Origin of the sequence: Arthrobacter sp. yr096 (genome assembly GCF_900108925.1) — a bacterium.
Lineage (GTDB): Bacteria > Actinomycetota > Actinomycetes > Actinomycetales > Micrococcaceae > Arthrobacter.
On the sequence record NZ_FNYI01000003.1, the window covers coordinates 1 to 57,671 of the forward strand.

Consider the following 57,671-nt stretch of genomic DNA (forward strand, 5'->3'; position numbering starts at 1 on the left):
GCCGGGCGGGTGGTTTGTTCCCGCCCGGCGTGTGGGTGGTGTGGTTAGACGTGGGCGACGGTGGTGACGCGGGTGGCGACGGCGTCGGCGAAGTCGCTGGTGCCGGCGGTGCCGCCCATGTCTTTGGTGGTGGTGCCGTCCAGGACGGTCGCTTCGATGGCTTTTTCGACCAGTTCGGCGGCTTGGAGGACTTTCTCGTCGTCGAACTTCGCGCCGAGCCAGCGCAGGAGCATGGCGGAGGAGAGGATCATCGCGATGGGGTTGGCGATGTTCTTTCCGGCGATGTCCGGGGCGGAGCCGTGGGAGGCCTGGGCCATGGCGTGGGTGTCGGAGGAGTTGATCGAGGGTGCGATGCCCAGGGATCCGGCGACTTCACCGGCGAGGTCCGAGAGGATGTCGCCGAACATGTTTTCGGTGACGATGACGTCGAACTTGTTGGCGCGGCGGACCAGGTGCACGGTCATGGCGTCGATGTGGAAGTCGTTGACGGTGACGTCGGGGTACTGCTGTGCGACCTCCTTGCAGACGTCGCGGAACAGGCCGGTGGTCATTTTCAGGACGTTGGCTTTGTGCACGATGGTCAGTTGCTTGGTCCGGGACTGGGCGAGCTGGAACGCGGAGTGTGCGATGCGTTCGGTGGCGGCGCGGGTGATGATGCCGTGCATGATCGCTACGTCCGGGGTGGGCATGAACTCTCCGGTGCCTGCGAAGGTGTTCCGGTCGGCGTAGAAGCCTTCGGTGTTTTCGCGCACGATGACCAGGTCGGTGCCTTCAACGATGGCGTTTCCGCCGGGGAAGGCCTTCGAGGGGCGGATGTTGGCGAAGAGTCCGAAGTGTTTGCGGATGGTGCCCGAGGGGTTCAATGCGGACTTGTGCGGTTCGGGGTAGGACGCGCTGTCGTGCGGGCCCAGGAGCCAGCCGTCGACGTCGGCGAGGGCTTGGAGGGTTTCGTCCGGGACGGCGGTGCCATGGGTGTCGATCGCTTCACGGCCCAGGGGCAGTTCGGTCCAGTCGATGGCCGGCGCTCCGGCAGCGGCCATCGCGGCGTCAAGGATCTTCACGGACGCGGGAACGATTTCCGGGCCGATGCCATCGCCGTTCAGAACGGCCAATCGGTACTGCTTGGATGTAGTCACGGTATTTCCTTTTCTTTATAACCAGGTCTCGTTGACGGACCAGGAATCAGTGGGGGCGATCAGCCGGTAACGCTGATGGCGCCGGTGAGGATTTGGAAGCCGATGAAGGCGAGGCAGGCACCAGCAACCCAAAGAATCGAGAACTTCTGGAACTCTCCGAGGTCCTTCTTCAAAAGCCCGAGGAGTACCCACAGGGGAGCAGACGCAGGTCCGATCATGTGGGAAATTTGGCCTACGACACCTGCACGGGCGATTTCATTGGCGTGGATGCCGTACTGCGACGCGGACTCGGAGAGTACCGGGAGGATGCCGAAGAAGAAGGCGTCATTGGACATGAAGAATCCGAGCGGGATGGCAATGACGGCCGTAAAGAGCGGAAGCAGAGCACCCATCGACGTCGGGACGATGCTTAGCAGCGCATCAGCCATGGCCTGGATCATGCCGGAATCAGACAGGATCCCAGTGAAGACGCCGGCGGCAAGGACGAGCATGACAACGGGTACGGCGCTCACTGCGTGTCGCTTGATGGATTCGCCTTGGTCATGCAGCTTCGGGTGGTTGACGAGCAAGGCGATAACGAAGGCGCCAATGAAGAGGACCACCAACGGTGCGACTCCGGCAATCAGGAGAACCAGCAGCAGGATGGTCAGGCCGGCGTTTACCCAGGTTCGCCAGGTAGGACGTTCGCCGATGTGGTGAGTGCCGTTCTTGATCTCCGCCGCCAGTTCAGCAACGGCGGCTGCATCGACGTGCTTCCTCTGCGACCGGCCAAGGATGTAGGCGACCGCGAGAATGAACGCACAGGTAAGGGCCAAAGAGGGGATCAGGCTGACGAAGTATTCAGTTGCATCCAGCTGCAGCACGCTGATGGCCCGGGTGGCGGCGCCTCCCCAAGGAGTGGACCCGGAGATGAGTCCCAGTGACATGGCAGCGACCGTTGCAATGATGAGGGGGTTGATCTTGAGCTTCTTGTAGATGGGCAGGAAGGCCGAGCAGATGATCATGTAGCTCGTGGTGCCATCACCATCCAGGGCCACGGCCATGGACAGCACAGCAGTGCCGACGCAAATCCGAACCGGATCTCCCTTGGAGAGTCGAAGAATGAGCTTCGATATGGGATCGAAGAGCTTGGCGTCCATCATGACGCCGAAGTAGAGAACTGCGAAGAGGAGCAGAACGGCGGTCGGAGCGACCGTCTTCAGGCCAGACATGACCATGTCTCCCAGGTCCGGGCCGAAACCTGCGATCACAGCGAACAGGACTGGAGCGCAAATGATGGCCACAAACGCGGTGGCCCATCTGCGCATGACTGCGATCATAAATGATCCGAGCGTAGCGAATCCGACGACGGCGAGCATCGTTACTCCTTGATGTTGAGGGACTGACTCCCTGACGGCAACTCTGACGTGCTGGGTCCCTTGCCGGTAACCCGGTCCCTCAACCTCTTGGGTCGGGCACGCTTTCGACGGTAAACCTAAAGTGGTCGACCAGTCAAGTAAGTGGTCAAGTGGTCGACCACTAATCGACTTTTCGGTATCATCAACCACGTGAACAGAAAATCCATCACCTCGCTCGATGCTCCTGACCGCAATCTGGGGATGGAGCTGGTGCGAGCCACCGAAGCCGCGGCGATCCGGGCCGCCCCCTTCATCGGCAAGGGTGACAAGAACGCCGCCGACGGTGCGGCCGTGGACGCAATGCGGCATTTCCTCGGTTCCGTCGCCTTTGATGGCGTGGTGGTGATCGGTGAAGGTGAGAAAGACGCCGCGCCCATGCTGTACAACGGAGAGCACGTCGGCAACGGCACAGGGCCTTCGTGGGACGTTGCTGTCGACCCGATCGATGGCACCAGCCTCACGGCCGCCGGACGTCAAAACGCACTTTCGGTCATCGCCGTCTCAGAGCGCGGATCAATGTTTGACCCCAGTGCTGTCTTCTACATGGACAAGATTGTCACCGGCCCGGAAGGCCGCGGGGTCATCGACCTCAGGCGACCGGTCGGTGAAAACATCCGTGCCCTCGCCAGAGCCAAGAGTGTGGCAGTTGACGACCTGCAGATTGCGGTCCTCGATCGCCCACGGCACTCGCAGTTGATCGCTGATATCCGGGCGACCGGAGCCTCCACCAGGCTGCTGCTGGACGGTGATGTGGCAGGGGGGATCAATGCCGCTCGGCCCGATTCACGCATAGATATGTGTGTGGGGGTCGGCGGAACTCCCGAGGGCATAATTACTGCCTGTGCGGTGAAGGCGCTGGGTGGGCTCATCCAGGCGCGTTTGGCGCCTATTGACGCCTCTGAGCAAGCGAAGGCCCTCGAAGCCGGCCATGACCTGGATCGCGTGTTTGACCAGGACGATCTGGTTCGGGGAGACAATTGCTATTTTGTGGCCACTGGTGTCACCGACGGCGCACTCGTGGACGGAGTTCGGCGTATGCCTGGATTTGTTCGAACCACCAGCATCGTCCTGCGCTCCCACTCAGGCACCATTCGCAGGGTCGTTGCCGATCACCTCGAATCCAAATGGTACGACTCCGAATAGCAGCCAACCTTTCACGCCGTTTCATAAAATACGAAGGAGATTCAGTCATGACCGGAGCCATCATTGTAGGGGTAGACGGCAGCGTCACAGCTAAGAGTGCCGCTGATGCCGCCAGGGACCTGGCCCTATCGCTTGGTGCGGCGCTCCATGTTGTCACGGCCTACGACGACGACGGCACCATAGTGTTTGGTACCGGAAGTGACCATCGAGTGGCCAGCCATGAAGCGAATGCGGAGAAGACGGCGCAGAAGGCTGCTGCCGAACTGAGCTCGGCCAATCTCAAAGTCACCTACGCGGCTGTCCGCGGAACCGCGACTCAGGTACTGCTCGACGAAGCAAGGAGGGTCGAAGCCAGAATGATCGTTGTCGGCAACAAGGGTATGCACGGGCTCGGCCGTGTACTTGGCAGCGTCGCTAGCAGCGTGGCCCACAATGCTCCTTGCGACGTCTACATTGCCAAGACGGCAGGCTGACGCTCGCCTGGTTTGTAGTATGGCGCTGCCTCTGCTCTCCACTTTTAGGACCCAATTAGCTTTCCGGCGCCGGCACGCGGAATCGCAACACGCAACCCGACAGCCGGGGCCGGCGCCGGGATCACCGTTGATGCAAGCTAAGGGCAGGTTCGTAATCAGGGCGTGCACCACACAACTTTCCAGACAGTAGACGGTCCAAGGTCCTCGCTTCCGCGGGTGCGTGGGTTATATGAGGGGGTATCCGCGTAGGGCTATTCGTGTCCAGCCTTAGCCTTGTCCGGGCTTGTCCTGTCCCTGTGAGACCGGTGTGCAAGACGGCACTACAACAGGCAACCACTGACCCGCTGAACATTTGGCCCGCTTGTCGGTCCATGTGGCGGAGTCCCGGCGAGGCAAATCATGCTATTCAGGCTCCGCCATGCGTTCAGTTCGTCGTCGTCCATTATTTCCGTGGCACCGCTTCCGCCCAAGAACATGAGCGATCTGCCATCGCTACGAAGAGAGAAAACGGTGTGGACATTGTCCACACTTTCTACCCTGGACTGCCTTGTACAGCCGCCGGACTGGCCCGGATTCCGCATATTTCCGCCATTTCCCAGTGTTTCCAAGGCTTGGAATCCCGTTCGAGTCCCACCTCGGGCACGGCATACCCCCTCGTCAGAGGGGGTTTTTGCTTTAAAGTGTGTACAAATGTGGACACGAGTCTCTGATGTGTGGTGCCGGCTGGTGCCTGGCCGCCGGTTGGCCTGTTCAGTTATGGGGGAGTGGGGTCAGGGCTTTGGCTGCTAGGCCCTCCGCTCGCTCTGAACTGGTGTTATGCGTTCCTCTCTTCGTTCGTCCGGTAGGTCGTGGTTTGCCTACACCTCTTCATGGGTAGAGGGACTGAGGGCAACATGACTTCGGGATCCTGCGACAAAGTTTTTGGTTTTGGCTCGTTGCTGGAGTCAATCGGCTGACTGGGGAGAGCTTTGTCAGGTCATGGGTCGGCGCGGCGTGGGGGTGTTGTCATCGGATTGGGGTCCAGACAGGTCTTCGTCGTGGACGGATGGCTCGCATGGCGGGGTGATCCCGCGAGGTGAGTCTCGACGCGCGGCTTGCACCGAGCGACGTAGTAACCGCGTATCCAAGTGCGTTGTCTGGCACAACGTTGCTTTAGGATATGGCCTGTTGTTTTCAGACGGGGCTACCGTTCCCTTGGTGCTACGTCTTGGTTGCCCAGCATGACTCGCCACTGTTTGCAACCATGTCTCGATGTGGGCCAGTTCTAAGTAGTTGGTAGGCCTCTAGCCAATCAATTTCGGGCAAAGTGGTCCATCCTATCCGACTGAGTTGCCTCGACCGGATCACGTCTGGTCGGACAATTAACGGCGGGTCTGGTGGCGCGGGACTATTCGTTGATGGGTTGCGCTAATAATTCTGAGTCTTGCACCGATGCCATGTTATTCGTTGAATCGACCAACTATTCAACAGTATGGGAACCTGAGCCGACGCGAGTGCCTCGGCGGTCAGTGGTCGTTGATGGACGGTTTGGGGGTGACACGCGGAGGTCTTGCCCGAAGGGCGACGGCCAGTGTCGCCGTTGCTACGTAGCCCACGACCACGGTACCTACGCAGGGGTTAGTCCTATCCCAGGCCTCATCCCGGCCTTAGCAGTGCGCGCAGTGGTGTTGTCAACACCTGAACCCGGTCTCGCCGTCGTCGGAGCCGGTAAGCGCGATCTTCCGTACGATGCCGGGTACACGGTCCTTTTGGCCGCGTCCGGGGTTGACGGCCAAGCAAAGCCCGAGGCCCGTGGCGTGGTCAGGAAGCTGTACGACCACCACACCGTGCTGGAGAAGACGAGTGGCCTCGACGTGGGGGATGTTGCTCAACTCGGGATCTCCCACCCCTGCTCGGCATTCGAACGGTGGTCAAGTTACCTCGTCACAGACATGGAACGACGCGTTGTTGACGTATGGCAAAGCAGTTTCAACCGATCAACAATTTCCGGATAGGCACTGGCTTCCTAAAGGGTCTGGGGCGCCCAGTCGTCGGTAGACCAGACCTCCAGCCAGGCATCCGTTACGCAGACGGCACCTTGAAGAGATCTAACGAGAGTAGCGGCCCGCCCCGGAAAAGACTTGAATGTAGCGGTCATGTGGGCATTGCTGTCAGCTGTGACCGTGTAAGCAACGCTTTGCACATCCGTGCCCCGACGATGGATGACCGACACGAGCCGGAGAAAGGCGGAAGCGCTGGACGGGGATGGGGCGACGCTGACGTTGACGCGATAGACGCATTCGAGCAGATCAGCGTGATTCATCGGATTTTCCTTCCTGAGAGTGGGTCACGAAATGTTCACTTTCTACGGTGCACCAATCCGGTGTAGAGCGTCTTGTACAAAAAGAACAGCATCGGACCCGTTTTCTGTGTAACTTGCACCGACATGAAACCGTGGCGCTGTTCAATGCTTGGAAGCGCGAGTATCGTACAAGCGTCCTGGTGACGGGAAGCGTCCAGCAGGGCGATCCGTACATGTTCGCCTGTGCCCCATAAGAGAGAGTTCCATCATGGTCGATTTACACTACCCCTCCGGGGTTTCTGGCACGGCGACGCTCGGCCGCCTTTTCGATCGACTTGGCTCCACGCTTCTCTCCGTTGAGGCCGGACCCTTTGATCCGGCAACCAGCGTCAGCGCGGTGGCTTTCTTCGATCCGTATGATCCGCCGACCGTGGTGCCAGGTACGGTGGTGCTTTGGGTGGGAACGGCGAGTGCGGAGGCCGCTGCCCAGCAGATAAGGTCCTTTTCGTCCGATGGGGCGGTGGCCCTCGTGATGAAGGAACCAATCCCAAATGAGCCGGAAATCGCGGAGGCCGTCGCCGAGACGGGCATCGTGATCTTCGGACTCATTCGCGGTGCTTCCTGGATCCAAGTAGCGTCGATGCTTTCTTCAGCGCTGAGCGTCCTTGACTCCAACGGGCTCGCGGTGGGAACCGGTTCCGACGAACCTACGGATCTTTTTGAACTGGCGAACATGGTCGCGGACCTGTTACAGGCGCCCGTGACCATTGAGGACCTATCCTCGCGGGTCTTGGCCTTTTCCGCCGACCAAGCCGGCACTGACGAATCGCGCCGGCTCACGATCCTTGGCCTGCAAGTGCCAGATGTCTACGAGGATGATCACCGTGCCCAAGGGGTCTTCAGACGCATTTACACATCTGACCGTCCGGTCTTCATCCATCCGAGCATTCCGACCGAGTTTCCCCGTGTGGCCATGAGGGTGAAGGCCGGCGAGGAAGTGCTTGGATCGATCTGGGCGGTGGTGCACGAACCTCTTACGGACCGGCGCGAACAGGGTTTTGTAGAAGCAGCAAGCGTCGTTGCCCTCACCATGTTGCGTGCCCGGGCAAGTTCTGACTCGTTTGCCAGGCAGCGTCTGGGACTCGTGAATACTTTGATCGAGGGAGGTCAGCAGGCGAGGGACGCCGCCAAACAATTGAACATTGCCTCGCTTTCCACCTGTGTCATCGCCTTTGGAACCAGGCATGGGTTCGCTGATGACGCGCTTCGTTCAGAAGCCGAGCTGCAGCGGGTGGTGAGTTCGCTGAACATGTACCTCCACCCGCTGTCCCCAGGGGCGCTTGCGGCCCTGGTCGGCGGCACCATCTATGCTGTGGTGCCCCTCCGCGCCAACGACGAGCGTGCTCAGCAGAGGGCTGTTCGGCTGGCCCGTGAATTTATTGCTCGCATGGATTCGACCAGTAGATTTCTCGCGGGAGTCGGTTCAGTAGCTCTCAGTGCCGCGGATCTCGATCAGTCAAGATCAGAAGCGGATGCTGCCCTGCGCGTCCTGCAAAGTGGCGCCGTAGACAAAGGACCTGTTCAGACTTTGGACGATGTGCAGGTGGCATGGCTGATGCTGCGCATTGCCAGCACGTTGGCAGACGATGGTGTCCAGGTGAGTGGGCCGCTTGCGGTACTTATCGCACACGACGAACAACACAACACGGCTTACGTCGAAACCCTTAAGAGCTGGTTGGAGCATTTTGGCGATATCAGGATGGCCGCTGACGCCGTCCATGTGCATCGGAACACGTTCCGATTTCGTCTCGCGCGGCTTTGCGAGATCGGCGACATCGACCTTTCCGACGCCGACACACGGTTTGGTCTCATATTGCAGCTACGCCTTTTCGGCTGAGAATTCATGGCATGGGCCCCCGCCCAGCAGTCGGTGTGCGGGCGGCATGGTCGACGGGTGAAGCATTGTTCGATCGAACGATGTTTAGACGCCCCCCAACGGGCAAGGTTAAGTTCGTTGGCCTCTTGGCAAACACACCCGCGGTTCACGCGCACCGAAAGGAATTCTGCATGAACATCATCGAAGTTGAGCTGATAACGGTAAGAATGCCGCTCAAGAGCCCATTCACCACTTCATTCAGTACACAGACCGAACGACGGCCTCTGCTGGTGAAGGTTACAGCCCTCGAAGACGGTGTGCAGACCATCGGCTGGGGGGAGTGCGTGGCTATGAGTGATCCTCTATATTCCGAGGAATACGTGGACGGTACCCGGGCAGTTCTCGAAAGGTATCTCGTGCCCATGCTGTTCGCTCATCAGGCAGCTGGCCACGAGATCACGGCGGAGACGGTGGGGCACGTACTTCGACCGATTATTGGACATCGGATGGCGAAGGGCGCCCTGGAGATGGCGATACTGGATGCGCAGCTGCGTGCCAGCGGACGTTCTTTCGCCTCGTATTTCGGAGCCACTGTTTCTAAGGTTAAGTCGGGGGTGTCAGTCGGGATTGCGGACTCCATTCCCGAACTCCTCGATGTCGTGGGAAACTTCCTTGCCGAAGGGTACGTGCGGATCAAGCTCAAAGTGAAGCCTGGCTGGGACATTGAGCCAGTGCGCGCGGTTCGCGAGAAGTACGGCGACATCCCTCTTCAGGTCGACGCCAATGCCGCCTACACGCTGGCCGATGCCCCCACACTTCGCAGGTTCGATGAATTCGATCTGCTGTTGATTGAGCAGCCGCTGGCCGAGGATGACCTGCGGCAACACGCGATCCTCGCAAAGACGATGCGGACTCCCATGTGCCTTGATGAGTCCATCGTGTCCGCCGAACGAGCTGCCGACGCGATTGCGTGGGGCGCAGCGGATGTCATCAATATCAAAGCGGGGCGCGTGGGCGGGTACGTGGAAGCAAAACGCATCCATGAACTCGCACGCGCCAACGGTATTCCGGCGTGGTGTGGTGGAATGCTTGAGTCAGGCCTGGGACGAGCTGCGAACTCGGCGCTGGCGGGCTTGCCCGGATTCACGCTGCCGGGCGATATCTCGGCATCCGACCGCTTCTATGAGCAGGACCTCACTGAACCGTTTGTGTTGGAGGATGGATACATCAAGATCCCGACAGCACCAGGACTTGGCGTCGAGCCAATCCCAAGTGTGCTCGCCGAAATGACGGTACACACAGCATCCGTGCGTCCGGACCGTGGCTAATCCCTGCCAAAAGTCCTGACACCACAGTCCCGCACTAATCGTCCATCGCAGACATTGCGACGGTCTCGGCAAGGCCCTTCCAATCATTCTGGCGGGGCCTTGCCTGTGTTTCGGCGAAGTGGGCATTCTCATGTCCGCTAACGCAGGAGACTACCCAGGGGTTGGTCAACTCGCACTGTGTACCGCTCACATTGAGTGCCGACGCACAAGAAACCCGGCCAGTCCCTCCGGCACGCTTATATGTATGACTGAAATCACTCTGGGCAATGCGTCCAACGTCGCCGCGCGGGCTCACGAACTCGCAGAAGCTGCTGCCGCCTCGGCCGGCGTCACCGTGCGGACGATTAGCGCACCCGACGAACTCTCTGATGCCTATGAGCTCTACAAGGACACATGGCGGCCAGATGCGTCGAATCTAAGTATGACCCTGGGCATCCTGAGGGTATTGGCCAAGACAGGAAACTACGTATCCGGAGCATTTGTTGGATCCAAACTCGTCGGGATGAGCGTCGGCTTTTGCGGACAACCTGATCAGCGCTCCCTCCACAGCCACATCACCGGCGTTTCCAGTTCAATGCAGGGACGCAAGGTCGGGCAAGCAATCAAGTTGCACCAGCGCGCCTGGGCACTTGAGTCATCAATGCACACGATAACGTGGACAGTTGATCCACTCGTTCGACGGAACGCATTCTTCAACATCGTCAAACTAGGCGCCGTCCCAACGGAGTACCTTCCGAATTTCTACGGCCAGATGGACGACGCAATCAATGGGTCCGACCCATCAGATCGGCTGCTCATCACTTGGGATCTTGAAAGCGAAATCGTTGGTTCTGTTAGCCCCGGGAGTCCGATGCATGTGAGGCCGCTGCTTGAGGCAACTGAACTTATTGTGACGGACGCGGACGATCACCCGCACGTTTCGGCCGCCTCCCAGTCAACAGTTGTCGCAGTGGCGACACCGGAGGATATTGAGTCACTCCGCCGGACACATCCCGGCGCAGCACGGGCATGGCGCTCCGTTGTGCGCGAATGCTTCATGCGCGAATTCGCTTCCGGCTCTCGCGTGGTGGGCTTTGATAGTCGTGGCTCGTACATAGTCGACAGAAAAGAGAATTCACAAAAGGGGTAAATCGATGAATTACACCCAACAGCCACCACACGAATAGAAGAATGGACTACACCTATGACACGCCTTCGGGATCTTGGACTCGGAATCGGTTCTTTTGCCCCGGGGCACCACAACGCAATAACGGACGTCGCCGGAGTCCGCGTCGGTCATACGACCCTCATCTCCGGCACAAGTCCATCATCTGACGGTCCGGTGCGTACGGGTGTCACTATCGTCCAGCCGCGTGCCGGCAACGTGCGCGACAAGCCCGTATTTGCCGGTGCCGTCAGTTTGAACGGCAACGGTGAGTTAACCGGCCTCGAATGGGTCCGTGAGAGCGGGCTGCTGACAACGCCAATCGGGTTGACGAACACCTTCAGCGTCGGAGTGGTCCGCGATGCGATAGCCGAATACGACACGCGAACCTCCGGAACGGACACGTACTGGTCGATGCCGGTCGTTGGCGAAACATACGACGGCGTAATGAACGATATTCACGGCCAACACGTCACCGCCCAACACGTCTTCGATGCCCTCGATGCTGCGCAACCCGGTCCGGTGGCCGAGGGAAACGTCGGTGGTGGAACCGGAATGCTTTGCCACGAGTTCAAAGGAGGAATCGGCAGCTCTTCCCGGGTCTTGTCCGAGATGGACGGCGGATGGACGGTCGGTGTTCTCGTGCAGGCGAACTATGGCACTCGGGAGGCCCTCCGCGTGGACGGCGTACCTGTCGGATCCCTGATTCCCGCGTCGGAGGTGCCCCCTCCGATTTCCTCCCGTTCTTCTGCCGCGTATCACCGCCTTCCCGCGGGTGCCGGTTCCATCATCGTGATCGTGGCGACGGACGCGCCGCTGCTCCCGGGTCAATGCCGTCGTCTTGCGATGCGTGCCGCCGTCGGACTCTCTCGCGTGGGCGGTGCCGCATCCGATTCGAGCGGCGACATCATGATTGCGTTTTCAACGGGCAATGACAGCATCCCCGGTGAGTACTACGGGAGCCCGGACCTCACCATGACCCACGAGCTGAGGGCAGTCCCACACCAACTACTGACTCCTGTTTTCGAAGCCGTGTCCGATGCAACGGAAGAGGCCATCCTCAACGCGATGCTCGCCGCGGAGGACATGACTGGACGTGATGGAATCGTTGCGCATGCGTTGGATGGTGAACGACTCCTGGAAGTGATCCACAATTACCGTGGATCAGGACGTGGCGAGGCCACCGACTCAACCGCCACGGCAGCCTGCAACTGAACAGGGCACTACCGGCTACAAGCGCCGCTGCCTCACGGCTGATCGCAGCCGCGGTTTGCGTTGATTCATCCACTGGAACATGCCCAGCTGTCACAGATGTGTCATGGGAAACGGGACTATTCAGCATGTAAGGGCTCCCGAGTGCTACGCCGATACGTTCCGGTCCCGAGGATCAGTAGTGCTGCGGCCTCGTTGGCCACCGGTATCCAGATATTCAGGCCGTCGCCCCCACCCACCTCAACACCAAGCTGAGCTAGTTGTACTGCCCAGGAACGCTGGCTAAACGGCTGATGGGCAGTACACATGGTAAGTAGGGGTTTGTTGTCAAGAGGGTATGAGCGAGCGGTCCGCGGCTGGTTGTCGTGGACCGCTTGTTTGCGTTCGTTCGGGGCTAGTCATGGTGGCTGGCGCGTCTTGATCGACTTTGGGCGCTGTCAGGCTGATATGCGCGGGTTGGTTACCGCAGGACGAGGATTTCGGCTGGACGGGTGCCGCTGGTCTAGCAATATCGGGCGTCGCCGGTTGTGTTGCCCGGTTGTCCACAGGCGCATCGCAGGTCTCCTCCACGCCAGCAAGCCATCAGGCCTGGCCGGGAAGGGCACACGTCTATGCATCCATCCATGGCTGTTCCTGTTGACCGGTGCGGCGAGCGACCAGCACCAGCCGGCCAGTTCACGGGCGACGGCTACATTGGCGATGACCCGGCGTTTATGGCGGGCTTCGAACTGGTCCCATTGGTGATGCAGGCGGTGGTTGCCTTGATGACCACGGACGCGGGAGCGCTCGTCGGCGGCTTCCCATCGGGCACGCGTCTCACGGCTGACGTTGTCATAGGGGCGACGGCGGTGCCGGGAGGCGCCGGGCATGGTGTTGCCTGTCTTGGTGATACCGCCCAAGGACCTGGGAAGCTCCGGAGGAATGTTCCGTCGGTAACAGTCCCAGGTACGCGCCGATGGTGCTGGCGGTGAAACGGGTCCAGTCACCGATCTGCACTGCCAAGCCAAAGGCGGTGAGCACGGAAATCCGACGCAAACACATCAACGCCCGGACGACAGGGGCGTAACGATCAGTCGCGGCCGGAGCAGTGATCTTCGCGTCCAGACAGTTCCTCCGGTCCAGTGTCAGTTCGGCCGCTTCACGGCTGACTTCGTAGGCCGCTTCCAAGGCGGGGTACTCGAAGTGCTGGCGGTGCAACAGGTGTGGTGGGCATCGGTCCAGGCCTCCCCCCCGGAGTAGACCAGGCGCGGCGCAGCAGAAGTTTGGAAACCCGTTTCCCCGCCCGCATAAGGTCCGCGCGGATGTCCTCCCGTGCGCGCACCAGATCCCGGGCAGCCTCGTCTGCACTGGAGGGCGCGGCAACCAAACACTCGATTCCGGCACCCGGTCAGTACGCGGGCCAACCAAACCCGGTAGCGGCCGGCGCAGCACTCGCAGCCTCGACCCGCGTGCGCCGTCCGAAGATGGGTCCTCCCTGGGCCGGCTGCGACCGAGCGCAATCAACCACATAAATCTGTCGCCTCGCACTAGTACAAGAGAACCCTGCTACTGGCTCTTCCGGATTCAAGATGTAGTGTGCGCCACAACATGGGTCCAGGTTTGTTGAGTCATTCCAAAGCGGCGCCACTTTGTTGCGGGAGCGTCCGCAAACGGCCCCACCGAACCGATCACTGGCCGCCTGGCACACCTCCGCGGCTCAGCGCTGAGCTTCCGCAAGCTCACCACCACCCAGATCACAGCTGGACTCCGGATTTCAGACCGAAACCGGGGAGGACCGCTCTTGGTTCAGCCATGGTATTCATGAGTTGTCCGATGTGACAATCCTCAATCCAATATCGCTGCACCATGCACTGTACATGATCTGCGTCACGCTGGAAGACTTGAATGTATGAAAAGCCCAATATCCACGGATCAGAGGATTGGCTTGCCTCCGCCAACAACCAAACCGTCGCCTGAACACAACGACGAGGTTGTGCCGCAGAAAGTCGCGGTGGCTGGAGCTCGCAACCCATGGATTGCATACGTCGCACGCCGTCTTACACGTTTAGTAGTTTCGGTCGTAGTCCTCGTCACCGCCGCATACTTAATGGTTCGTTTGTTACCTGGGGATCCTGCGAGGCTGTCGCTGGGTGCCGACGCAAGCGCTGAACAAGTATTACGCAGGCGGGCAGAGCTGGGCCTCGACGACTCGTGGCTTAACCAATACTTCCATTTCTGGGAAAGACTCTTTCACGGGGACCTGGGTATTTCCTATGGCAACCGGCTCCCAGTATTCGATATCATCGTCCAGCGAATGCCGGCGACGTTGGAGCTAGCCGTCATTACAATCGTCGTAATTCTTGTTACAGGCATTCCGCTCGGAATGCTGGTCGCTGAGTTGACACGAGGCGGTCGCAAGAAGTGGCTGGACACCACCTTCTCCGCGATCACGGGGTTCTTTACCGTGGCTCCAGTGTTCGTTGTTGCAGCAATTTCTATCTTCCTATTCGCGATAAGCTCCCCGATTTTTCCAGTGGCAGGTCGTTCAGGACCGTCCTCTTATGTATTGCCCGTCCTTTCGTTGGCATTACCTTCAGCCTGCGCTATTGCACGCATTGTGCGTGCCGAGACGTTTTCTGTGTTGGAAGCAGACTTCGTTAGGACGGCGAGGTCCAAAAGAATTAGTAAGGGTCGGCTGTATCTACGGCACATCCTAGCGAATTTGGTTACGCCAACGTTGACGATGGCCGGCTTGATACTGGGAGGTCTGATTGCGGGCAGCGTATTCGTTGAGACTGTGTTCGCGTGGCCGGGAATGGGGTCCACCGTCGTCGGCTCCATCGCGGATAGGGACTACTCCTTGGTGCAGGGCATAGTCCTGGTCTATGGCGGAATTATTTTGCTTATTAACCTCATCGTGGATCTGCTCATCGCGGCATTTGATCCACGTTCTAGAATCACAACGACTTAGAGGCACTCATGTCATCGACCAACCAAGACCCCATTGCAGTAAGTACCGGTCGGCTTCGGTCACTCATGCAACAGGCTCGAACGGCAACGGGTGCGACTGCCATCTTTGGGACTCTCGCACTCATTGGAATTGCAATTTTTGCTCCAATTCTCTTTGGAGAAAAAGCGGCCGCTGTGGACGTAACCTCCATTGCTCAAGGCCCCAGCCCTGACCATTGGTTGGGTACTGACGCTTCAGGCCGCGACATTCTCCTTCGGACGCTTGTCGCCACACAGCTATCCCTAATCTATGGAATGGTGGCGACCGTCATCGGAGTGACTTTGGGCATCGTTATCGGTTGCCTGCCCAGTGTCCTGCCGCCAGCTATAGGGCGAATGATCGTTGCGTGCGTGAACATGATGGTCGCTTTCCCCTCCTTGCTCCTGGTGCTCTTCCTCGCCGTAATTTTTGGTCAGGGAACCACAGGCGCCGTCGTAGCCCTCGGTTTGGCTTACGTACCGAGCATGGCGAGGCTATGTCAGACCATGTCCGCCAGCGTTAGCGGCCGTGACTTCATTAGCGCCGCAAAAATTCTCGGTGTTCCCAGATTTATGATCCTCATTCGGCACATCATCCCCAGCATCACAGATGTGGTGGTCGTCAACGCAACGATGATCGCGGCGGGGTGTCTCACTGCGATGGCCGGCCTTTCATTCCTGGGCCTCGGCTTGCAGCCTCCCGCCTATGACTGGGGCCGGTTGCTTGCTGAAGGACTGTCCAGGCTCTATATTTCCCCAGCTGCGGCCTTGACGCCTGCACTGGCTGTCACGCTTGCGGGCATTGTCTTGACAATGCTTGGGGACACTATTGGGCGCGCGTTGGGCGTGAATTCGGTAATTTCGATTCGAAAGATGGCGGGTTTTCCGGGCCGGAAGGACACGACGGAGCAAGCACTGGAGGTCGAAACCCAGGCGCAGGGGCGATCAGAAAACGTCCTCTCAGTTCGGAATCTGCACGTTTCATTTCCCGCTCACGGAAACTGGATAACTCCAGTACGCGGTGTAAGTTTTGATGTTGCGGCCGGTGAACGGGTGGGCATTGTGGGAGAGTCTGGGTCAGGGAAGAGCCTCACGGCCCTCGCAATCAGCCAGCTCATTGAAGACCCTGTTCGTGTCGATGCGGACACCATCACGTTTGATGGTGTGGAACTTGCCGGTTTGAGCCGGCGAGAAATCGACTCGCATGCATCCAAACTCGGTCTCACAATGTCAATGGTCTTCCAAGACCCCATGTCTTCCCTCAATCCCTCAACACGAATTGGTCCACAGGTTTCTGAGGTCGCCAAAGTTCACGGACATCATTCGGCGTCTGTCTCAAAAAAGATGGCAATCGATCGCTTGGACGAAGTGGGGATACCTGATCCCAAACTACGTTTCAACCAATATCCCTTCCAGTTCTCCGGAGGCATGCGTCAAAGAGCCATGATTGCGATGGGCCTTATGGGAAATCCACGCCTGATCATTGCTGATGAACCCACCACAGCGCTTGACGCAACTGTCCAAAGAACAGTCCTCGAAGTCTTGAACCGAGTTTCAGTTGAACACGGTTCAGCCGTGATGTTCATCTCCCACGACATAGCGTTGGTTACCGGGTTCTGCGATCGGGTTCTGGTCATGTACCAGGGAGAGCTGGTCGAAGACATATCAACTCCGGATTTGGTCGCTGGTCTGGCCGTCCACCCTTACACACGTGCGCTCATGGCCTCAATCCCAACGCTGACAACAGACAAAACCCGTCCGCTGGCAACAGTTGGTGACTTCATGAAGGAGCGGTCATCATGACGGCACTTGAATTTCAGAATCTCGTAGTGAATTTCGGACATGGATCAAAGACAGTTCGTGCTGTGAAGGACGTGTCATTTACTGTACCCGCCGGCTCGACCGTTGGCTTGTTGGGGGAATCCGGTTCAGGCAAATCGACTCTTGCCCGGGTAGCTATAGGCCTGGAGCGTGCCTCTTCAGGCGAAGTCCTTTTGGATGGGAAGTCCCTGCTGGGATCCGGTAGCGCCAGCAGACGCCACCGACGGGCTGTCCAAATGGTCTTCCAGGATCCATACTCCTCACTGAATCCTCGAATGACCATCGGAGATTCGATCATTGAGGGACTTCGCGCGGGTGACAGGAAACCTGGAGAGTCAACAATTGTACGGCGATCAAGACACGCGCTCATTGCAGAGACTCACCAGTTACTTGAACTGGTGGGACTGGATCGTAGTTTCGCGTCAAGATACCCCCAGAAACTCTCTGGCGGGCAACGTCAAAGAGTGGCTTTAGCTCGTGCTCTCGGCGCCAAGCCGTCGGTTTTGCTCGCCGATGAAATGACGTCTGCCTTGGATGTTTCCGTTCAAGGGACCGTCTTGAACCTGTTTCGCAAGCTCCAGTCGGAACTGGGTCTGACCTCCTTGTTCATTTCACACAACTTGGCAATTGTTCGCTATGTATGTGACTTCGTTGCGGTCATGGACAAAGGAAACCTCGTGGAGTTCGGTGCCGTGGACGAAGTTCTGGCCAACCCCCAGCATCCTTCCACACGGTTGCTGATCGAGGCAGTCCCGCAAGTCGGAGTTCCGTTGTTCGAGGCTGCAGGAGCCAGAAGTGCTTCCGAATCACAGAGACTCATTTAACCAGCGACGACTTTGCTATACCTCTCTCCTGGAAATCACTAACTTGAAGGATGCTTTCATGAACAAAAAATTGATCCCCTGTGCTGCGATTTTTGCCGCAGGAGCCCTTGCCTTGAGTTCCTGCGGTTCCAGCCCGGGCGAAACGGCATCTTCCGGGAAGATCGTGACCGACGGGACACTGAAATTCACAGGTACTACAGATCCCGGGAACCTATTCCCGCTTGTAAATCCATCTTCAGACGGCAAACAGGTGATGGCCTTTGGCTATGATAGTTTGATTTCTTTGGATCGTGATGGAAAGCTAAGGCCTTATTTGGCTGAATCATGGACGGCGACGACCACAGAAGCCAGCTTCACCCTGAAGTCTGGAATTACCTGCAATGACGGATCTGAATTGACCGCCCAGACAGTAGCCGATAATTTCACCTGGATTACGGATGAGAAGAATAACTCGTCCGAGTTGGGCGCGACCGTTCCGGAGGACTTGAAGGCCACGGCGGACAACGCGACGCGAAGGGTTACGTTGACCTCGACGACACCATCGCCCTTCCTCATTGAGAACGTCGGCCGTGTATCCATTGCATGTAGCGCTGCCCTCAAGGACCCCTCCAAATTTGCTGGAGCTTTTGGCGGAACGGGTCTCTACAATCTCACGGACGTGAAGCCAGGAGAAAGCTACACGATGACCCGCCGTTCAGGGTATAGCTGGGGCCCCGAAGGAACAACTTCTGAAACTCCAGGACTGCCGAAGTCTGTAGTGATCACTGTTGTGAACGACAACACAACACGGGCCAACCTGCTTGCTTCCGGAAGCACGAATGCTGCCTATGTCACGGGGGCGGATGCCCGACGGCTTAACGCACTTAACATGAAGGGCCTTTCCATCCAGCTTGCTCCTAGTGAGTTGTTTTTCAATCAGCGAAGTTCACGAGTAAATTCAGATCCTGCGGTTAAGAAGGCCTTGGTACAAAGCACGAACACCTCGGAAATCATCGATATTCTTGCTGGAGGTAAGGGAAGTCCTGCCCAATCCCTCCTTATTGGCGGGGAGCCACGCATCTGTACTCTCGACGACGTCTACAAGTCCATTCCGGCATTCGATGTGAATGCCGCGGCTAAGACGCTTGATGATGCCGGATGGAAGATGTCGGATGACGGCGTACGCAGCAAGGACGACCAAAAGTTGGCCATCACGTTCGTTTACCGCGCTGGAGCTGAGAAGGATGCGGCTTTTGAGCATCAGGCAGACGTATGGAAGAAACTGGGAGTTGCGGTGACCCTGAAATCTGCAGATGCCCCGACCATAATTGACATGCTCTTTACGCCAGGATCATCTGATTGGGACGTTGCAGACATGAACGTCAGCAACTATTTTCCTAGCGTACTGGTTCCTTACTTCAGCGGCGAAACATCGAATAACTTTTCGAATATTCAGAATCCTACCTACAACAAGAATGTTGCTGCAGCAATGAAGACTGTCGGAGTTGCGGGATGTCCTGAGTGGCAGGCGGCAGAACGCGCCCTCGTCTCGGATGCAGATGTCCTTCCGTTGGGATGGACCGAGAACACGGTCTTCATTCAGGGATTCACGGCTAGTCAGTCTGGCGTTATTGACCCTTGGTCGATCCGCCTGTCTGAGTAACTGCCAGGGAAAAAACACTCTGGTTACCGGTTCAGTTTTCTCCCGCTGGGAACAATAATTCTTAGGAGCATTAATGTCCGTAACAATTCCGTCAGATCTGTTGAGCACGCCGGAATGGCAGGAGAGGCTTGATTCTCTCGCCAAGAAGCACGCCGTCCCGGGAGTGCAGGTCGGTTTGATTGCTCTTGATTCAGAGGGCGAGGTTGATCTGCGTGTTTTGACGACCGGGGTGACCAGTCTCGCCACTGGTGTCGAGGTCACGCCGGAGACGATCTTCCAATACGGGTCAATCACGAAGATCTGGACCACAACTCTCATCATGCAGTTGGTTGACGAGGGGAAACTCACTCTCGATACCTTGGTAGTTGATGTTCTTCCTGACTTCAAAATCGCTAACTCTGATTATTCGGGCCTGATTACCGTGCGCCACTTGTTGACACATACAAGTGGCATTGACGGTGATCTCTTCACTGACACAGGGTATGGCGATGACTGCATTGAGAAGTACGTTGCGTCGTTGTCCACAGCCAGCAGCATTACTGCACCCGGAGGACCGTTGAGTTACTGCAACTCCGGGTTCATCGTTGCCGGAAGGATCATTGAAGTTCTCCGCGGGAAGGCCTGGGATGATGTGCTGGTTGATTATCTCTATGAACCGTTGGGCCTCAGCCACGTCATCACCAGGACTAAGGATGCCCCGCTGTTCCGTGCTGCAGTCGGTCACCTGGCAAGTGCAGATCCGACATCCGAGGAACGGGTTGTCCCGACCAAGGAATGGGCTCTCGTTAGGGCCAACGGCCCGGCCGGAGTAATTACGGGCACAGTTGAGGATCTGCTCATGTTTGCATCGGCCCATATGCGCGATGGGCTCGGACTGAATGGCAAGCGAATCCTGTCCGAGGAATCAGTGCGACTTATGCGGACGCCGCAGTTCGACCTATCGACCGTCTCCACTGTGGATCAGGCATGGGGCTTGGGGTGGGTTTTGTCGGACTGGGGGACTGCGACTGCTGTTGGCCATGCCGGCGCTACTATCGGCCAGAATGCCATTCTTCACACATTTCCCGAAGCAAAAGTGGCCATGAGTATCCTGACAAACTCACGCGGTGGGTCTCTTCTGGCAAAGGAGTTGGAGACTGCAATTGGTGCTGAACTGGGACTCACCTATCCCAAACCCGTCGCTGAAGGCGTCAGCGATGACTTCGACAGCAGTGGGCTGCTCGGTACCTATGAAACTACTACGACTCGCTTCGAGTTGACCCGGCGGGAGGACGGGCAGCTTCTGCTGGCTGCTTCCGCAAAGCTTGACATAGATGGGGAACCAGACGGGCAGCCATCCCAGGTTCACATGCTGTCGAATTCCAGATTCATGGCTGATCCCGAAGGATCGGCTTCCGAATTCCAACACTTAGTAATCGATGGCGTTGAATTTCTTTATGGCGGCCGGCTTTATAGAAAAGTATCTGACTAGATTCTTGTCGTAGTGACACCCGTCCGCGTCAGCCTGCCAAGGGCTGGCGCGGACACCCATCAATATCGATGTGCCCGTTTCTCGCCGACCGGCGCCAAATCCAGGTAAGAAGCCTGTAATGACATCCAGGAGCAGCAAGCATGACAGAGTTCTCGTATCTTGACGCCGCCCGCGACGTTTCCGTAGACATGATTGAGGCGTCGTTGGGACTGGTCGAGCGGGAATCGCCTTCGGGTGACCACCTTGCACTTGAATCGTCTGCAGCCTATGTGGCCGAGCTCGGACAGCGGCTACTCGGGCAGCCTCCTGAAATAGTTCGCACAGGGAATGTGCCGCATTTGCTGTGGAAGATCGGGTCGGGTGATCGCCGGGCCCTCCTACTTGGACACCACGATACCGTTTGGCCAATTGGATCCTTGACCGAACTTCCCGCACTGGTTGTCGATGGGATCATGCGAGGGCCTGGATGTTTTGACATGAAGGTCGGCATTGTCCAAGGTCTCTTTGCTTGCAGCCTCATTATCGAGCATGAGGGCCTGGATGCTCTTGATGGCGTCACCATACTTATCACTGGCGATGAGGAGACTGGATCCCAAACATCCCGCTCACTCATTGAATCGGAGGCCACACAGGTCGAGGCGGTGCTTGTGCTCGAAGCGGCCGCCCCCGGCGGTGCATTGAAGATCGCCCGCAAAGGCGTTTCATTGTATGAAATTGAAGTGAGAGGCAGAGCGGCCCATGCCGGCCTTGAACCGGAACTCGGGATAAACGCCGGTCTCGAAATGGCAACGCAAATACAAAGAATTGCTGGACTTGGTGATCTGAACGCTGGCACGTCTGTCGTACCGACCAGTGGAACTATCGGGACCACCACGAACACGGTCCCTGCCTCGGCCTTGCTGACGGTAGACGTACGAGCCGAAACGTCGGAAGAGCAAAATCGAGTCGATTTGAAGATTCGTGGACTAACAACCTTGAACCCGGAGGCGTCTGTACATGTTTCAGGAGGCCCAAATCGCCCACCCATGGGGTCAGATATGTCGAGTGTCCTCTTCGACCATGCAAGGCGAGCCGCAAGAGTGCTGGGCCTCCCCGAGCTCGAAGGAGTTGCTGTTGGTGGAGCATCTGACGGAAATTTCACGTCCGCACTCGGAATACCCACCCTTGACGGCTTGGGTGCGGTCGGCGGTGGTGCGCACTCTGTTGATGAACATGTGGTTGTGGCATCCATTCCAGAGCAGACGGCGCGCCTGGCGCAACTGCTATCCGGGCTGATTTCCACTCGATCGATGCCTTACTAACCTGCATCGACCCTTACGAGTCGGTACAGAAGCCTCCGCTAAGACTGGGTGCAGAGATGCCCCCCAAGAGAATCAGGTAAACCTGGAAATGACTTCAACGAAGTCCACACAACCCGCCCTTACCCACCCTGCTGCAGTAGAAGCATTTAGTCGTGTCCCGCTCATTGACGGACACAACGATCTTCCTTGGGCCTCCAGGGAAACCGCGAATTACTCAGTCGAAGGCCTTGAACTCGGTTCCCGCTTCAATACTGATATCGACAAACTGCGGCGCGGAGGAGTTGGAGGACAGTTCTGGTCTGTATTTTCACCCGCGGCCCCAACTGAATCTGAATCTGTGCAGTTCACTCTCGAACAGATCGATTTTGTGTACAGAATGCTCAAGAGGTATCCGGAGGCTTTTGAACTTGCCCGCACCGGCGAAGATGTACGGAGAATTTGGCGGGACGGACGAATTGCTTCTTTACTTGGTGCTGAAGGCGGGCACAGCATTGGCAGTTCACACGCCACGTTGCGCATGCTGGCCCGGCTAGGCCTCAGGTACATGACGCTTACACACAATTCAAATAACCCCTGGGCCGACTCGGCCACCGACACGCCAATCAATGGAGGTCTCAGCAGCTTTGGACGCGAGACCGTGAAGGTGATGAACGAGCTTGGTGTCCTTGTTGACCTATCGCATGTTTCCCCAGACACAATGAAGGATGCGATCGAGACATCCACATCCCCGGTCATCTTTAGCCATTCCGCATGCCAAGCCCTATGCCGGCACCCTAGGAACGTCCCTGACTCCATCCTGAAAACACTTCCAGCGAATGGAGGCGTCATCATGATCGCGTTCGTTCCAGCGTTCCTTGATGAGGCTTACTATGCGTGGGATGTGAATGGTCGAGTCGGATTGCGGCCCTCTACGACGATCAATCACCTGATTGAGCACATTGAACATGCTCGAGATATTGCGGGTATCGATCATATCGGCCTGGGAAGCGACTACGACGGGTGTGACGACTTTCCCGATGAATTGACTGATGTCTCGAGCTTCTCCGTGCTCATCGAGAGACTCGCTGAACGAGGCTGGTCATCAGACGACCTAGCCAAGTTGATGGGCGAAAATCTGCTGCGCGTTCTCGACCAGACAAGTGCCCAGGCCCTCTCTGCACTCGACTAGAAGATCACGGCCGTTTGCACAACGTTCATTGACCTACCTGAAACAAGGCGCAAGTGAATAACTATTCATCACCAACTGGCGAAACGAGGCTCGGGATCATTGCTGGGTCTGGTCCCGAAGCCGGCATTGACTTGTGGACGAAAGTCCTTCACCACAACAGGGTCATGCTGGGCACCACTTATGAGGGCGATGTCCATGCCCCGCACGTGATCATTGCTTCTGTTCCAGAACTCGGATACTCGATGGAACTGGAAAAGCGCGAAGAGCAGGTTTGGCGCGCATTGGAACATACTGCCCGACAGATTTCTCCGCAAGTGGATTACTACGTGATTGCCTGCAACACTCTGAACTACTTTGCTGATCGGCTTGACGCCCTCGAACTCGATGCACGGTTGATTACCCCATCGCAGGTAGTCGTCGAAGAGTTACGTCGCCTCAACCATCCCGCCGATCATGGCGTGGCGTTGCTCGGCAGCAGGCAAACCATGGACTTGGGCAGTTGGTCGTCATATGCGACTCTCGCGGAACACTTTAGTGTGGAGTTGCCTGTCGAAACCGAGTCCTTGCACCATCTCATCTACGACGTCAAGGTTGCCGGCGGCTCAACGCCCGAAATTGAACGAGAGTTTCTCACACTATGCGCCTCACTTCGAAGCGACGTGGTACTTCAAGCTTGCACGGAACTGCCGCTTATCGATGTCGATAGTACGCGCGCAGGAAAGAAACTGATTGATGTTTCAGACCTCCTGGCGCGAGCTCTCGCGATGAAGTCCGCCTTGCGCCACCGACGGCCCCCACAGCAACCTCGTCCTGCGGCAACCACCCCGCGAATATCAGTCTGACAACGACCAAAGTCCATCACGAGCCGCACCCGCCAGGACAAGCGCCCGAACCAACGCAAAAGAGCGGTCCACGACAACCCGGCCGTGGACCGCTCACCTATGCTCCCTTGACTGCAGTCAACTTTGGCCGCTCTGGTCTCGACACTCAAGCAGTTCCGCGGGGGGTGGCGGGGTACCGGGGGAGCCGGGCTGTCCTGATGGGCCGGATCAGATTGTTCGCGGCCGCTACCATCACCTAAAACGTCATCGAGGGCGTCGTGGCACAGTGCGCGAGGGGTTGCGGATTTCTCGGCCTGATCGGTTGTGGACTGGAGTCGATCGTGGAGGTTGCGTCCGCGGCGGCCCTGTCCTTGCAGTTCTCTGTGAAGGATCCGGAGAAGCATGAGCGTGTGACGCTTCGAATCATCGCCTTGTCCTTCTTTGCGCCGATGCCTTTGTATCCGTTGACGCTGTGAGATCCCTTGCCGGCGGGGGAGAGGCCCAGCATGCAACCCCGGGAATCATCATCGCTGCCCTGATCATCGCGGGCATCGCCGTCCGGGAAGGTGTCGATGCCTGGCGCGGCGACGCCTGCTGCGCAGGCGAGCCCGGAGTGGTCTCTGCCCCTGCAGATGAGGCCTGACGCTGCCGTGAATGGCGCCCCGGTGGCCGACTGCTGCGAGGGGTGCGACGCCAACGATACGGACGACCTCTCAAGGTTCCCGCACCGTCCGTGAATATCTCCGGCCAACCAGGAGCTCGAGTGTTTTAGTGCGTAACTCTTCTTGCCCCTTGGAATTCTTTGGGCGAAGTAGCCAAGTTCGCATCATGTGGACTACCTGGATCGTTAGACGGTCGGAATTGGCGATGCCCGCTTTTGGTCAAAAGGCTGCTTAGTAAAATTGCTGTTGGTCTAAGCACTCGACAAAGCCTACGAAAACGTGACCCTGGATTTAGTTCTGGCCGCACCACCCTCTGCCCTTGCCGGGCTTGCCGCAAAAGCACGACGAATTGCTCGCAGATCTGGGCATCAAGACGGTGAGCGATCCGAGCAGCAACAAGTTCTTCGGCACGGCCGGCGTGCTCGTGGCCGCTGTCCGGAAAGCTAGATAGAACCTCGGCGCTGGACGGCGGGAACTTCCCGCCGTCGTTCGTTTCTCAACGCAGAATCTCCACCAGCGCCACCCACGAGAAATCACCGCCCCAATGAGCTCAACGATGGTTCCGAGCGCCACCACCCGCAGCCCCGCTGGGACCGACAACACCAGCAAAACGCCGCCCACAGCGAAGATCACCAGCCGGAGTACGAAAGACACGATGTGCTGGACATCCCAGCGGAGCGAATGACCTGGGGTGTCGTCCTCAGGATCGCACGGGTGTCCAGCGCGGCGATGGCCCCTCCCGCGAGAGCTCCCCCAGGACTTCGACGCCAAACATCCACAGCTCATAGTCCGGGATGAGCGCCGCACACGCCAGGACCACGCCAAGGATCAGCGCGGATATCGCGGCGATCGCCCACGTTGAACTCGCCCCAAGAGGCCAGCGCCGATTCCATGTGCCGCAGATTAGCCACACCGGACTGTTCGGGGGAAGGTCCACCGCTGGCACTAGTTATCACGGTGGCAGGGACCGCCAACGGTATCGGATTTCTTCTTATCCCAGTGAAGCCTCCCGGGATCTGGGCTGGGCTGACGAACATCGCAATACTCGGAGGCGTTACGGCGGGCCTCTCGCTGGCAGGAGAGGCGATTTTTTCGCTAACAGGCCGAGCGGTCCACGATCTCATCCGAAAGTATGGATTCTGAATTAGGGCCATACTCTGCGGCGGCCTACTGATCACCGCGTTGTGCATCAATGGTGCCTCCCGGTGGCATCACACGAACTCGCGGACTGACTGAACCGCAGTTACGAGCTGCGAGAAGAGCCGGGCTAAGGGAAAGTCCTGCTGGCCGCCCGCCACAGACCTGATCCAGGGGCAGACAGCTCTGGTCGCGAAACGTCGGCCACCGATTGCCGGCCGGTAGGTGGACAGCTCACGAGCCGTCTGCACTGGATCCCGCAGAAGTACGACTGCGGAAGCGATCGAAGTTCCTTGCACCAACCGTCATTCTGCATGAAGTCGCCCGATAAACTTTGGGCTTTACCCAATACGCAGTGTGCAATATATTGGAAAGCATCTGTACTTCTCACTCGTAGGAATGGCTGCCATGAAGACCCGGACCGGCCCAATAGCGTCAGCCGCGTTGCCTCTCCTCTCATTGCCGGCCTTTGGGCGTTTTGAATCGGCGGCATCATCGGTCCCCCGCTGCGTGGTGGGGATCCTCGGGGGGATGGGCCCGGCAGCGACGGCGGATTTCTACCTTAAACTGGTGCGCGCGACCCCTGCCACGCGCGATCAGGAGCATCTTCAAGTGCTGATCTGGTCAGACCCCACGATTCCGGACAGGACAGAGGCGTTGCTGAGGCGCGGCGCGGATCCAACGCCGGCGCTCATTGCCGGGGCCGGGTTCTTGAAAGAGGCCGGGGCCGGAATGCTGGCCGTCCCGTGCAACACCGCTCATGCCTTCCTCAAGGCCGTTCAGGCCGAGGTTGATATCCCGATCATCCACATGATTGAAGAGACGGCAAAGTACGTCCAGCAGCTCTCGCCTGCCGTGCAACGGGTGGGCCTTCTGTCAACGACAGGAACCCAGAAGGCCGGCCTGTATCAATCCTGGCTCGACCGGAAGGGTGTTGCGGTCATCTCGCCCGACACCGCGGGCCAGGGGGCCGTCATGGACTCGATCCGCGCTATCAAAGCGGGCAAGCCGGCATCCGCGGTTCGGCCACTGTTCACAAGGGCGGCTTTCGACCTCATCGACGCCGGAGCCCAGGCAATCATCGGGGGTTGCACGGAAGTTCCCGTTGGACTCTCCGGGAACGATCTTCCTGTTCCCTTCATCGACCCCGCCGAGATTCTAGCGGCCGCGGTGGTCCGGCGCGTTGTCGCTCTGGTCGATGACGCAAAGTACAGTATCCAATATGCCACTAGTTCACACCAGCACCGTTGAACGGCCGAAAATGAGCGACGCGGCCTACGTCAGGCTCCGGGACGCCATCGTCCGGGGCGAGCTCGCGCCGGGCGAGAAAATCAAGGACGCCGAACTAGCCGAAATGCTCGGACTCAGCAGAACGCCGGTACGCGAAGCCATCACCAAGCTCATCGAGAGCGGACTCATCGAGTCCAAGCCCGGGGTTTACACGCGGGTTTCGACCCTTAATCAGGACGACGTCGCAGCAAACCTTGTCGTCCTCAAAGCCCTCGATGCCCTGGCAGTGGCCTCTGCTGTCCCGCGTCTCACCGAACGTGACTTCCACGCCATGCGCCAGGCGAACCGGAACTTCGCCGCCGCAGTGCAAAAGCAGGACGTCTCCAAAGCCCTCGCAGCCGACGACGCATTCCACGGAGTGGTTATCGACGCCGCAGGAAACCCGGTCATCAAACGCATCATCGAGCAACTCCACCCCCAACTCCACAGAATCCTCTACCGGAAGTTCTCCAACCTCCTGGGCGGCGAGGAGACCATCGACCACCACGAGGAACTCATCCGCGTCTGCGAGCAAGGAAACGCCGAAACAGCCGCCATCATGTCCGGCGAACACTGGTCCCATCTTGGAGTCCTCATCAGCGCCCTCTTCAACTCCAACGAGCTCTCCGGCTAACGCAACCGCATTTTCCTTCTCAACCCTGTCGATGGATGCTCTGCCAACGCCAGAGCATCCTGCCTAGCCCCTTCTGAATGTCCAGCCGGTAGTTTGGTGAGGGTGGTTGCCTATTCGAGTCAAGCCAGGTCAGCGCAACGCATTGGTCCAATGGCCGCCGCTGTGACTTGTTTACAGGACGAAGGCCAAAAATCCCGTCCGTTAGCTGATGGACGGTCCGCACCTGATCCGTCAGCTCCCGGCGGTGTAAGCTCGTCGGTGTCGCTCCGGCGTTCTCCTCCTGTTGAACAAGGGGGTAGCGGGTATCTGCCGGTGTTCTTTGGCGAAGAAAGCCGAAACTTTTTCAAGAACGCATTCTCCCGCTTTACTTCTCGCCGCGGAGCTTCCAAATCCTTGTATTTTGTGGCATCCATCGGTTGCTCAAACTCCAAGTTCGGCAGCCACGAGCGCCAATGGGCGGCCGGACGAAACAATTCCTTCAGATCTGCTGACCACACCGGAATGGCAGGAAGACTTGATTCTCTCGCAAGAAGCACGCCGCACCGGGCGTGCAGGTCAGTTCCTACCGGTACGGCCAGGCGGGTGCCATGAACCTGGGTGAACCAGCATTCACCCTGGCTTCGGCCGCGGCAACCATGGCCGCCTGATGAACCGATCCAGTCTCTTAGCTTCGACGGCGCTAAGCCCGGTGGCGGGATCGGTGGCCATGGATGCTGCGATGGTGACGGGCAGTCCGCTGTCCTGCAGCATGTCCAGTCCGACGTCCCGCACCCCTGATTACTCCAGGCGACGACCAGATCTCCACCTAGGCGGGAGTCGTCGCGCCCACTTCCATCCCCTACTTTTAGTGCCGATAAGCACCGTTCTGTCTTCGGGGTGTCCGGAAATGTTTAGGTCATGTTTTTCGGTGCCGTCTCGGACATGTACCTGATGAAGGAGGGCAGCCACTGTGCTGGATATTTCATCATTACGGGCAGAGTGTCGTCGGATTCGGGTTGTTCGATCGGTCCGAGGGGGTTCCAAAGAGCCGGGAACCTGTAGAGGCGTCGGCTCCTATTCTCAGGGGCTGGATTCGACTCCACAGAGGATGAGCCGGATCCTCATTTTCGGTGGTCCGTCGGCCAAAAGGAGAGTGTGGACAATGTCCACACTCTCTACCTCGGACTGGCCCGTACTGCCTCCGGATTGGCCCGGATTCCGCATGTTTCCGCCCCTTCCCAGTGTTTACTAGGCTTGGAATCCCGTTGGAATCCCGTTCGAGTCCCACCTCGGGCACGGCATACCCCCTCGTCAGAGGGGGTTTTTGCTTTAACGTGTGTACATTCTTGGTGGTCAGGTCCCTCCGACACTGGCCGCGGGGTGCCTGGCGCCGCGGGTCACCTGTTTGGTTGTGGGGGAGCGGGGTCAGGGTCGTGGCTGGTAGGCCCTCCGCTGGCTGTGAGCTGGGGTTATGGGTTCCTCTCCTGGTTCGTTCGGTAGGACGTTGTCGTCCTACACCCCTTCATGGGTGGGAGCACTGAGCACGACATGACGTGTAGAACTTGCGTCAAAGATCCTGGCGTGGCGCCTTTTTCTGGAGCGATGAGGCCTTGGCTGGTGGACACTTTGTCAGGCCAAAGGGGGTGTGGACATTGTCCACATCTAAATGGCAAGACCTTGAGGAGATCCAGCAAAGAAGGAAGCCACGTCCGGGGGTAAATCTGTGGTCATAGCGCCCTTTGGAAGTTGCGCCTCAGGAGCCACGCCCCGCATAAAGGGAGAAACGCGGCCATCGCTGTCAGGACGCCCAAACAAGGCAGAATGTCAGTGAAGGCAGCATCCCGACGTTGGATGGCGGCCAAAACGTCATAGGCCCAGCGATGGGGAGTGAGCAACGAAAACGACTGAAGCGGTTCGGCGAAGAACTCCGGTGGCACCATCCAGCCTCCCGAGCCAGCCAATACAAGACCGGCACCTGTTCCGATACTCTTGAGGTACCAGCCCCAGATGACGTTTTGCCGCAATGCTTGCCGGGTCCACCGGATACGGGCCACCTCCACAGATCCGGAATCGGCGGGGACCAGACCGGCGACCATGTTGATGAAGGTGGTCTTACCGGCTCCGTTCGGGCCCAGGAGGCCGTAAGTCTCACCGGGGCGGATGGCGAAGGAAACGTCGTCGACGGCGGTCAGGTCACCGAATCTTTTGACGAGCCGGTCTGCTGATAGGACTGTCCCGGTGCGAGGAGGTGCCACCTGATTCCTCAAGACGCACCGGACTAATTCCAGGCCGGCACGTGTTGCGTCGTTGAGTGGAGTGCCAAGCGATATTGGCGATGAAAGGTCGAATCGTCTCCCGGTCACCGAGGCCGGAACGATCCTGAAGAGGTGGTCCTGACCCACTCCCTGCCACGGGAAAAGGGCGTGCCTGATCTCATCAAGCCGAGGACCTTCGGACCCTGCGTTCTCAACTGTGCCTTTCACGACCACACTCCATGAAATCCCGAATTCGGCACTGACGGAGTCTGCCTCGATGGCTACCACGGCGTCATCCTCCATGGCCCACTGTTTGGTTCCCGGCCCCGTCCTGAAAACCACAGTGTTGTTATCCACTGCGAAGTTCATGGGAAAGACATCAGGGTGGCCGTTAACGATCACAGAAAGACGTCCAACGTTGGCCTCGCCAAGGAGCCTCCAACTATCGTCCGGTTCAAGTACTTCTGCCTCAGGTACCTTCAGGCACCCGGGCGGTGACTCCAAGCAAAAGCAGGAGCAAACCTACTTCCGCCAAACCCGCTCCGAAGTAGGCCGCCTGCAGCGCACTGAACGGAATCAGTGCCATTTGCACGAAGATCCAAACGAGGATGGAGTACCCTGCCGCTGCAGCTGCCAAGGAGGCGAAAGCACCCCGCCGAAGATGCAGGACGAAGGCCAGCCCATGCAGTCCTCCGACGACAACTGCCAAGAGAAGACCCGGAACCAAATAGGTGCTGAAGGGCGATCCGCTCAGGTATTCCTCCGGGAGTTGAAGCTCGGGCGGCAAAACGCTCTTGTCAACTCCCGGCCGCGATCCGATGGCCATGACCAGGCCGCCGGCAATTGATGTCACCGCGACCAACGCTTGCAAGGTTAGAAGCATCGTTCGAATCATCGTTCCTCCTCAATGATGGTGTGTCGAACACGTTGTCCACGGCTACCGCGACGGAAGCAACTACACCGAGACGCCGACGTCGTCGTTAGCGCTCCTCGAACCCCCTGCGGCTCCGCTGCGATCAACAGTGGCAGCCACGGCGGGCACCGCCATGGCTGCCAAACCCACGACGGCGGCCGCTCGCCGTCGTGGGTTTCTTCGCGACGCCGGTGCTACCGCGGGCGCGGAAGGGCCGTCGTTCACGGCGGGCCGGCCCTTCCGTCAGCGCTCGTGGGCTGCAGTGGTTCGGGATCGAAGGCACCCTGATCCAGACGGAACGGCGGATATTCGTCGCGCAGCAGGGCTCCGTAGATGAGCACGCGGTAGGCCCACCGGTTGATGCCCATGATGAAGGCGAACAGGGGGCGCGGATAGCTCCCGGTGAACAACAGGGTTACCAAGGCGATGAGGACCAGCAGCCCCAGCAAAGACAGTCCTCCGCCGCGTTCGTTGATCACACCGGCGGGTCCGTCCTGGGTCCTCCAAGCCCACGTCGCCGTTCCAGTAAACGCCCCCACGATCAGCAGGTGCGGTATGAGCAGCAACCAGGACTTTATAAGTACAAGGCCTCGGGAGAGGCGGGCCGGATAATCCACCTCCACATTCGCCGGGTAGTCCGTTCGGGAGAGAGTGAACGGAGGATAGCGATCGGTCCCGCCTGCACCGTAGGTGTAGAAGGCCACGCGCCAGGTCCATCGGAGAACGCCCACATTGAAATGGAAGAGGGGAAGCGGGTAGCGCCCCGTGAAAAGGATGGCGAACCAGGCAATGATGCTGGTGACAGCGAACGCGAACCAGAGAAAAAACAGCACGAAGAAATGCGGGATGGCGAGGAACCACTTCACCAGCCACATCCAGGGCGACAGAGCAGGGTCCAGCTGGCCGGTGAAATGAAGCGGTGAGCTCGTGGCGCCTGCTGATGCGCCGTGCGCTGCCGCGGATGTTGAAGGAAGTTGCCCGGGAGATCCTCCGCCGCGGCCCAGACCAACGGCGCCCACCACCAACAGCGGCACGCCGATGAGGATGGCCAGTACCCCGGCGGACAACAGGCCCATTGCTGCGGGTTTGATGAGGTCCGAACGGAAACCGGCCTGCAGATCCGCGGAGACCCCGCTACTGGCGTCAGCATTCATCACCACCACCGTCCAATTGCCGGGAACGATGTTCCACGTAACCTCTTGCTGACCAGGGCCGGAGGCTGATGCTGCCCAGAACTGCTGGGCCCCGGGCGCTGCGGGGGCGGACGATCCCGGAACGTCCCTGTAGACCGGCCGGAAGGGTTGGAATTTCACTTCACGCAACTCGGTGTGGTGCACCCCGGCAAGGTACCTGTCGACCTCGTTTTGGGGTGCAATGCCGATGAATACTTCACGGCCGGCCTCCGTCGCAGTGGCCCTGAGCCTGAGGGTTCCGACGTCGAAGGGAAGCCTTTCGGGGGTGCCCTCGCCCACGGCATCGAGTTGGGGGGAGACCAACGCACGGGACGAAACCGTGTACCGCTCTGTGGGGGAGGTGAAGAAGGCGCCATCGTCTTGGGAAGAAGCGAGCCATGCCGCTGCCGTACCTGCCGCGGACAATGTAAAGCCGAGCAAAGAAAGAACAATGCCGACAATGAGGAGGACGATGTGACCAGGCTTTTTCATATCTGGAGTTCCTCGATCAGAATTCGCTGTTGCCCGCGGAATGGACCACCAGAACGGGGCAGTGCGCGTGGGCGACGCAGGCCGAACTGACCGAACCAAGGAGAAGTCCACCAAAACCACCGTGACCACGCCGGCCTACCACCAGAAGAGACGCATGATTGCTGCCTTCAACGAGCCCCGCACGGGGCGAACGCTGAACAAGGCGAGAACTGACGTTCCTGGGCTTCTCAGTACCGAAAGCCTCCGCCACTGCCTTGTCGAGTCGTTCCTCGGCATCATGGGCAAAGCCATCTATGCCCATGGCCAGATATCCCTCGTATCCCAGTGGCATCTCCCAGCACCCCCACGCTTCAAGTGGTGCGTTGAGTGCCGTGGCAATGCGCTGTCCTTGGCGTAATGCCTCCACAGATGCTTCGGATCCGTCCACGCCCACAATGATCTTGCTTGGGTCAAGCCGGCCTGCCATCATGCGCTCCTCTGGGTTCCATACGCCCTGGCATTCGCCGAGAGTTCTTCACCCCACGCAGCTGCACGGGACGTCTCTCCGTCAAGCAAGGGCCCCTCCGTTCCCTTGACATAGAAGGCCATGGGCTTGGCAACGATGCTGGCACCGGCGTCTTTGAGGGTCTTGGTGATCTTCCTGGCCGCATCACCGTGGATGAACAACTTCACCCTCGTATCAAAGCCGGCCGCAACCACCCCTGCGAGCCCACGGCTACCAAGTCGGGACAGGGCCTCCAACGTCTTCTGGGTGGGACGCCATCCATTGATGGGGCTTCCCACCACCAACAGGTCACCGGAGGAGATATCTTCGGGTCGGAGCTGTCCGACGGGCAACACTTTCGCGTTGAGTGAGCTGAGACCCGTTGCAATGGCCTCAGCGATCGACTTGGTGTTGCCAAAGCCGGAATCGTAAATGACGAGTGCTTTCACGACTGTTCCCTGTTCTTCTCGTGAGCGTTTGTCCGGCCGCGGGGCTTCCCGGACAGAGGGCGGTCACCTATGAAAATGGTTGCCCAGTACGTTCCTGCACCCATGGCGAGGAAACCCAGCACGCCCAGTGCCAGACTTCCGAGGGGGAAACTCACCAGCAGCAATCCGAGCGCGCCGAGCGCAAAGAGGCCGCCTCGCTTTATGCCCCTCCAGCGGCGCCGATTCAGGTCGCCCAAGCTCATCATTGCTGCCAGCTTGGGGTCATCCTCCCGAAGAGCCTCTGAAATTTTCTCCAGTTCGAGCCGCTCGAACTCCGAAAGCGCCATGGTGTGCCTCCTGCCTTCACTCCCAGCATGGGTGGTGCCGGAGGCAGGAAACAGGGCCGAAAGTCACAGCCGGATCCGGCGCAGAGCCATGAAGGCTCACCGACCCATCGAAGAACCCCGATCCACTGAAGGTGCTCGCTGAGTCCTGCGCTGCCATGACCTTCGGCCCTGTTCGATGCTGTCTGTTCACGGCATTCTGACAGGAAGGAAAGTCACAAGCGCCAGGAGGACAAAGATGAGCAAGGACGGATCACCAGGGAAGATTGTTGTAGGGGTGGATGGTTCGGAGCCGTCCATCGAGGCCCTCCGAGAGGCACAGCGTCTCGCAGTCCCGTTGGGGGCAACCGTTGAGGCCGTTGCGTATTGGGATTTCCCGCCGGTTTATGAGGGCTATGTGGCTATGGGAATCACGGGATTTGACGAGGCTGCAGGGCAAATCCTGAAGGACTCAGTCGAAAAGGCCTTCGGCATTGACGTGCCGGACAACGTCACGTCCCGTCTGGAACAAGGCCATCCCCGGCAAGGACTGATCAAAGCCAGCATCGGAGCAGAAATGGTGGTGGTCGGCAGGCGTGGCCACGGCGGATTCGGTGGTCTACTGATGGGATCGGTCAGCTCGGCCTGCGTCGCACACGCTCATTGCCCCGTTCTTGTAGTGCACACCCCCGAAAAGGAAGCATGAAATGAGTGTGCCCAGCCAAGAACCTGCACGCATCAATGGTGCCCGACACGTCAGCGAAGAACTCAGTGAGGCGCAATGCTGGGAGAGGCTGCGTGGACACGACACAGGGCGAATAGGTTTCGTCCATCACGGCAGGGTGATGATTTTGCCCGTCAACTATGTGGTTCATGATCATGCCATCTACTTCCGAACCTCGCTCGGAGGTTTGATTGGTGGGCCGGCGGCCCGAATGCAGACGTCTTTCCAGATTGACGATGTCAGGGCTGATCGAAGCGAAGGATGGTCGGTGTTGGTCAGCGGAACCTCATCCCACGTTGTTGACCGGGAATTGCTCACGCGCCTTTGGGGCCACATGACGGCAGAGCCGTGGGCCGGTGGTGACAGAAGCCTCTTCATCTGTATCCAGCCCACCATCATGACAGGCAGGCACGTTTATCTCGCCTAGCTGACACCGAAAAGTGCGGGCTTACCGGGGATCCGGTAAGCCCGCACTCTTCGTGACCCCGTTTTGGGGTGCAGCCGTTGCTTTCAGTCGGAATGCTTGACCGAGCTGATCCTGGTAATGATCGTGGGGCAGGGCAATTTGGTGAGAACCGCGTGCGCCGTCGAACCCAACAGGAGGCGTTTGAAGCTGCCCCGTCCGCGGCTTCCCACCACCAGCAATTGTGCAGTGGCCCCGGCCGCGAGCAGGGCTTCGGCCGGCCGAGTGTGGGTGTCCAGAACCTGGTGAACTATCAGATCCGGGTACTTATCCGCCAGGCCGGCGACAGTCTCGGCCAAGACCACCCGCTCCTCCTCTGTGACAATCGCGAAGTAGTTGCCTGCGGGAACCCCGCGGGTCACCCATGGTTCGGGTGTGCGGAAGGCATGGAGGACAGTCAGCTCTTGGCCCTGGCGGTCGGCCTCTGACGCGGCAAATGCGACGGCCTGTGTGGCCTCTTCAGAACCATCCACGCCAACTACAATCCCTTTGCGGCGTGTCATGTCGTGCTCACCGATAACTGCTACGGGACAACGCGCAACGGCGGCAACCTGTAAAGCTCGATCTGTCAGGGAACCGCCAGCCCAACCATGGCCGGAACCTATGACCACCATGGCGGCCTTTTTGGACCTCTTGCCCAAAGCGTAGCCGGCCCCACCAGAGACGAGGTCCGTGGTGACATTGACGGTGGGTTCCATCTTGGCGGCCCGGTCCTTCGCAGCAGCAAGAAAGTTGATGCCGGATTCCCGGATCCACTCGTTATAGCCCACAGAATCGTACGCCCAGCGGTCATCCACGGCATGGACAAGCTGTACCGGCAGCTTCAAAGTGGCGGCTCTATGCATGGCCCATCCCATGGCAGCCTCGCTGCTGGGTGAATCGTTGACACCGACGACAATTGCTTCATTCATGGCTGGGCCCGTTCTTCGTTGATGGGTTCCCCGGACGTCGGCCGGGGCCTTGTTGCCAGTTTGTACCGGGTTCTTAGTGCCGGTTAGGGCCGGAAGTCCTTATTCCGGTGTGGCGATGGAGATGGTCTCTTGGTATTCCGGGACCCGGGCCTTCCAACCCAATTCGTGCTTGATGCGGAGGCGAAGCGCGTCGGATGCATCCGGCTCTCCATGGGTGATGTAAGTCATTCGTGGTGCTTGGGGGGGCTGAATGCATCCAACGGATGATGGCGTCCGAGTCGGCGTGGGCGCTGAATCCTTCCAGTCGAACTACCTCTGCCCGGATTTGGACGTCTTGCCCGTAGACCCTCAGCTCAGGTGACCCGGCCGCCAGAGCTGCGCCCCTGGTGCCGGCGGCCTGGTATCCGCTCAGGACGATCGCGTTGTTGGGGTCATTGCCGTACGCCTCGATGTGATGCAATATTCGTCCTCCGGTCAGCATTCCGCTGGCGGAGATGATGATCATGGGACCACCCCTGAGGTTAAGGAGCTTGGAGTCGTCCGCCGATCGGGTCATAGTGGCCACCCGGTACATGTCCTTGAATTCATCCGGGTGAAGGCGGTGTTCCTCCGGATGCTGCTGATACATATAGGAAGCATCGATGGCCATGGGGCTGTTGAGATACACGGGAATATCCGGAATGAGGCCTTTTCGGCGCAGCCGCGCCAACTGAAGCATGAGTGTCTCCGCCCGGCCAACGGCAAATGCCGCGATGAGGATGACGCCGTTCCGTTTGGCCACCCTGGAAACTACCTCGCCCAGTTCGGTTTCGGGACTACCAGGCGGATGGGTCCGGTTGCCATAGGTGGACTCCGTGACAAGCACGTCAACGGACCCCAGCTCCCTGGGCGGGTACATCAGAGGATCGTCGTCGCGGCCCAGGTCGCCCGTGAAATGGACCGCGTTTCCGCCCACCCGGATCTGAAGCTGGGCTGCTCCCAAGATGTGCCCTGCCGGAACGAACGTGGCCTGGATGCCGCCGCCAAGGTCCAGGGCCTCGTCGAACTCAACGGGGCGGAAACTATTGAGCGACTTTACTGCATCTGCCGCCGCATACAGGGGCAAGGCCGGAGTGTGGATGGACGATCCGCGGTGGTCGGCGTACCTGGCCTCTTCTTCCTGCAGGTGTCCGCTGTCTGGCAGCAGGAGTTTGCACAGTGCGGTGGTTCCGTGTGTGGCGTGGACGGGACCTCTGAATCCATCCCTCACGAGCCTGGGAACGTACCCTGTGTGGTCCAAGTGGGCATGCGTCAGCAGGACAGCGTCGATGGATGCAGGGGAGACAGGAAAAGGCTGCCTGTTCCGTAAACGGAGGCGTTTGTAGCCCTGGAACAGCCCGCAGTCGACCAGGATTCGTGTTCCGTGGAAGTCCACGAGGTAGCGGGAGCCGGTAACGGTGTCCGTGGCGCCAAGAAAGCGCAGCGTTGCGGGGTTTTTGGTGGCCATGACGACGCTCCATCATTAAGGTAGGGTGCGGCTCCAAGGGGTGAACCAAGGCCGGGCCGTTGAGGGATGCTCACTGCAATGAAGCCGTTGGCGCCGCGCGGTGGCGCGGCGCCAACGGGTGATTTGGTGGTTATGGCGTAGACGCCACATGGTGGTGCCTGTATTCCTCAGTGCTTGGCTTGATCGCCAGAGCGGTCACCACCAAGGCCACCGCACCTGGGATCCAGGCGCTCCATGCTGCGCCGGTCGCGGAGGTGAAGCCGCCCACCCAAGGAGCCAGGAGGAGGGCTACTGCCACGATTGCCTGCGCCCACTCAGCGGCGGGCATTCCGGGCATCGCCAGGTTCACCGCTCCTCCAATGACCAGCAACAGCCCCAACGTGACCATGATCGCCGTCGACGACCCGGTTTGTGTGGTCCACAGAACAGACAGAGCTGCATATGCGCCGGCAGCGATCACGGTGTAGTCCTGCCAACGCGTCCATTTCTTCATGGGGATCGATACTCCTTCATTTTGTTCGATGCCGGGGCCGCCCACCTTTTGCGAGCGGTTTCGGGTCTCCCGTTCCTCCAGCGTCGATAAAAAGGCGCGTTCAAAACAGGGCCTAAAGTCACACGCGCCGGCAGGGTCCTTGGGCCCTTGTGGGCAGGGCAGGCAGTCGGCAAGAATTTGGCAGAGCCGCCTACACAAAGCTCTCGATATTGCGGCCATCGGCCGCCGGACAGGAGAATCATGGATCGCCCAGAAACAGCCGGTCAAGCCACCGGCGTTTCCCCCGGAGAGCCAATCCGCGTTTTCATCCTCGACGACCATGAGTTGGTTCGCAGAGGCCTCCAGGAACTCTTGGAAGGCGAAGGTTTCGTGGTCGTCGGCATGTCTGGTTCGGCGGAAGAAGCGACGCGCCGGATTCCGGCATTGCGTCCCGATGTCGCTGTTCTGGACGCACGGTTGCCCGACGGCACCGGAATCGAGGTGTGCCGGGACGTTCGCTCCGTGGACCCTGGACTGAATTGCCTGATCTTGACTAGTTACGACGACGAACAAGCCCTCCGCGCCGCTGTTCTTGCCGGGGCTGCAGGCTACGTCCTGAAGGAAATCGGGGGCACAGACCTGCTGGGCGCCCTACGCAAAGCTGCCCACGGCGAGTCGTTGTTCGACGACGCCGTCAAAACGAGAATCGTCCAGGGCCTCACGGCGCCGAAGAGGCAGGATCCCAGGACAGCTTCCCTCACGCCGCAAGAGCGCCGTGTCCTTGAATATGTTGGTCAAGGCATGACCAATCGCCAGATCGGCGAGGAAATGCTCCTGGCAGAGAAGACGGTGAAGAACTACGTCTCGTCCCTGCTGGCCAAACTAGGGTTTGAACGCCGAACCCAGGCGGCGGTGTTCATGGCTCAAGCACCTGAAGAGGATGCCGGTTCCCTTCGCTAAAGGATCAGCTCAGGGGCACAGACCATGTCATCGATGTCCCGTTTCCAGGCGCACTGGTGATGGTACTGGTGCCGTTCATCTCCTTTGCTCGCAGAGCTATGTTGGCCAGACCGTTTCCCGGGGCAGGATCGACAAACCCACATCCGTCATCCACCATTTCCAAGGTCAGCCGTCCTTCGGCCACTGATACTGAAACGTTGATGGATCGAGCTCCTGAGTGGCGCACGGCATTGCTGAGGCCTTCGGATACGACAGCCAGCAGGTGTTTAATGATGGCTTCGTCATCGACCGAGTCAACGGCACCAGCCAGCGTCAGATGTGGCGCGTACGGCAGGGACTTGGCGCCGGCCTGGATCGACTGGAGGATGCGGCCGCTCAACGACTCCCGCTCACGGGTACTGGCCTGCAGCGAATAGATGGTGTTGCGGAGATCGCGGATACTTGTGTCCAGCTCTTCGGTCACTGAGTCGATCTTGCTCAAGGCAGCCTCGCCAGTTGTGAAACGCCGGAGGCTTTGGACGCTCAGGCCAGCTGCAAACAGTCGTTGTATGACCAGGTCATGGAGATCCCGTGCGATTCTGTCCCTGTCGGAGAACACCACCACTTGTTCCCGGAGCCGGTGAATCCGTTCCAGTGCCAGTGCGAGGGCCACATGGGAACCGAAGACCGCCCCCATCTCCACATCGGTCTTTGAAAAATTGCCTGCACCGGGATCGCGGGCAAGGACCAACAAACCGTGATGGGCTCCTTGGGCGCTGAGGTCGATGATCAGCAGCCGTGCCGACGCCCCTTCGATGGCGAGGCCGAGGAGATCCCCGGAGTCATCGAGGCATACGGGCTTCCCGGTGCTTGCCACTCCCTGGACTTCCGGGGCTTCCATATCCAAAGACGCGCCAGCGAATTCAGCGCCACGGGCTCCAGCCGTGCCCGCCACTACATAGGGCTCATGAGGAGACGGAACCAGGATCAAGGCCAGATGTGAAGCCGACTCCCGTAGGGCCCTCGCCGCGATCAGGTCCAATGCCGAGTTTTCTGCTTTCCCCAGCTGGTCAGCACCGAGCATTTTTCCCGTAACGTCCATGCAGGCCTCAAGCCAAGAAGCGCGGCGGCGGGCATCCTCATACAGCCGGGCATTCTCGATTGCCACGCCGGCTGCCGCGGCCAACGCCACGGCAAGGTCCTCATCTTCCGGCGTAAAGTCTCCGCCGCCTTCTTTTTCGGTCAGGTAGAGGTTTCCGAACACCACATCCCTTACCCGTACCGGGACTCCCAGGAACGACTTCATGGGAGGGTGGTGCTGCGGGAATCCGTAAGCTTTCGGGTGGTGGCCGAGGTCGTGGAGGCGCAGCGGCGCCGGCTCTGTGATGAGCAGTCCGAGGACCCCGTGTCCAGTAGGGAGTGGGCCGATGCGTTGGGCGAGCTCGCCGTCTATACCTACCGTAATGAAATGACTGAGAGCGTTGTCCTCGCCGATGACACCCAAGGCGCCATAGCGCGCCTGAAGCAGCCTGCATGCAGAGGTCACCACGCGGTCCAGCACCGCTTCCAGGCTCAGGTCTTCTGCCACTGCCACAACCGCTTCGAGTAAACCCCGTGTTCTTTCCTGTGCCTGGAGAAGCTCGCCGGCGCGGCCTACGAAGTCCTTCAGGAGGTCCTCAATCCGGATCCGCGGCACAACGTTGGGCTGGGGCTCAGGTGCTTCTGAGTCGTTCACCAGTTCCTTTCGAAGAATGCTGGAAATCCTGTGAGGGGACCGAACGGCGCCCTTGTGCCAGACTACTCTGGCGCCCGCGCGGCAGCCATGGAGTTTTTCATGTGGGCCTTTGTGCCCTGTTGTCCCTGCGCAGCCGGACCTACGGTCTAACCATGACTAACAAACCCCCGGTTCCGGAAGCTGAGATCCTGGACAACAAGCAGTGTTGGGAGCTGCTCCGCGGTGTCTCTGTGGGACGCCTCGCAGTCTGGGCGCAGGACCATCCGGACATCTTTCCCGTTAATTACAAGGCAGACCACGGCACGCTTGTCTTCCGCACCGGCGAGGGGAGCAAGCTCCACGCCGTCCTCAGTTCCACGCCGGTAGCGCTGGAAGCTGACGGAGTAGACCCACAGGCGGGCGTCGCCTGGAGCGTGGTGGTCAAGGGAAAAGCAGAGAGCATCAAGTTGACCCAGGAAGTACTGGACACCGTAGGCCTGCTGCTCTTCCCGTGGCAGGCCGGGCGCAAGGATCATTTTGTCCGGATCGTTCCCACCTCGTTGAGTGGACGCCGTTTCACAGTGACCCCCCCGCTGACGTGGTGGAGTCCGCTGGACGATGCCACCCGGGCGGGTTTGGAATGAAAACAAAGCCCAGTGCCGCCGTCGAACGTCTTGCCCCGGAGGAATGCTGGGACCTGCTGGCGCAAACCAATGTTGGCCGCCTGGCCGTCCTGGTGGACGGACATCCGGATATCTTCCCAGTGAACTATGTGTTGGACGGTGAAAGCATCGTGTTCCGAACCGGGGCGGGCACCAAGTTTTGGAGCACGCTGACAACTCCCTGCGCACTGGAAAGTGATGGCTACCGGACCTTTAGCGGAAAGGCGTGGAGCGTGGTTGTCCGAGGGCAAACGCACCTGATACTCGACCGGCAGGAAAGGTCCGACGTCGATGCCCTGGGCCTGGATCCGTGGCAACCAGGCACCAAGGACTGTTACCTGAGGCTGACTCCGAATGCCGTCACGGGGCGGCGGTTCAAGACCAAACGGCCAGATCTCTGGGGAACCCCCCTTGAACGACGCCCGACTGGACGACTTCCACTAGCACCCACGCCCGGTGTTTCAGCCAAGCATATTAAGGACGGAACAACACTATGAAGGCACTCGTCTACGGTGGCCCCGGCGAAAAGTCCTGGACAGACGTTCCGGACCCCGTCATTCTGCACCCCACCGACGCAATCGTGTGCATCGACACCACCACCATTTGCGGTACGGATCTGCACATCCTTAAAGGAGACGTCCCCGCGGTTCAAGCGGGGCGAATCCTCGGGCACGAAGGGGTGGGGACCGTCACAGACGTTGGGAGTTCAGTCAGTTCACTCCGCCGGGGGGACCGGGTGATCATCTCCTGTATCAAGTCATGTGGGCATTGCGGCAATTGCAGGAAGGGCTTGTTTTCCCACTGCCGCGGTGATGAAGGACAATCTGGAACCGGTTGGATCTTCGGCCACCTGATCGACGGTACCCAGGCCGAATTCGTCCGCGTTCCCTATGCCGAAAACTCCCTGCACAAACTGCCCCACGGCGTCACCAACGACGAAGCCGTGATGCTGTCTGACATACTGCCCACGGCCTTCGAAATCGGGGTCCAGGCCGGACAGGTTGGCCCGGGTGACGTCGTCGCCATCGTAGGGGCGGGACCCATAGGCCTCGCGGCCATGGCAACGGCCGGACTCCACGGAGCAGCCACCGTGGTGGCCATAGATCCAGACGAGGGCCGGCTCGCCAAGTCCCGCGACTTCGGGGCCACGCACACGGTCAATCCCACCAACCCCGAATGGACGGCGGACGTTCTCGCCCTCACTGATGGCGCCGGGGTGGACGTGGCCATCGAAGCCGTCGGAGTGCCGGAGACTTTTGACATGGCCCTGCGCTTGGTCCGCCCCGGCGGGCACGTAGCCAACATTGGGGTCCACGGAAAACCCGTCCAACTGCCCCTCCAGGACCTGTGGATTCAGAACATCAACATCAGCATGGGACTGGTCAACACCAACACCACCCCGATGCTGCTTCGCTTGGTAGCCCAACACAAGCTCCCGGCGGATAAGTTCGCTACGCATCATTTCGGGCTGGAACGGATCATGGATGCCTATGACACGTTCTCGCGAGCGGCGGAGACAGGTGCCCTGAAGGTGGTTCTCAGCCGAAACCCTCATGACTGATCAGCGGTCATGACACAACGTCTGCTGCACTCGGCCTTGCGCTTTCCGTTAGTGACAGCCACCTTGGTGGTGCTTGCCACCGTCGCAGTCCTGTCGGTCACCGGACACATACCGGCGGCTCAGGGGTTGGCGAGTATCTTTGCGCTCAGTGTTGCCCTCTACCGGGCAGGCACTATGATCAAAGGTCTCCTGCACGGACACTGGGGCATTGATCTCCTGGCCGTGATGGCCATTTGCTCAACTGTGGCGGTGGGGGAATACCTGGCATCCCTGATCGTAGTTCTGATGCTGACCGGTGGGGAAGCGCTGGAACAATACGCCCAAGGTCGCGCCACCAGGGAGGTCCGTGCACTCCTGGATCGGTCCCCTCGAAACGCGCACCGGGAACGGCCCGGCCTGCCCGTGGAGGACATTGTGGTTGATGCCGTGGTGCCGGGAGACGTGCTGCTGGTCAGACCGGCAGAGCTGGTGCCGGTGGACGGTACCTTGCTGTCCGACGTCGGAACTTTTGACGAGTCAGCTCTGACGGGCGAAAGCCTGCCTGCTGAGCGAACCAGAGGCGAGCTGCTGCTCAGCGGTTCGATCAACGGGGCCGATGCCGTGCGGATGAAGGCTACGGCCACCGCGGCGGAGTCCCAGTACAGCCAAATAGTTGCCTTGGTTCAGGAAGCTGCGGCAAGCCGCGCGCCGACGGTACAGCTTGCCGACAGATATGCGGTGCCGTTCACTTTGGTGGCCTTGGTGCTTGCGGGCGCGGCGTGGTTCTTCAGCCAGGATCCAGGACGGTTCGCTGAGGTTCTGGTGGTAGCCACCCCGTGCCCCTTGCTGATAGCGGCACCTGTAGCGTTCCTCGCGGGGACCAGCCGGGCCGCACATGCCGGCATCATCATCAAGAACGCAGGGACGCTTGAGCAACTCAGTCGAGTCAAGACCGCAGTCTTCGACAAGACCGGGACCCTCACCCAAGGCAACCCTTCCCTCGCCGACATCCGGGTTGCTCCGGCATCGAATCTGTCCGAAGACGCCCTGCTGCAGTTGGCCGCCTCCGCCGAACAGTATTCCACCCACGTCCTGGCCGCTTCAGTCATGTCAGCAGCCCGAGCGCGCGGCCTGGAGCTGCTACCGGCAACGAGCGCGAGTGAACATGCAACCAACGGTGTCACGGCCTACTGCGGAAACCACAAAGTGGTGGTCGGAAAACCCGCTTACGTCGATTCCCTGGTGAGTGGCTTCGACATGACGACACTGCCCGGAGGCCATCTCGGAATTTACATCGGGGTGGATGGTTGGTTTGCCGGCACTCTGATCATGAGCGATCCATTGCGCCCAAATGCGAAGGACACACTCACGGAACTTCGGAGGCTCGGGGTCTCGGAAACAATGCTCCTGACCGGTGACACCGCAACGACAGCCCGGCACATCGCGGCGGAGGCGGGCATCAGCAACGTCATGGCCGAATGCCTGCCTGCTGACAAGGTTCTTGCCGTTGCCGCACTTCCGCTCAGGCCCGTGATGATGGTTGGCGACGGCGTCAACGACGCTCCGGTACTGGCAGCGGCCGACGTCGGCATCGCCATGGGTGCCAAAGGTGCCACCGCGGCCAGCGAGTCAGCGGACGTGGTGATTATGGTCGATGACCTGTCCAAGGCCGCGGTCGCGGCCGGCATCGGGCAGCGTACTCTTCGCATCGCGCGGACCAGCATCTGGACGGGGATACTGCTAAGTCTCGGGCTGATGGTGATGGCCGCGTTTGGCATGATTCCCGCCGTCGCGGGGGCGCTGCTTCAGGAGCTGGTGGATCTTGCCACGATTCTCAACGCCCTCAGGGCTTTGGGGCCCGGACGGTCCGCAGCATCGGTGAAACCCACGGCAGTCCACGCTGTCAGTACCTCTCCGGCTCATCACCGAGCTCAAAGTGGCGGCCGTGGACCCGGGTAGGAGTGATCTCAACGTAGGTGTATTTTCGTGTCGGGATCCACGGCTTCAAGGGCAGCTTGTCCGCCTCGTCGATCTCCGATTGCGACTCGATCACCCTGGCAGTTCCCTTAAGGACAACACTCCAGGCTTCGGCGTCGACGATCTCCTCCACTTCGAAAGCAACCTTCTCGTTGACGGTCAGCTCAGCGAGCTTCGTCCCCGGATTTGTCCTCAGAAGCAGCCGCTGGTTGTGGGCTATGAAATTCAGTGGGTAGATGTCCGGCTCGCCCAGAACGCTGACAGCCAAACGACCATGCTGGTTGCATTCCAAGACCTTCCATGAGTCGGCTTCGGATAGGACGGTTCCGGGACGTTCGTCGGTTTCCATGGTCTTTGTCTCCTGCGTGGGGTGGGACTGCACGGAGCACGGTCCCTGGTATCTGATACTCGTGATCCTAAGGATGCGAAGGTACTCCTAAACAGGGGCTAAGGTCCTGCGGAGGGAGGGACTTTCTGCCCTATAAGTGCGTTGCCGGAAGGGATAGGCTCGGCCCATGGAGAACACATCGATGGACCAAGACGTTAAAGAGCTCAGTGTCCACGACTGCTGGAAGTACCTTCAATCGGTGTCCATCGGCAGGATCGCCCTCATCAACGGTGAAGAGCCGGAGATCTTTCCGATGAACTTTGTTCCGAACTACGGAACTGTTCTTTTCAGGACCGGACCGGGGACCAAGCTCGACGCCCTTCGGGAAGGGGCGGTGATTGCGCTGGAAGCCGATGGGTTCAACCGTTACGGGACAGTCGCCTGGAGTGTCATCCTCAAAGGAAGCCCGGAGTTCGTGACGCAGCCCGAAGACATTCAGGAGGCAGTCGATGCCGGCTTGTCGCCTTGGCAGCCTGGCGCCAAGGACGTTCTGGTGAGGGTCACGCCCACGGAGATCAGTGGTCGCCGTTTCGTCATAGCGCCTCCATCGAAGTGGTGGCCGCCGCTGGATCCGACCGCCTCCGACGTTGACGACGGCGAAACTCAGGATGCCCCGCCCGGCACCTCTGGCTAGGGTCTGGTCAGGAGCGTGGGGCACTGCACATGCAGGAGCACATGCTGGGCAACGGACCCCAGCAGTACGCTCAGACCGCCCCGCCCTTTGCAGCCCATGACCAGCAGCTGAGCTTCTCTTGCAGCAGTTATCAGCGACTCTCCGGGGCCACGGGTGGTATCCAGGACTTCCTTCACGACGACGGACGGGAACTTGTGGTTGACCCGTTGGACAGCCGCGCCAAGGACCTTCCCACCTTCGGCAAGCCCAACCTCGGGCCCCGTTGCATGGACAATGATCAATTCATCATCCAAACGTTGGGCCTCCCTTGCCCCTTGATCCAGGGCATCGAGTGACTCAGCGGAGCCGTCAACGCCAACCACTACGCCGGAACGTTGTTGAGGCGCCGACCCTGGGACAACGGCGACATCGCACTTGCTGGTCACAGCCACTTGGAAACTGACCGAACCGTATCCCTGCCCTTCCGTGCCGGGTCCGCGGTCCGTGCCCACCACCACCATCGAGTAGGCCGGTGACAAGGAAGCAACCGTTGCGGCAGGTTCGCCAGACAACCGCTTCGTGGCAATGCGCAGCGTTGGAAAGGCTGCCGCGAGCCGTTTCGCTTCGCTGGTGAGCAGATCCTCAGCGCGGCTTAGGGCCAGCTGATGGTCGTTCTCCCGGGGGTAAGCCCACTCCCCGGGGACCACGTGGACCAAGGCCAGGCCAAGACCAAGGGAATCCGCGCGGGCCGCAGCCCAGTCAGCCACAGGTGAGCCCGCCCGTGAGCCGTCAAGGGCAACCAGAATCTGCATCTTCACGAACCGACGTTCCCTTCGGATTGCCAACGGTGGTGGTCTCCACTATCGGCGGGACGGCCCGCCGTCGCAAGGGCCGGAAGACCCTCCCGCTGAGCGGCGCAGTGCGTTAGGGTCCACAGCAGAGCCCATCGATCGTAGCTTGCCCGCGGAAGTGAGAGGAGATCATGCGTGTCCTTGTGCTGAATCCCGGTTCTTCATCGCTGAAATACCACCTGCGTGACACGGCAGCCGCCACCCCGACTGCTGACCTTCTAGCCTCCGGACAGGTTGATTGGCCACCGGATGAGCGTGGCAGTGCGGCCCGCCTGCACTCTGCCTTTGAAGAGCTGAATGACACCATGAAGCGCCTAAGTGCAGTGCATCCTGAGGCGATTGGACATCGCGTAGTCCATGGCGGCGTGCGGTTCAGCACCCCGGTTCGTGTCACGGCGGACGTGATAGCGGCCATCGAAGGGCTAAGTCCATTGGCGCCGCTCCACAACCCGGCCAGTATCGCTTGCTTTGACGCCGCCGGGGAACGGTGGCCCGCCCTCCCACAAGTGGCCGTCTTTGACACGGCGTTCCACCGCACCATTCCAGACTTCGCCGCCCGCTATGCCATTCCGGAGGACGCCTACCGGGCCCATCCAGTGAGGCGCTATGGCTTTCACGGCATATCGGTGGAGATGGCCTGCCGTGACACAGCAGAGTATCTCGACGCGGCGCCTTTGAATGCGATAGTGGCCCATGTTGGCAACGGCGCGTCAGTCACCGCCGTCAGGAATGGGGTCAGCGTGGACACCTCCATGGGAATGACCCCCTTGGAGGGACTGGTCATGGGGACGCGGTCGGGAGACCTGGATCCTTCCATCGTCTTGTTGATGCAGCACGGTGGTGCAACTGCGAAAGAAGTCGACCAGCTTCTGAACCACCGCTCTGGCCTGTTAGCTCTGGCAGGAACCGCTGACATGCGTGAAGTTGGCGCCGCTGCCGGCCACGGAGAACCTGGTGCGATCCTCGCTTTGGACATGGCCGCCTACCGTCTCGCCAAGTACATCGCGGCCTACTCCATGGTGGTCGGCCGGCCTGACGCTCTGGTGTTCACCGGCGGTGTGGGTGAGAACTCTGCGCTCTTCAGGGACAAGGTGGTCGCCTGGCTGGGACCACTTAACCTTGCCCTTGATGAGCGCCTGAATATGGCCGCCCGGGAAGGCATCCGCAAGATCAGCACCGTGGACTCCGCATTCCCGGTGCTCGTAGTACCAAGTGACGAAGAACGCGCCATTGCAGAATCGACGGCGGCACTGCTCGCCACGCCCCCTATGGAAGGTTGATCCCGACATGAGCCTGGACGAGAAAGCCACCGCCACCGGCACCCTGCCGGACGCTGAGAACTTCGACCTCCTGCACCGGTACTGGTCCGCAGCCAACTACCTGACCGTGGCACAGATCTATCTGCAGGAGAACCCCCTGCTCCGGGAGCCGCTGCAAGGAGAGCACATCAAACCCAGGCTCTTAGGTCATTGGGGCACGAGCCCCGGCTTGTCGCTGATCTACGCCCACCTCAACCGCCTCATCCGTCGCACGAGTGCGGAAGTTCTCTTCGTCGCCGGTCCCGGCCACGGAGGTCCTGCCGTCGTCGCAAATACCTATCTGGAAGGCAGCTACTCGGAGGTCTATCCGGCCGTAGGCAAAGACCTGAAGGGGCTTCGGAGACTCGTCCGACAGTTTTCGACGCCGGGAGGCATCGCCAGCCACGTCGGCCCGGCCACACCCGGCTCCATCCACGAGGGCGGCGAACTGGGCTACTCCCTCATGCATGCCACCGGGGCCGCCATGGACAATCCGGACCTGATCGTTGCCTGCGTCGTCGGTGATGGTGAGGCAGAAACCGGTCCGCTCGAAGGCTCTTGGAAGGCGCCCTCGTTCATCAACCCGCTCAGGGACGGGGCGGTACTTCCTATCCTCCACCTCAACGGTCATAAGATCTCCGGCCCCACCGTCCTGGGCAGACGCTCGAACACGGCCGTTGCGTCGCTGTTGGAAGCGCACGGATGGGATCCCGTGATTGTCTCCGGCGACGATCCCGCCCTTGTCCACCCCGCCCTCGCCTCAGCTCTGGATTCAGCCTACGCATCGATCCGGACCATTCAGTCCCATGCCCGCACAGAGGGAGTCACCGGTCCCGCACGATGGCCCGCCATCATCCTGCGCACCCCCAAAGGCTGGACAGGGCCAGCGACAGTGGACGGACTGCCCGTAGAAGGAACCCACCGCTCCCACCAAGTCCCACTGGCCGCAGTCAAGGAAAACCCAGACCACCTGAAGCAACTTGAAACGTGGATGCGTTCCTACCGGCCGGAAGAACTCTTCGACGCCGACGGGCGGCTTATCGCCGAGCTGACGGCGCTCGCCCCCGACGGCGATTTACGCATGGGCGCACTGCCCGCCAGCCGCGGGATGGGAAGCCGCGACCTGGCAATACCATCGCTCGACCGATACGCCCTCGAAGCTGTTCCCCGCGGAGGCGTGATGCACGGGAGCACCAAACCACTAGGGGAGATGCTCCGCGATATCTACATCGACACTGCCGATGACCCCAGGTTCCGCCTCTTCTGCCCCGACGAAACCAACAGCAACAGACTCGGTGCAGTCTTTGAAGCCACCGACAGATGCCTCCTCGAACCAGCCGCCACAACAGAAGCCGCGCTCGCAGACGATCATGTTTCCGCCAGCGGACGCGTGATGGAAGTCCTGTCCGAACACTTGTGCCAAGGATGGCTGGAAGGATACGTGCTGACGGGCCGCCATGGCTTGTTCGCGAGCTATGAGGCGTTTGCGATGGTGAGCGCTTCCATGACCATCCAACACGCCAAATGGCTGCAGCATTCACGGGAGCTGGCGTGGCGGCAACCCGTTCCCAGTCTGAACATCCTGCTGACCTCCACCTGTTGGCGGAACGATCACAACGGTTTCAGCCATCAAGGCCCTGGCCTTATCGATACCGTTCTCTCCTTGTCCAGCACCGTCATCCGTGTCTACTTCCCGCCTGATGCAAACACCCTGCTGGTCACCGCGGAACACATGCTGCACAGCAAGGACTACGTGAATCTGGTGGTGATCGATAAGCAGGAACATCCGCAGTACCTGACGCTTGACGAGGCACGGGAGCATGCAGCCGTGGGCGCATCCACCTGGGATTGGGCCAGCAACGAGACGCCCGGAGCCCCGGCTGGCCAGGGTCCGAATATTGTCCTTGCATGTGCCGGAGATGTACCTACTCAGGAGACTTTGGCGGCTGCATGGCTCCTTAAGAAGCACGTCCCGGACTTATCCGTCCGAGTGGTCAACGTCATGGATGCCATGGTCTTGCCACCTCCAGAGGTCCATCCACATGGGTTGGCGGGCGACAAGTTCGAGGAACTCTTCACCGCTGACGTGGACGTGGTGATGGCTTGGCATGGATACGCGAGGGCCCTGCATCAACTCCTGCACGGCCGCCCACATCCCGAGCGGTTCCATGTCCGTGGGTACACCGAGCAAGGCACCACCACCACACCGTTCGACATGGTGGTCCTGAACAAGGTCAGCCGCTACCACCTGGTCATGGAAGCATTACGTCGGGCCGGCGGCGAATTTGCGGGGGCGGACCAACTCCTGGAGCACTGCAGGTCTCAGCTAAATGCCCACGCCTGTTACATCCGCGAGCACTTCGAAGACCTTCCCGAAATCAGGGACTGGGTGTGGACGGAGCAGTAGTAGGGTTCCAACACCGGTCCAGTGTTCTTAGTCTGTGCTCATGAGTGAGCTGGAAAGTACGTGGCATGGTCAGCACCAAGCCAGTCTCAGCAGGGGAGAGCGGGCAGCCGATTACCTCCGCAACGGCATGGGCAGCTGGATCTTCGTTGGATCTTTTGTCCTGGTGATGGTGGTCTGGGCCGCCGTCAATTCATACCTGCTGGCTGAGGATGCATGGGACCCCTACCCGTTCATCCTGCTGAATCTTTTCCTGTCGATGTTGGCAGGCCTCCAGGGCGCTGTATTGCTCATCGCCGCGAAGAGGCAGGATGCCATCGCGGCAGCCATGGCCCAACACGACTACGACACTGACGTCCAGGCCAAGACGGAGATTGATCGGCTTATGGCCATCAACAGCCAACAGTTGGAGCTGCTGGAAGAGCTACGGGCCATGCTGCTTCAACAAGGGTCTGCCGAGGTGGCCGGTGCGGGCGGAGACCCGGAGCCGCGGAGTGGCGATTCTTCATAGGAGGTTTATTGCGCGCGCCCGGAAAGTCCGCTGGCGCAGGGTATCAACGGCGTTGACATTTTTTCGGTGGTCGATGGAGCAACAGTGAAGTGTGGACCGTGTACGCACTTTCCGCCCCGGACAGCGCTGTACTGCCGCCGGACTGGCTAGGATCCCGCATGTTTCCGCCGCTTCCCAGTGATACCAAGGCTCAGAATCCCGTTCGAGTCCCACCTCGGGCACGGCATACCCCCTCGTCAGAGGGGGTTTTTGCTTTAACGTGTGTACAAATGTGGACATGAGACTCTGATGTGTGGTGCCGGCTCGTGCCTGGCCGCCGGTTTGCCTGTTCAGTTATTGGGGGAGCGGTCAACCGGCTGCTTTGAGGAAAGGATGGTTTGCACTGTTCTGTCCTTCTTACTGCCAGCGTGGGCGACGCCGAGAGCGACTGGATGTGACCCTCAAGACGTTCCGTGGCGAGTTGTCCTTGCCGCATGAATGGAGTCCCGAGGCTTTCGGCTAGATGTTTAGTGCGTGTAGCCGGCCGCGATCGCGGTCAGTGCCTTTCCTTCGGTTTCCGGGGCCAGCCATTGGGATAAGCCTGCCCGGCCAGGGCGACCGCGGCGGCGATCAGCATGGCGGGACCGGGCCCTAGGGATGAGGAAGATGCCGATGCCCGCTCCGACCCGGCTAAGGGCCCGCCACCCTTGGCAATGGCCGAGTAGGCGCTTCAGTGCAGTGTCGCGGCGACGATCAAGGTTTGCTTTGACCAGCGCCGCATCCAGAGCGGAACCGTCGGTGAAGGTCACGCCCTCCTTGAGGGTCAGGGTCAAGACGTTGCCATCGGGCTGCAGAGTCATCAGGTTTTCCTACAGGCCTTCGAAGCACGGCCGCTGGGCGTTCGAAACCCGCAACGGATCGTATCCGAACCTGGCGCTGTCGCTGTCGCTGTCGGTGGCGAAGACAGTCGTGCTCCGACCTGTAGGGGAGATCAGATGTCTCATGTACTGCGCCTCTACTGTGAGTGTGACTAAGGATGAAAGACGGGCGCAAGTTGACGAGGTCCGATGAGGCCGTGCAGCCTAGGCTGCTCGGCCGTTGCCCGACGGCCCCGGACCCGTGATGACGTTTGTCAGCGCGTGGTGCGGGTGCGCAGGATTTCATCGATGTTGGCCTGATCCAAACCCATTCCGAAGTAAGCGAATTTGCCCATGGTGGTGCCGCCGACAAGTTTCAGGACTTCGGGATCGTCGAGGGGCACGGGCAGAACGTCAGTGTCGTGCTTGAGGCCGAACGCGGCTCGAACAAGCGGGCCGGTTTCAGGATCATCCAGCCATTCATGCAGTGTGTGTCCCAGGGTCATCGGTTCACGTACCCCGTTGCCGGGAAGAGTTATTGTGTGGGTCTCGCGGATGTCGTGCGACGAGGCGCCAATTTCAAGGGTGAGGGGTCCTTCGGTGATAGCCCAGTCCGCAGCGGCAACGGACCAGTAGGCCAGATCCTCATTGGCGATTTTGATCTTGACGGCGCCGGTTTCGCCGGGGGGAAGGGTGATGGAACCGAAACCGACCAGTTCACGCCGGGGGCGGTGAATTCCAGGGGTTCGATGGTTTGCGTAAACCTGGACCACCTCGCGTCCGGAACGGGCTCCGACGTTTTTGACGGTCGTGCTGACCCAGATGCCGTCGCTGACCACATCAGCTGTGGAGGTGTACTCGAAGTTGGTGTAGGAAAGACCGTGGCCGAAGGGAAATGCCACAGGGATGTTGTATGTGTCGTAGTAGCGGTAGCCCACATGGATGCCCTCACCGTAACGGACGTGCCCCTCTTCGCCGGGCCACCCGATGTTGGCCGGACAGTCCGTAAGCCTGATCGGAATGCTCTCCGCGAGCCGGCCGGAAGGGTTGATCGATCCCAGTAGAACGTCGATGACCGCGGACCCGCCGGCCTGCCCACCCAGCCAAGTCTCCAGGATCGCTGCCGGGCGGTGGGCCCACGAGTGCATTTCCACTGCCGAGCCGTTGGAGAGAATTACTATGACACGTTCGTGTACGTCAAGAACGTCCTCGAGTAGGCGTAGCTGAGAGGGGGGAAGGGAGAAGTCAGTGCGGTCTGTTCCTTCCGCTTCGTCACCTTCAGGAAGCCCCAAGAACAGGAGAACGACGTCGGCTGTCCGGGCGACGTCAATCGCCTGTAGCCGATGGCTGTCGTCGGCGAACGCATCTTCGGCACTGAACCCCGGGGCAAAGTCGACCTGGACGCCGGAGGGCAGGGCATAGTTGAGTGCGGTTAGCGCATCATCAACTCGCGTAGAGGTCACGCGTGAACTGCCGGCACCTTGATAACGGGGTGTCGCCGCGAATGCTCCAATGACCGCTATTCGCTGCCCCGGTCTTGGGTTGAGAGGAAGTACGCCGTCGTTGGTGAGAAGCACGCAACCTTGAGCGGCAGCTGCGCGGGCCAGTTCATGATGGGCATCGTAGTCAGCTTTGCTGTTGTCGGTTTCGTGGGTGATCCGATCAGCCAGGCGTAGAAGATTGCGGGCTGTTTCCTGCGCGGCTGCTCTAATAGCTGGATCGCGCACTATTGCGGCGTGCACTTCGCTGTCGGCGCGGGTATTAGCTGGCATTTCGAGGTCAAGCCCGGCTCGTAACGCCGCAACCCGGTCATATACCGAGCCCCAGTCGGACAGGACAACGCCGTCAAAACCCCACACGTTGCGCAGCACAGCGAGAAGTTCGGCATGTTCGGAGGCGTAGACACCGTTGATGCGGTTGTTTGCCGTCATCAGTGTCCAAGGCTTGGCCGAACGGACGACGCGTTCGAAAGGTCTCAGATAGATTTCGCGGAGGGCGCGTTCATCGACGTCCGCAGATATTCGTGCGCGGTTGGTCTCCTGGTTGTTGCACGCAAAGTGCTTCACGGATGCGCCTACGCCTTGACTCTGAATGCCCCGCACCAGAGCGGCGCCAAGGTCACCTGCCAGGAGTGGGTCTTCAGAAAGATACTCGAAGTTCCGGCCGTTTAACGGATGACGTTTGATATTCACACCGGGGCCGAGAATTACGCCGACACGCTGACTTCGAGTTTCCGTGCCGAGCGCGGCTCCCACCGACTGCAGCATGCCCGGATCCCACGTCGAAGCGAGGGCGGCAGCTGTGGGGAAGCATGTTGCTGGGACAGCACCGTTGAGTGTTATTCCGGTGCTGTCCGCTGTTTGCTTGCGTAGACCGTGAGGGCCGTCGGTAACCATGATGGGCGTCAGACCTATGCGATTGTTGCCCTGAGTGTTCCAAAAGTCGGAGCCTGAGGTTAAGGCGGCGAGCTCCTCGTCCGTAAGGTTCTCAATGAGGGCATCGAGTTTTGCATTCGGTTCGGACACGGTGGTTCTCCTGTTTCTACCGCCTGTGAAGACGTGTTGTGGTGGGGGGCAAGAATAATGCTGGTTGTCGGTGGTCAGCGCACTCTGCGTATGAAAGCGATGGCGAGGGATCCGATCAGCGCTGAGATGGCGCCGGCTATGAAGAGTGCACTGAAGTTCTTGGCATCGTTTGCTGTTGCCCCTATGGCTAAAATTGCCGGCGAGACGGTAGCGACAATTGATACCGGCAGGTTGTTCGCCACATTTATCAGTGCGAGATCTTTGGCGGGATTTTCAGGGTCCGGAAGCACCTGTGTTGCCAGTGCAAGCTCGACGCTGAAGTAGACGCCCTGTCCGACGGCAATCACGACGAGGGCCACCAGGTAGAACGCGAACGTTTCGGCGGATGCCGCCATCAGGAGTCCGACGGCAAGGATTGTGGCGGCGATAACGACAAAGGGCTTTCTGCGTCCAAGCCGGTCGGAGAGGCTGCCCATAAGCGGAGCTACTAGCAACGAGACCACAGTGTTGATGAGAACAGTAAGCAGGATCGCTTGACCCAGATCTTTCGGCGCGAAACCGAAATTGTCGATCAAATAGATCGCCTGGAAAGTATTGAGGGCTGCCACCCCGGAGAACACGAGCATTCGGCTGGCAAATGCGAGAGCAAACCCGGGATAGCGGAGTGGATTAACCCAGAAGACGCCGATGACTTCGAGGAAACTGAAGGGCCGCCGCTCCTGCGTGACCTGCGGGTCGTGAAGAAACACAGTGAGGCTGACCAGACCTGCTACGGCCATGAGTGTCGGGATGAGCACCAATGCCACGATCGAGGTCCCGAATGGCTGGCTGAGGCCGATACCGACCAGGGCTCCGACCGGCGTGCTCAGACTGATGAGGGCTGACGGCAGGCCACGCCGGTTCGAGGGCAGTTGATCTGCGATTAATGCCGTCGTGCTGACCCCTGCGCATACGGAGCCGAGCGTAAACGCAAGATTTGCCAGCATGAGTGACCAAGCATCGTTGGCAACGATCATTGTCACGGCACCGACAGAGAAGGCAGCGGCCGCTGCAAGCAGGAACGGGCGTCGCCGTCCGGCCCGTGAACGTGTCTGATCGCTCAAGCGCCCGATGATCGGCAGGCCTACTAAGCTAACAATTCCCGCCGCTCCGCTGACAAGAGCGAGGATTGAGGTGGCGTCACTGGCATCAATCTGATTCGCCTTCAGCGAAAGAGTCAATAGCGTCACACTCATCTGAGCAGCGGCGGCACCAATGGCAGCAAAGACGAGGAAGAACAAGAATCCACGGCGAGGAGTCGGGGACGTGAAGGATGCAGCCGTCGAAGGTGACTTAAGGCTGTTCGCCGATGGGGTGGGGAGAGCTGGCATGAAAAGCACCTTTGCTTCAAAATGAACTTTCCGCGGTCATATAAACGATTCGCCCGTCGGCGGCAGTGTCGAAGACCGCGAGGTCTGCATTGAATATTTACCAAGTTGGTAAATATTGGAGAGTGACCCGATCCTAACAGACCAATTCCACTCTGGTAAAGGTTTGTGCAGAACCCCCGGGGGTGCGCTGAAGCGACGGCAGCTCTTTGGGCAATGGACGCGGTCCTCCAATTTTTGGGTGCTGCCTGCGAGCCGATACACCCAGGACGGGGTGGGATCGCCAATTATTCGTGCGGCCCATCTTGCTCATTGGTCCGACCCTGGCGGCGGGTTGCTGCTTGGAGGTGCGCAGCAGGTGGTGGAGAATACCCTTGCCGCTGAAGTCATGCCTGCGGTCAGGCGTGAACCCGGGGTTTTGTGGCGTGCTTCAGGAGGCCAGGGTTTCCTTGATCCACGCGATCTCGGCGCGGCTTGCTGCGCGTCCGATAGTGATCATGCCTTTGCGGTAAGTGTCCGTAATCTCCGCCTTGCGCAGTGGGCGCCCATCCTCGTAGAAGAAACTAGCGGGCGCTTCGAGGAACTCCAGTCGCCGTCGGAGCACTTGATGCTGCTCCGCGACGTCGGGGAGTTCCGAGAGGAAGGCCAGGATCACCATGAACCTTCCAAGATCTGTGACGTCGCTCCCGGAAGCGTTTCGAAGCCGAGACTGAAGGTCTTTACGGCCCTCGCTGGTCAGTTCCAAGGTGTGGCGTTGTGCGGCTTTCCCCTTCTCCACGTGGCGTTCCACCAGCCCGGCTTTGATGAGCCGGGTGATGGCGGGGTAGAGGCTGCCGTCGCTGATGTCCCGGGCGAAGCCGTGCAGCTCGTGCATCTTCCGGCGTAGTTCGTAGCCGTGGAGTGGCCCCTTGGTGAGGAATCCCAGGATCATAAGTTCAAGCACAAACGTCATACTACCCGAAGGAATACATCGAAACGAGGTATTGTTGGTTGGAAGAGTACCTCGGTTCGAGGTAAAGCCCGCCCCGTTCCCCGCGAAGGACTTCCCCATGCCGACATCACCAGCAACTGCCACATCGCCGCCTGGCCTAAGCCGCGGACGGCTCACCATTGCCGTCTTCTCAACTGTCGTTGAGTGGTACGACTTCACGCTGTTCCTGTATCTGAGCGCCGTCCTGTCCCGGGTGTTCTTCGGTGATAGCGCTACAGGCGTCCTCATGACCCTTGGAACGTTTGCGGTGTCCTACCTCCTGCGGCCGGTTGGCGGCTTGGTATTTGGTTACGTGGGGGACCGCTGGGGGCGACGACCCGTGCTGTTGGCGTCCATGGCGTTGATGCTGCTGGCGACCATCGGCACGGCTATCCTGCCCACCCATGCCCAGGTTGGCGATGCCGCTGCGGTGTGGCTCCTGGTGCTCCGCTGCGTGATGGCCTTCTCTGTGGGCGGCGAATACACGGGCGTCATGACGTATCTCTTGGAGAGCAGCCATCCTAAAAGGCGGGGGTTGGTGACGTCCCTCGCAGCTGCGGCCAGTGAAATCGGGGCGCTATTGGCCGCCGGTGTCGCTGCCATCACCATCGCAGTTCTTCCCGCGCCACAGATGGAGGAGTGGGGGTGGCGGGTCCCCTTCATAGTGGGCGGTGCGCTTGCCGCAGCGATCCTTGCTCTGAGAACCCGTCTGCCGGAGACGCCGCTCTTCATTGAGAGCAGTGAACAGAAAACCAAGGAACCGATGCCTCAGGTCATCAGGCGCCAATGGCGGGCCATCGTTCGCACCTTCGTCATTTCTGGTCTCGTTTCCGCTGCTTATTACGTCGGCATTATCTACCTGCCCACTTATTTGGTTTCCCTCCAAGGCTGGACCGAATCGTCCGCACTTGCGCTGGCGACGCTCGCGGCCGCCGTCGTGGTTGTTGCCTCGCCTGCGGCCGGCTGGCTGTCAGACCGCTTCGGGCGGCGCCGGTCGTTGCTCATCCTGGCGATAGGGGCTGTGGTTCTTCCGGTTCCGATGTTCGCCGCGGCAGGCCAATCCGCGGCACCCTTGGCCGTTGCGGCAGTGGTGGTTCTGGCGTGCCTGGCTGGAAGCCTTAGCGCAGTCGGTGCCTCAGCCATCCCAGAGCAGTTCGATGTTCGCGGCCGACTCACAGCCCTTGCGATCGGCGGAACCATCGCAACCACCATCTTCGGTGGCATTGCACCCTACGCCGTTCAAGCGCTCAGCGAAACCACTGGCTGG

The 57,671-nt window shown here is 59.7% G+C and carries 50 protein-coding genes and 1 pseudogene (1 of these 51 running past the window's edge); 32 read left to right on the forward strand and 19 right to left on the reverse strand.

All coding sequences use genetic code 11. The features are described 5' to 3' along the window. Positions 1–44 precede the first annotated feature (44 nt). Positions 45–1,136 (reverse strand): isocitrate/isopropylmalate dehydrogenase family protein, encoded by a 1,092-nt coding sequence (locus BMY91_RS08025; protein ID WP_090820731.1) that lies wholly within the window; start codon positions 1,134–1,136, stop codon positions 45–47. Positions 1,137–1,195: 59 nt separating this feature from the next. Then, positions 1,196–2,494 carry a CitMHS family transporter gene (locus tag BMY91_RS08030; protein ID WP_090820733.1) on the reverse strand — a complete coding sequence of 433 codons (1,299 nt, stop codon included), beginning with the start codon at positions 2,492–2,494 and terminating at the stop codon, positions 1,196–1,198. 240 nt (positions 2,495–2,734) lie between these two features. On the opposite strand from BMY91_RS08030, the gene glpX reads away from it, so the two are divergent. The 7 genes from glpX (at position 2,735) to BMY91_RS08070 (ending at position 11,993) form a co-directional block, all read left to right on the forward strand. Continuing rightward, positions 2,735–3,676, forward strand: a complete 942-nt coding sequence (gene glpX / locus BMY91_RS08035) for a class II fructose-bisphosphatase (protein WP_090821712.1) — start codon at positions 2,735–2,737, stop codon at positions 3,674–3,676. A gap of 47 nt (positions 3,677–3,723) precedes the next feature. Further along, complete coding sequence (locus tag BMY91_RS08040; protein WP_090820735.1) at positions 3,724–4,149, forward strand: universal stress protein; 426 nt, start codon at positions 3,724–3,726, stop codon at positions 4,147–4,149. A gap of 1,436 nt (positions 4,150–5,585) precedes the next feature. Then, positions 5,586–6,143, forward strand: coding sequence for a type III PLP-dependent enzyme domain-containing protein (locus BMY91_RS08045; protein ID WP_256212642.1), 558 nt, complete (start codon positions 5,586–5,588; stop codon positions 6,141–6,143). A gap of 555 nt (positions 6,144–6,698) precedes the next feature. Further along, a complete protein-coding gene (locus BMY91_RS08055; RefSeq protein WP_090820739.1) occupies positions 6,699–8,327 on the forward strand; it encodes a PucR family transcriptional regulator in 1,629 nt (542 codons plus the stop codon). 170 nt (positions 8,328–8,497) lie between these two features. After that, complete coding sequence (menC, locus tag BMY91_RS08060) at positions 8,498–9,634, forward strand: o-succinylbenzoate synthase (protein WP_090820741.1); 1,137 nt, start codon at positions 8,498–8,500, stop codon at positions 9,632–9,634. Between the two features lie 244 nt (positions 9,635–9,878). Beyond that, the gene (locus tag BMY91_RS08065; protein ID WP_218143829.1) at positions 9,879–10,763 is read left to right on the forward strand and encodes a GNAT family N-acetyltransferase; all 885 of its coding nucleotides are present in this window, start codon (positions 9,879–9,881) and stop codon (positions 10,761–10,763) included. Positions 10,764–10,817: 54 nt separating this feature from the next. Continuing rightward, positions 10,818–11,993, forward strand: a complete 1,176-nt coding sequence (locus BMY91_RS08070; protein ID WP_090820743.1) for a DmpA family aminopeptidase — start codon at positions 10,818–10,820, stop codon at positions 11,991–11,993. 828 nt (positions 11,994–12,821) lie between these two features. On the opposite strand, the gene BMY91_RS23625 is transcribed toward BMY91_RS08070, so the two are convergent. Further along, on the reverse strand, positions 12,822–13,499 hold the full coding sequence (locus BMY91_RS23625) for a transposase (protein WP_090820745.1): 678 nt from the start codon (positions 13,497–13,499) through the stop codon (positions 12,822–12,824). Positions 13,500–13,878: 379 nt separating this feature from the next. On the opposite strand from BMY91_RS23625, the gene BMY91_RS08080 reads away from it, so the two are divergent. From BMY91_RS08080 to BMY91_RS08130, 13 genes are all read left to right on the forward strand, one after another. Beyond that, positions 13,879–14,940, forward strand: coding sequence for an ABC transporter permease (locus BMY91_RS08080; protein WP_090820747.1), 1,062 nt, complete (start codon positions 13,879–13,881; stop codon positions 14,938–14,940). A gap of 8 nt (positions 14,941–14,948) precedes the next feature. Continuing rightward, positions 14,949–16,760, forward strand: a complete 1,812-nt coding sequence (locus BMY91_RS08085; protein ID WP_218143830.1) for a dipeptide/oligopeptide/nickel ABC transporter permease/ATP-binding protein — start codon at positions 14,949–14,951, stop codon at positions 16,758–16,760. Beyond that, positions 16,757–17,602 (forward strand): ABC transporter ATP-binding protein, encoded by an 846-nt coding sequence (locus BMY91_RS08090; protein ID WP_090820751.1) that lies wholly within the window; start codon positions 16,757–16,759, stop codon positions 17,600–17,602. The genes BMY91_RS08085 and BMY91_RS08090 overlap by 4 nt, the downstream gene beginning before the upstream one ends. Before the next feature lie 58 nt (positions 17,603–17,660). Further along, the gene (locus tag BMY91_RS08095; protein ID WP_090820753.1) at positions 17,661–19,244 is read left to right on the forward strand and encodes an ABC transporter substrate-binding protein; all 1,584 of its coding nucleotides are present in this window, start codon (positions 17,661–17,663) and stop codon (positions 19,242–19,244) included. Between the two features lie 73 nt (positions 19,245–19,317). Then, the gene (locus tag BMY91_RS08100) at positions 19,318–20,715 is read left to right on the forward strand and encodes a serine hydrolase domain-containing protein (RefSeq protein ID WP_090820755.1); all 1,398 of its coding nucleotides are present in this window, start codon (positions 19,318–19,320) and stop codon (positions 20,713–20,715) included. 140 nt (positions 20,716–20,855) lie between these two features. Further along, positions 20,856–22,016, forward strand: a complete 1,161-nt coding sequence (locus BMY91_RS08105; RefSeq protein ID WP_256212643.1) for a M20 family metallopeptidase — start codon at positions 20,856–20,858, stop codon at positions 22,014–22,016. An 88-nt stretch (positions 22,017–22,104) separates the two neighbouring features. Beyond that, positions 22,105–23,184, forward strand: a complete 1,080-nt coding sequence (locus tag BMY91_RS08110) for a dipeptidase (protein ID WP_090820757.1) — start codon at positions 22,105–22,107, stop codon at positions 23,182–23,184. 53 nt (positions 23,185–23,237) lie between these two features. Continuing rightward, positions 23,238–24,026, forward strand: a complete 789-nt coding sequence (locus tag BMY91_RS08115; protein ID WP_090820759.1) for an aspartate/glutamate racemase family protein — start codon at positions 23,238–23,240, stop codon at positions 24,024–24,026. Between the two features lie 320 nt (positions 24,027–24,346). Next, the gene (locus BMY91_RS23630) at positions 24,347–24,481 is read left to right on the forward strand and encodes a hypothetical protein (RefSeq protein ID WP_371261030.1); all 135 of its coding nucleotides are present in this window, start codon (positions 24,347–24,349) and stop codon (positions 24,479–24,481) included. Continuing rightward, positions 24,478–24,648, forward strand: coding sequence for a hypothetical protein (locus BMY91_RS23635; RefSeq protein ID WP_371261031.1), 171 nt, complete (start codon positions 24,478–24,480; stop codon positions 24,646–24,648). The genes BMY91_RS23630 and BMY91_RS23635 overlap by 4 nt, the downstream gene beginning before the upstream one ends. Positions 24,649–24,986: 338 nt before the next feature. Continuing rightward, complete coding sequence (locus tag BMY91_RS23395; protein WP_256212644.1) at positions 24,987–25,118, forward strand: hypothetical protein; 132 nt, start codon at positions 24,987–24,989, stop codon at positions 25,116–25,118. 1,094 nt (positions 25,119–26,212) lie between these two features. Then, on the forward strand, positions 26,213–27,055 hold the full coding sequence (locus BMY91_RS08125; protein WP_090820761.1) for a cysteate racemase: 843 nt from the start codon (positions 26,213–26,215) through the stop codon (positions 27,053–27,055). Continuing rightward, positions 27,027–27,707, forward strand: coding sequence for a GntR family transcriptional regulator (locus tag BMY91_RS08130; RefSeq protein ID WP_218143831.1), 681 nt, complete (start codon positions 27,027–27,029; stop codon positions 27,705–27,707). The genes BMY91_RS08125 and BMY91_RS08130 overlap by 29 nt, the downstream gene beginning before the upstream one ends. Before the next feature lie 1,706 nt (positions 27,708–29,413). On the opposite strand, the gene BMY91_RS23640 is transcribed toward BMY91_RS08130, so the two are convergent. The 6 genes from BMY91_RS23640 to BMY91_RS08165 form a co-directional block, all read right to left on the reverse strand. Further along, a complete protein-coding gene (locus BMY91_RS23640; RefSeq protein WP_090820765.1) occupies positions 29,414–30,445 on the reverse strand; it encodes a pyridoxamine 5'-phosphate oxidase family protein in 1,032 nt (343 codons plus the stop codon). Continuing rightward, positions 30,411–30,794: a hypothetical protein gene (locus BMY91_RS08145; protein ID WP_177179872.1), complete on the reverse strand. Its 384-nt coding sequence runs from the start codon at positions 30,792–30,794 to the stop codon at positions 30,411–30,413. The genes BMY91_RS23640 and BMY91_RS08145 overlap by 35 nt, the downstream gene beginning before the upstream one ends. Positions 30,795–31,075: 281 nt before the next feature. Further along, positions 31,076–32,518, reverse strand: coding sequence for a DUF4389 domain-containing protein (locus BMY91_RS08150; protein ID WP_090820767.1), 1,443 nt, complete (start codon positions 32,516–32,518; stop codon positions 31,076–31,078). 16 nt (positions 32,519–32,534) lie between these two features. Further along, the gene (locus tag BMY91_RS08155) at positions 32,535–32,984 is read right to left on the reverse strand and encodes a universal stress protein (protein WP_090820769.1); all 450 of its coding nucleotides are present in this window, start codon (positions 32,982–32,984) and stop codon (positions 32,535–32,537) included. Beyond that, on the reverse strand, positions 32,984–33,451 hold the full coding sequence (locus tag BMY91_RS08160) for a flavodoxin family protein (RefSeq protein WP_090820772.1): 468 nt from the start codon (positions 33,449–33,451) through the stop codon (positions 32,984–32,986). Before BMY91_RS08160 ends, BMY91_RS08155 begins: the two co-directional genes overlap by 1 nt. Beyond that, positions 33,448–33,777 carry a DUF3040 domain-containing protein gene (locus BMY91_RS08165; RefSeq protein WP_090820774.1) on the reverse strand — a complete coding sequence of 110 codons (330 nt, stop codon included), beginning with the start codon at positions 33,775–33,777 and terminating at the stop codon, positions 33,448–33,450. Before BMY91_RS08165 ends, BMY91_RS08160 begins: the two co-directional genes overlap by 4 nt. A 235-nt stretch (positions 33,778–34,012) precedes the next feature. Between BMY91_RS08165 and BMY91_RS08170 the strand changes: the two genes are divergently transcribed. Together BMY91_RS08170 and BMY91_RS08175 are read left to right on the forward strand one after the other, a co-directional pair. After that, the gene (locus tag BMY91_RS08170; RefSeq protein ID WP_090820776.1) at positions 34,013–34,459 is read left to right on the forward strand and encodes a universal stress protein; all 447 of its coding nucleotides are present in this window, start codon (positions 34,013–34,015) and stop codon (positions 34,457–34,459) included. A 1-nt stretch (position 34,460) separates the two neighbouring features. After that, complete coding sequence (locus tag BMY91_RS08175; RefSeq protein WP_090820778.1) at positions 34,461–34,904, forward strand: pyridoxamine 5'-phosphate oxidase family protein; 444 nt, start codon at positions 34,461–34,463, stop codon at positions 34,902–34,904. 83 nt (positions 34,905–34,987) lie between these two features. Here BMY91_RS08175 and BMY91_RS08180 read toward each other — a convergent pair whose 3' ends face one another. The 3 genes and pseudogenes from BMY91_RS08180 to BMY91_RS08190 all read right to left on the reverse strand — a co-directional run bounded on the left by BMY91_RS08180 (position 34,988) and on the right by BMY91_RS08190 (position 37,830). Beyond that, positions 34,988–35,851, reverse strand: coding sequence for a universal stress protein (locus BMY91_RS08180; protein ID WP_090820780.1), 864 nt, complete (start codon positions 35,849–35,851; stop codon positions 34,988–34,990). Between the two features lie 99 nt (positions 35,852–35,950). Next, positions 35,951–37,337: pseudogene (locus BMY91_RS08185) on the reverse strand (MBL fold metallo-hydrolase RNA specificity domain-containing protein). A 130-nt stretch (positions 37,338–37,467) separates the two neighbouring features. Continuing rightward, positions 37,468–37,830 carry an SPW repeat protein gene (locus BMY91_RS08190; protein WP_090820781.1) on the reverse strand — a complete coding sequence of 121 codons (363 nt, stop codon included), beginning with the start codon at positions 37,828–37,830 and terminating at the stop codon, positions 37,468–37,470. 240 nt (positions 37,831–38,070) lie between these two features. On the opposite strand from BMY91_RS08190, the gene BMY91_RS08195 reads away from it, so the two are divergent. Continuing rightward, the gene (locus BMY91_RS08195) at positions 38,071–38,769 is read left to right on the forward strand and encodes a response regulator (RefSeq protein ID WP_090820783.1); all 699 of its coding nucleotides are present in this window, start codon (positions 38,071–38,073) and stop codon (positions 38,767–38,769) included. A 4-nt stretch (positions 38,770–38,773) separates the two neighbouring features. Here BMY91_RS08195 and BMY91_RS08200 read toward each other — a convergent pair whose 3' ends face one another. Beyond that, positions 38,774–40,483, reverse strand: a complete 1,710-nt coding sequence (locus BMY91_RS08200; RefSeq protein ID WP_090820784.1) for a sensor histidine kinase — start codon at positions 40,481–40,483, stop codon at positions 38,774–38,776. A gap of 152 nt (positions 40,484–40,635) precedes the next feature. On the opposite strand from BMY91_RS08200, the gene BMY91_RS08205 reads away from it, so the two are divergent. Genes BMY91_RS08205 through BMY91_RS08220 form a run of 4 tightly spaced genes read left to right on the forward strand, consistent with a single transcriptional unit; the run spans position 40,636 to position 44,623 of the window. After that, on the forward strand, positions 40,636–41,106 hold the full coding sequence (locus BMY91_RS08205) for a pyridoxamine 5'-phosphate oxidase family protein (protein ID WP_090821720.1): 471 nt from the start codon (positions 40,636–40,638) through the stop codon (positions 41,104–41,106). After that, positions 41,103–41,621 carry a pyridoxamine 5'-phosphate oxidase family protein gene (locus BMY91_RS08210; protein ID WP_090820787.1) on the forward strand — a complete coding sequence of 173 codons (519 nt, stop codon included), beginning with the start codon at positions 41,103–41,105 and terminating at the stop codon, positions 41,619–41,621. The genes BMY91_RS08205 and BMY91_RS08210 overlap by 4 nt, the downstream gene beginning before the upstream one ends. After that, positions 41,618–42,685 (forward strand): zinc-dependent alcohol dehydrogenase family protein, encoded by a 1,068-nt coding sequence (locus BMY91_RS08215; protein ID WP_090820789.1) that lies wholly within the window; start codon positions 41,618–41,620, stop codon positions 42,683–42,685. Before BMY91_RS08210 ends, BMY91_RS08215 begins: the two co-directional genes overlap by 4 nt. A gap of 9 nt (positions 42,686–42,694) precedes the next feature. Next, the gene (locus tag BMY91_RS08220; protein ID WP_090820790.1) at positions 42,695–44,623 is read left to right on the forward strand and encodes a heavy metal translocating P-type ATPase; all 1,929 of its coding nucleotides are present in this window, start codon (positions 42,695–42,697) and stop codon (positions 44,621–44,623) included. Here BMY91_RS08220 and BMY91_RS08225 read toward each other — a convergent pair. Then, positions 44,568–44,990: a pyridoxamine 5'-phosphate oxidase family protein gene (locus BMY91_RS08225; RefSeq protein ID WP_090820792.1), complete on the reverse strand. Its 423-nt coding sequence runs from the start codon at positions 44,988–44,990 to the stop codon at positions 44,568–44,570. The two genes, BMY91_RS08220 and BMY91_RS08225, sit on opposite strands and share 56 nt — an antisense overlap. A 166-nt stretch (positions 44,991–45,156) precedes the next feature. On the opposite strand from BMY91_RS08225, the gene BMY91_RS08230 reads away from it, so the two are divergent. Further along, positions 45,157–45,663, forward strand: a complete 507-nt coding sequence (locus tag BMY91_RS08230; protein WP_090820794.1) for a pyridoxamine 5'-phosphate oxidase family protein — start codon at positions 45,157–45,159, stop codon at positions 45,661–45,663. Here BMY91_RS08230 and BMY91_RS08235 read toward each other — a convergent pair. Further along, on the reverse strand, positions 45,660–46,454 hold the full coding sequence (locus BMY91_RS08235; protein ID WP_256212691.1) for a universal stress protein: 795 nt from the start codon (positions 46,452–46,454) through the stop codon (positions 45,660–45,662). The two genes, BMY91_RS08230 and BMY91_RS08235, sit on opposite strands and share 4 nt — an antisense overlap. Before the next feature lie 170 nt (positions 46,455–46,624). On the opposite strand from BMY91_RS08235, the gene BMY91_RS08240 reads away from it, so the two are divergent. From BMY91_RS08240 to BMY91_RS08250, 3 genes are read left to right on the forward strand one after another with little or no spacing between them, the layout of a single operon-like run. Then, entirely contained in the window at positions 46,625–47,773 is a 1,149-nt protein-coding gene (locus BMY91_RS08240; RefSeq protein WP_090820798.1) for an acetate/propionate family kinase, read from the forward strand. 7 nt (positions 47,774–47,780) lie between these two features. Continuing rightward, positions 47,781–50,198, forward strand: coding sequence for a phosphoketolase family protein (locus BMY91_RS08245; RefSeq protein WP_090820800.1), 2,418 nt, complete (start codon positions 47,781–47,783; stop codon positions 50,196–50,198). 40 nt (positions 50,199–50,238) lie between these two features. Beyond that, complete coding sequence (locus tag BMY91_RS08250) at positions 50,239–50,706, forward strand: DUF1003 domain-containing protein (protein ID WP_256212645.1); 468 nt, start codon at positions 50,239–50,241, stop codon at positions 50,704–50,706. A gap of 506 nt (positions 50,707–51,212) precedes the next feature. On the opposite strand, the gene BMY91_RS23410 is transcribed toward BMY91_RS08250, so the two are convergent. From BMY91_RS23410 to BMY91_RS08275, 4 genes are all read right to left on the reverse strand, one after another. Beyond that, positions 51,213–51,545, reverse strand: a complete 333-nt coding sequence (locus tag BMY91_RS23410) for a hypothetical protein (RefSeq protein ID WP_256212646.1) — start codon at positions 51,543–51,545, stop codon at positions 51,213–51,215. Positions 51,546–51,817: 272 nt separating this feature from the next. Beyond that, complete coding sequence (locus BMY91_RS08265) at positions 51,818–54,067, reverse strand: glycoside hydrolase family 3 C-terminal domain-containing protein (protein ID WP_090820802.1); 2,250 nt, start codon at positions 54,065–54,067, stop codon at positions 51,818–51,820. A 74-nt stretch (positions 54,068–54,141) separates the two neighbouring features. Beyond that, positions 54,142–55,347, reverse strand: coding sequence for an MFS transporter (locus tag BMY91_RS08270; RefSeq protein ID WP_177179873.1), 1,206 nt, complete (start codon positions 55,345–55,347; stop codon positions 54,142–54,144). A 517-nt stretch (positions 55,348–55,864) separates the two neighbouring features. Next, a complete protein-coding gene (locus BMY91_RS08275; RefSeq protein WP_090820806.1) occupies positions 55,865–56,377 on the reverse strand; it encodes a PadR family transcriptional regulator in 513 nt (170 codons plus the stop codon). A 106-nt stretch (positions 56,378–56,483) separates the two neighbouring features. Here BMY91_RS08275 and BMY91_RS08280 point away from each other — a divergent pair, with 106 nt between their 5' ends. Then, a protein-coding gene (locus BMY91_RS08280; protein WP_090820808.1) for an MFS transporter crosses the window boundary here: on the forward strand, positions 56,484–57,671 show its 5' portion. Its footprint extends 168 nt past the window's final position; 1,188 of the gene's 1,356 nt are visible here — the first part of the coding sequence; the start codon lies at positions 56,484–56,486; the stop codon falls past the right edge of the window.

Excerpts from the sequence above, each read along its gene's own strand:
- BMY91_RS08030 (WP_090820733.1), bottom strand. The coding sequence starts at position 2,494 with ATGCTCGCCGTCGTCGGATTCGCTACGCTCGGATCATTTATGATCGCA.
- glpX (WP_090821712.1), top strand. The coding sequence starts at position 2,735 with ATGGAGCTGGTGCGAGCCACCGAAGCCGCGGCGATCCGGGCCGCCCCC.
- BMY91_RS08040 (WP_090820735.1), top strand. The coding sequence starts at position 3,724 with ATGACCGGAGCCATCATTGTAGGGGTAGACGGCAGCGTCACAGCTAAG.
- BMY91_RS08045 (WP_256212642.1), top strand. The coding sequence starts at position 5,586 with ATGTTATTCGTTGAATCGACCAACTATTCAACAGTATGGGAACCTGAG.
- BMY91_RS08055 (WP_090820739.1), top strand. The coding sequence starts at position 6,699 with ATGGTCGATTTACACTACCCCTCCGGGGTTTCTGGCACGGCGACGCTC.
- menC (WP_090820741.1), top strand. The coding sequence starts at position 8,498 with ATGAACATCATCGAAGTTGAGCTGATAACGGTAAGAATGCCGCTCAAG.
- BMY91_RS08065 (WP_218143829.1), top strand. The coding sequence starts at position 9,879 with ATGACTGAAATCACTCTGGGCAATGCGTCCAACGTCGCCGCGCGGGCT.
- BMY91_RS08070 (WP_090820743.1), top strand. The coding sequence starts at position 10,818 with ATGACACGCCTTCGGGATCTTGGACTCGGAATCGGTTCTTTTGCCCCG.
- BMY91_RS23625 (WP_090820745.1), bottom strand. The coding sequence starts at position 13,499 with ATGTGGTTGATTGCGCTCGGTCGCAGCCGGCCCAGGGAGGACCCATCT.
- BMY91_RS08080 (WP_090820747.1), top strand. The coding sequence starts at position 13,879 with ATGAAAAGCCCAATATCCACGGATCAGAGGATTGGCTTGCCTCCGCCA.
- BMY91_RS08085 (WP_218143830.1), top strand. The coding sequence starts at position 14,949 with ATGTCATCGACCAACCAAGACCCCATTGCAGTAAGTACCGGTCGGCTT.
- BMY91_RS08090 (WP_090820751.1), top strand. The coding sequence starts at position 16,757 with ATGACGGCACTTGAATTTCAGAATCTCGTAGTGAATTTCGGACATGGA.
- BMY91_RS08095 (WP_090820753.1), top strand. The coding sequence starts at position 17,661 with ATGAACAAAAAATTGATCCCCTGTGCTGCGATTTTTGCCGCAGGAGCC.
- BMY91_RS08100 (WP_090820755.1), top strand. The coding sequence starts at position 19,318 with ATGTCCGTAACAATTCCGTCAGATCTGTTGAGCACGCCGGAATGGCAG.
- BMY91_RS08105 (WP_256212643.1), top strand. The coding sequence starts at position 20,856 with ATGACAGAGTTCTCGTATCTTGACGCCGCCCGCGACGTTTCCGTAGAC.
- BMY91_RS08110 (WP_090820757.1), top strand. The coding sequence starts at position 22,105 with ATGACTTCAACGAAGTCCACACAACCCGCCCTTACCCACCCTGCTGCA.
- BMY91_RS08125 (WP_090820761.1), top strand. The coding sequence starts at position 26,213 with ATGAAGACCCGGACCGGCCCAATAGCGTCAGCCGCGTTGCCTCTCCTC.
- BMY91_RS08130 (WP_218143831.1), top strand. The coding sequence starts at position 27,027 with ATGCCACTAGTTCACACCAGCACCGTTGAACGGCCGAAAATGAGCGAC.
- BMY91_RS08150 (WP_090820767.1), bottom strand. The coding sequence starts at position 32,518 with ATGAAAAAGCCTGGTCACATCGTCCTCCTCATTGTCGGCATTGTTCTT.
- BMY91_RS08155 (WP_090820769.1), bottom strand. The coding sequence starts at position 32,984 with ATGGCAGGCCGGCTTGACCCAAGCAAGATCATTGTGGGCGTGGACGGA.
- BMY91_RS08165 (WP_090820774.1), bottom strand. The coding sequence starts at position 33,777 with ATGGCGCTTTCGGAGTTCGAGCGGCTCGAACTGGAGAAAATTTCAGAG.
- BMY91_RS08170 (WP_090820776.1), top strand. The coding sequence starts at position 34,013 with ATGAGCAAGGACGGATCACCAGGGAAGATTGTTGTAGGGGTGGATGGT.
- BMY91_RS08175 (WP_090820778.1), top strand. The coding sequence starts at position 34,461 with ATGAGTGTGCCCAGCCAAGAACCTGCACGCATCAATGGTGCCCGACAC.
- BMY91_RS08180 (WP_090820780.1), bottom strand. The coding sequence starts at position 35,851 with ATGAATGAAGCAATTGTCGTCGGTGTCAACGATTCACCCAGCAGCGAG.
- BMY91_RS08190 (WP_090820781.1), bottom strand. The coding sequence starts at position 37,830 with ATGAAGAAATGGACGCGTTGGCAGGACTACACCGTGATCGCTGCCGGC.
- BMY91_RS08195 (WP_090820783.1), top strand. The coding sequence starts at position 38,071 with ATGGATCGCCCAGAAACAGCCGGTCAAGCCACCGGCGTTTCCCCCGGA.
- BMY91_RS08205 (WP_090821720.1), top strand. The coding sequence starts at position 40,636 with ATGACTAACAAACCCCCGGTTCCGGAAGCTGAGATCCTGGACAACAAG.
- BMY91_RS08210 (WP_090820787.1), top strand. The coding sequence starts at position 41,103 with ATGAAAACAAAGCCCAGTGCCGCCGTCGAACGTCTTGCCCCGGAGGAA.
- BMY91_RS08215 (WP_090820789.1), top strand. The coding sequence starts at position 41,618 with ATGAAGGCACTCGTCTACGGTGGCCCCGGCGAAAAGTCCTGGACAGAC.
- BMY91_RS08220 (WP_090820790.1), top strand. The coding sequence starts at position 42,695 with ATGACACAACGTCTGCTGCACTCGGCCTTGCGCTTTCCGTTAGTGACA.
- BMY91_RS08225 (WP_090820792.1), bottom strand. The coding sequence starts at position 44,990 with ATGGAAACCGACGAACGTCCCGGAACCGTCCTATCCGAAGCCGACTCA.
- BMY91_RS08230 (WP_090820794.1), top strand. The coding sequence starts at position 45,157 with ATGGAGAACACATCGATGGACCAAGACGTTAAAGAGCTCAGTGTCCAC.
- BMY91_RS08235 (WP_256212691.1), bottom strand. The coding sequence starts at position 46,454 with ATGCAGATTCTGGTTGCCCTTGACGGCTCACGGGCGGGCTCACCTGTG.
- BMY91_RS08240 (WP_090820798.1), top strand. The coding sequence starts at position 46,625 with ATGCGTGTCCTTGTGCTGAATCCCGGTTCTTCATCGCTGAAATACCAC.
- BMY91_RS08245 (WP_090820800.1), top strand. The coding sequence starts at position 47,781 with ATGAGCCTGGACGAGAAAGCCACCGCCACCGGCACCCTGCCGGACGCT.
- BMY91_RS08250 (WP_256212645.1), top strand. The coding sequence starts at position 50,239 with ATGAGTGAGCTGGAAAGTACGTGGCATGGTCAGCACCAAGCCAGTCTC.
- BMY91_RS23410 (WP_256212646.1), bottom strand. The coding sequence starts at position 51,545 with ATGACTCTGCAGCCCGATGGCAACGTCTTGACCCTGACCCTCAAGGAG.